Raw genomic sequence first — 53,136 nt, 5'->3', positions numbered from 1 at the left:
CGCATATTTGCCGAGGTCGTGCAGCCGGCCCGCCAGCGCCGCCGCCGCGGCGGCCCCGAACTTGTCAGCACGCGTCGCCGCCAGCTCTGCCGCTTCAATCAGATGCTCGAAAAGCGGCTGCCAATCGGATTGATCGGAATTTTCGGTCGAATGCGCGAAATGCATTCTATTCCCTTAGACGCACAAGCGGATGAGCAAGTGCTACCATGATTATATTGAACGCGCTTGGGCAGCCAGTGAATTTCAGCTGCTGATTGTGTTGTGCAACGATTCAATGTCGTTTGGCCGCTCACGAAATAGGTTCGCGCAAATCGAGACGCATCAATCTGCCGCGCAAAGGCGGGACGCAAGTACCTCGCCGGCGTGACGCGGAGATGGCAATAACAAGCGGCAGGTATCGGTGTCTTGTTGGTAATTCCCTCCGGTCAGGTCGGAAAAACGACGTTAGTGTCAAAATCCTCCTTGGCTCCGGCTTGGTTCACCCCAGCATGGTCGCTCTTCGCAGCATCTCACGCTTCATCCGGACAGGTCCGCCGCCCGCTCGGGTGATGCGGAATGCGTTGCGGCGCGCAGGGAGGCACGTTAAAATTGCCGCTATGCCGGCTAGCGCGGCAGTTTGGTTTTTCAATTTCCGATAGGTCGATTGATGACACGATGGCTTTTTGTGGTTCCCGCTCTGCTGCTGGCCACCGGAGCGCAGGCCCAGCAGGGGCAACGTCAGGATCCCGGCTGCGCGCGCGACGTCCAGCGGTTCTGCCGCGCCCAGATTAACGACGGCGATATGGTAATCCTGTCCTGTCTGCAGGAGCATCGCGCAAGGCTGAGCAGGGCCTGCGCCAAAGCGCTGGCCGACAACGGCCGCTGAGATCGTCCGCTCGCGCACCGCCGGCGGCCGGTCTCGCACCGCTCGGCGCCGTCGGGCATGTCCAGCGCGGCGACCCGCACCCGGCGCGGCAGCCGGCCTCACCGATCAGTGAGCGGCGGCGTCTGCGACGCTGCGTTGCGGTTGCGGCCCCGCGTTCCTAGCTATGAGGTGCGTCCGGATCGGTTCCTGCCCAGCGAGGCCCTTGTGAGCACAGCCGCAGCCCATCAGATGCCGCCGTCGCATCGACCGCTGTGGCCGCCGGCCCCGCCGCGCGCCTCCGACACCATGACCGCGTTCGGGCGGCTGGCGGCGCTCCGCAACAACGCGATCGCGAGCTGGGGCGCGCGCGCCTATCAGGACGATGTGGTGCGCGGCCGGTTCTTCGGTCACTCCAGCTTCATCCTGAATACGCCCGACGCGATCCGCCACGTGCTGGTCGACAATTACGAGAACTACGTCCGCACCGCGGCGGGCATCCGGGTGCTGCAGCCGATGCTCGGCAAAGGCCTGTTGCTCGCCGAGGGCCGCGCCTGGAAGCATCAGCGCCGCACCCTGGCGCCGGCCTTCACGCCGCGCGCGGTGGCGACGCTGGTGCCGCATATGCGCTCGGCGATCGACGAGACGCTCGCCGAGTTCGAAGCGGCCGGCGACGCCGCTATCGATCTGCGCGAGGCGATGCAGCGGATGGCGCTGGAGATCGCCGGCCGCACCATGTTCTCCTTCGCGATGGGCCGACACGGCCGCAGCTTGCGCGACTTCGTGATCGATTACGGCACTCGGCTGGCGCGGCCGCATTTTCTCGATCTGCTGCTGCCCTTGGCCTGGCCGACGCCGCTGGATGTCGTCCGCGCCGGGTTTCGCCGGCGCTGGACCGGGTTCATCGCGCAACTGATGGCGGAGCGCCGCGCCGCCGGCAAGCTCGACGGCGCGCCGCCGCGCGACCTGTTCGACCTGATGATGGCGGCGCGCGATCCCGAAACCGGCGAGGCGTTCTCCGAACCGCAGCTCGGCGATCAGGTCGCCACCATGATCCTCGCCGGCCACGAGACCACCGCGACCGCGCTGTTCTGGGCGCTGTATCTGTTGGCGCTCGACCAGGACAGCCAGGATCAGGTGGCCGCCGAACTGCACGGCCTACCCGCCGGCGTCGCGCCCGAGGTCGAGCGTCTCAGCTTCACCCGCGCGGTGATCGACGAGACGCTGCGGCTCTATCCGCCTGCATTCCTGATCGCGCGCGCCGCCGCGGGCCGCGACGTGGTGGCTGGCAATCCGGTGCGCAAAGGCGACGTCATCGTGATCGCGCCATGGCTGCTGCATCGCCACGAAAAGCTGTGGCAGGATCCCGGCGCCTTTCTGCCGGCGCGCTTTTTGCCGGGCCGTCCGCCGCCCGATCGTTTCGCCTATCTGCCGTTCGGGGTCGGCGCCCGGGTCTGCATCGGCGCGCATTTCGCGCTGGTCGAAGCCACGCTGGCGCTGTCCGGGATCGTCGGCCGGTTCCGCGTCGAGCTACGCGACACCACGCCGGTGCTGCCGATCGGCGTCGTCACCACGCAGCCCGATCATTCCCCGTTGTTTCGTCTGACACCGCGCTGAGGTTGGCTTGGATATTGACACCCCCTCGATCGAATCGACCGACAGCTCCGCGCAATTCGCGGCGTTGCAGCAGGCCGCCGAGCCCGCGGTCGCCAGAGCCATCGAACGCCTGGTGGCCGAGGGCTCCGACCGCGAGCTCAACCGCATCAACCTGCTGGACTTCTCCGCGCGGCGCGAACTCGACGAGGAGCGGGTGATCTCCGGCTTCCTGCACGCCTCGCGGCTCGGGCTGTTCGATCTGAGCTGGAACGTGCTGTGTCCCGGCTGCGGTGGCGTGCTCGACGCCCACAACACGCTGAAATCGCTGCGCCCGGACGAGTATCACTGCGGGCTATGCGCTTCGGACTACGAAGCCTCGGTCGACAAGCAGGTCGAGGTGGCGTTCACCGTGGCGCCGCGGGTGAGGCGGATCGCCGCGCACGATCCGAATACGCTGCCGATCTGGGAATATTTCCGGCAGATGTTCTGGAGTTCCGGCGTCGATTTCAACGAGCAGGGATTTGCCCAGCTTACCGGCGAGGTGACGCTGGATGCGATCGAACTGCCGACCGGCCGCAGCGTGACGCGGGCGCTGCAATTGCCGCCCGAATTCATCATCGTGTTCGAGCCGGTCACCCACGCGGCGCAATTCATCGACGTGCAGGGTGAGCCGACCGACGAGGTGCAGCAGCTTTCGCTGGTCTATCACAAGCTGGCGACGCCGACCGAAACCATCACGCTGCGGCCGGGCCCGCTGCAATTGTCGCTCGACAACCGCGCCGATACCCGGGTGCTGCCGTCGGTGTTCATCGCCGCCGACGCGTTGCATCATCTGCTCGGCCAGCGCAAACCGTTTCTTACCGCCAAGCGGATGCTCAGCAACCAGACCTTCCGCGACGTGTTCAAGGCCGACAATCTCACCATCGACCAGCGGCTGAAGATCACCTCGCTGACCTTCCTGTTCACCGACCTGAAGGGCTCGACCGCGCTGTACGAACGGGTCGGCGACCTCGCCGCGTTCGATCTGGTGCGGGCGCATTTCCGCGCGCTGCTGGAGATCATTTCGTCGCATAAGGGCGCGGTGGTGAAGACCATCGGCGACGCGGTGATGGCGACCTTCGTCGCCCCGGAGCAGGCGCTGGCCGCGGGCCTGCGGATGCGCGCGGCGATGGACGCGCTCAACGCCGAGCGCGGCACCGCCGATCTGGTGGTCAAGATCGGCATCCATGAAGGGCCGTGTCTCGCGGTGATGCTGAACGAACGGCAGGATTATTTCGGCCAGACCGTCAACATCGCCTCGCGGGTGCAGGGCTTGGCGACCTCGCAGGCGATCCACATCACCGGCACGGTGATCGCGGCGCCGGCGGTGGCGACACTGCTGCGGCAGGCCGGCATCACCCCGATCCAGAAGCAGGCGGCGTTGCGCGGCATCGCCGACAAGGTGGTGGTCTACGAGATCCCTTGAAGGTGAGGCATCACCCAAGCCCTGGGTCCATTTACCATCAGCGTCAGAACAAGCGTGCCTCGGCGATCCGGTTCAGCGTGACGATTTGGTCTGCGACCGGCGCCTGCAGCGAATTCTCTGCCGCCGAGACGACGCCGAGCAGACGATCAAACGCGGCTTCCGCCACGTCAACCGGCAGCGGCTGATCGTCATAAGCGTCGATGTAGTCGGTGACGATCAGCGCGAGCATCCGATACAGCGCCCGGTGGCGGCTGTCGCGCTGCGCCAACTGATCGGCCTTCTGGTGAAAGGCGCGGTAGGTCCGCAGACCGTGATGCTGATCGATCAGCCAATCGTGAAGTTCACCCAAGATGCCCCCCTCATGGTTCGAGAAGAAGCAATTACTTATATCACGATTCCTGCCGGCGAAAATGGCTTTTGCAATGACCGCTATCGGCCCTGCTAATCGAGCGCTTTTCGTGGAGTGATAGCAGGGAAGCTTGTAGGATTTTTGACGGGCGGACCGATCGCGCTGGGCGCGCGCGAACAGCCGTCGCGCCGGCCGCCATCGCGCCCAAATCGCGACGGCATTGGCCGGGCTGCGATCCAGCCAAAGATTTCTTAACCGTAACCCAGGCGTCGGGAACGCCGGCGGATTGCCAGCGTTGCAATTTCAGTCATAGAATTTCTTTCACAGGATGATGGCCGCCTTGGCATCCGTTGTCCCAAACCCGGTCAAATCGATGCTGAGCCGACTGCGCCAATTCATTGCCGATGTCGTGGCCCCGGCCACCGACGACGAATTGTCATTCGACGACAACGGCTATCGCCTGGCGGCGACCGCGCTGTTGATCCACGTGATCTCGCTCGACGGCGAGCCGTCCGACGTGGAAAGAAGCAAGCTTCACGCCCTGCTGGAAACCCGGTTCGGGCTCGACGCCGGCGCCGCGGCCCGGCTGATCAAGTCGGCCACCCTGGCCGAAGGCGACGCCGTCGATCTGTACCATTTCACCAGTGTGATCATGCGCACGGTCAATGAAGAGGGCCGGCTTCGGATCATCGAGATGATGTGGGAGCTGGTCTATGCCGACGGCAACGTCACCGAGTTCGAGGAGAACGTGGTGTGGCGCGCCGCCGACCTGCTCGCGGTCTCGGCCCGGGACCGCATCAACCTGAAGCGTCAGGTCGCCGAAAGCCAGATCGGCGAAAACCAGATCGGCAAAGCTTCAATCGGCTTTGCCGCCGGCCGCCCGATCGCCGAGCCGCAGGCCGACGACGTCGCACCATAAGATCTCGCCCCGTAAGATCTGGCGCGGGAACGATCGCGCACCGCACGCCGCGCGAGAAAGACGACTGGCGTTTAGCGCGGTGGTTGCCCGGCTAAGCGCCGGTCGTTGCCGCTGCCGACATTAACAAATCTTAATACGCCAAGAAAACTCGATAGCGCGCGCGCTCGTCCGTTTGGACGGCGCGATAACCTTGCACGGCTCTTGCTTCGCGCCTAATGGCTATGGTCATCTCCACAAAGCATCGCCGATACGTTCATCAATCGAAGAGTTCTGAAACGTGACTGAGCGCGTGACGTTGATCACTGGTGCCTCCGCGGGCATCGGCACCGAACTGGCGCGCGTTTTTGCGTCTCATCATCACCGGGTGGCGCTGGTGGCGCGCCGGGCGGAGCGGTTGGATGCGCTGGCGCAGGAAATCGTCGCCGCCGGCGGCGCCAAACCGCTGGTGATTGCCTGCGATTTGCGGCAGCCCGACGCCGGCGACAAGATTGCCGCGGCGCTCACCGAGGCCAATGTCGAAGTCGAATATCTGGTCAACAACGCCGGCTACGGCCTGTTCGGCCAGGCCGATCAGCTCGATCGCAGCGCCCAGCTCGGCATGATCGACCTCAACATCCGGACGCTCACCGACCTGTCGCTGCGGTTTTCCGCCAGCGTCATCAGGCTGCGCGGCGGCATTCTCAACGTCGCCTCGATCGCCGGCTTCCTGCCGGGTCCCGGCATGGCGGTGTACTACGCCTCCAAGGCCTTCGTGCTGTCGTTTACCGAGGCGTTGCACGCCGAACTCGGCCGGCACGGCGTGCGGGTGACCGCGTTATGCCCGGGGCCGGTGCTGACCGAGTTCCAGCAGCATGCCGGGTTCGAGCCGGGGGTCGACAGCGCGATCCTCAACGTGCCGGCGGCCGACGTTGCCCGTCAGGGCTTCGAGGGGCTGATGGCCAACAAGCGCGCGGTGCTGCCGGGGCTGGGCATCAAGATCGTGCCGCTCTTGCTGCGGTTTTTTCCGCGCGGTTTCGTGCTGGCGGGGGTCGGGAAAATTCAGCTGCGGCGGCGTTGAACCGGCGGCTAAACAAGGCGGTTGCCGCTGCCTGAGATTTGATCGGCGGCCTGCTTACAAATTTCTCTGCGGATTACAGCAAACCGCGGTATGCTGACCGATCACCGGCCAAATAGAAAAACGGATGTCGGTTCAATCGGCTAATATGGGTTCTGCAGAGCTGTTGCGGCTTTCGACCGCGGTCGCCCCGGTGTCGATCGCGCCGCGTGCTCCCGATCTGCGGCCGGTTCTGATCGTGCTGCATCAGGAAATGTCGACCCCGGGTCGGGTCGGCAACGCGCTGCGGCTGCTCGGCCACCCGCTCGACATCCGCCGGCCGCGATTCGGCGATCCGCTGCCGGCGACGCTGCAGCAGCACGCCGGCGCGGTGATTTTCGGCGGCCCGATGAGCGCCAACGACCCCGACGACTACGTGCGCCGCGAGATCGATTGGATCGCAGTGCCGCTGAAGGAAAACCGGCCGTTTCTCGGGATCTGCCTCGGCGCGCAGATGCTGGCGGCGCAGCTCGGGGCGCGGGTGGCGCCGCACGCCGAAGGCCGCGCCCAGATCGGCTATTACCCGATCCGTCCCACCGCGGCCGGCCGCGCGATCTGCGCCAATTGGCCGGAGCAGGTCTATCATTGGCATCGCGAGGGCTTCGATCTGCCGGCGGACGGCGAATTGCTGGCTGAAGGCAGCGATTTTCCGGTCGAGGCGTTCCGCGCCGGCCACGCCTTCGGCTTCCAGTTTCATCCCGACGTCACCTACGCGATGATGCATCGCTGGACCACCCGCGGCCATGCCCGGCTGGAGCTGCCCGGCGCCCGGCCGCGCCACGATCATTTCAGCGACCGCGCCGTGCACGACTTCGCCGAGCGGCTCTGGTTGCGCGATTTCCTCGGCGTCTGGCTGGCGCCGACACCGCTGATCCTGCCCGACGCCGGACTGGCGCAGGCGGCGGAATAGCGTGGGCGCATCAGGTGATCGGCGCTGGCTTGGGGGATATGAAAGCTGCTGGCTGGCTGCCCGTCGTCGCCCTGCGGGCTATGCCGGGCACGCTTCGCTTTCGGCTAGCGTGGCTGCGCCACGCGTAGCCTAAGGCGAAGCGTGGTGGAGCCAGGCGGGATCGAACCGCCGACCTCGTCATTGCGAACGACGCGCTCTCCCAGCTGAGCTATGGCCCCGTCGCGACTGGTTCGACCAAGCGAAGCAGCCAGCAGACGGCGTCATTTACAGTCCCCTCCCGGGCCAAGTCAAGAACGACTGAACCCGATGTTTTGCGCGGCATTTTAACTCGGAACTTCCCTTGTTTGGCGCAGGCCGAACCGATATTTACGGGATCAGTCGAATCCGCGACCAACCCCCGCGAGCCACCCCGCCATGCGCGCCATTCTCGACATCGTCCTGATCGTCCTCGACCTCTACATCTGGCTGCTGATCGCCTCGGCGATCCTGTCATGGCTGATCGCGTTCAACGTGGTGAACACCCGCAACCAGTTCGTGTCTTCGGTGTCCGAATTTCTCTACCGAATCACCGAGCCGGTGCTGGCGCCGATCCGCGGCATCATGCCGAATCTCGGCGGCCTCGATATTTCACCGATCATCGTCATCCTGCTGATCATGTTCCTGCAGCGGGTGATCACTTATTACATCTACCCCAGCGTGTTCTGAGCGGGTGACGCTCCGGCCGCATCAAGGGGCTTGGCTGCGGCCGTGACCGAGGCCTGGCGCTATTCCGCCCAGGGCATCAGCGTCGCGCTGCGGGTGACGCCGCGCGGCGGCCGCGACGACATCGACGGGCTGGAAACGCTCGCCAATGGCCGCAGCGTGGTGAAGGTCCGGGTGCGCGCCATCGCCGAGGGCGGCGAGGCCAACCGCGCGGTCACCGAGCTGTTGGCCAAGGCGCTCGGCGTGCCGAAACGCGCGGTGCGGGTGCTGTCCGGGACCACCTCGCGGCTGAAACAGCTCGCGGTCGACGGCGATCCGAAGCAACTCGGCGAAACCCTGCGCCGGCTGACCGCGCCAAAGCCGGATTGATTCGGCGTCCGAGTTGGGCAATAGCACCTCCGCAACTCTTCGCCTCTCCGCATCGGAGTCGGGTCGCGCAAGCGATCCGGGTGAGGGGGTACGGCCTCACGAGAGGTCGTAACCCCTCACCCCAGCCCTCTCCCCATGGGAGAGGGAGCCTGCTTCCGATGCCGCAAGGCACCACCGACATGGGGAACGACATGACCGCGCAGATCATCGACGGAAAAATCATCTCGGCGGAGTTGCGCGGCAAAGTCGCCGAGGAAGTGGCGCGGGTGGTGCGCGACCATGGCGTCACCCCGGGGCTCGCGGTGGTGCTGGTCGGCAGCGATCCGGCCTCCGAGGTCTATGTCCGCTCTAAGCACAAGCAGACCAAGGAGGCCGGCATGGCCTCGTTCGAGCACCGGCTGCCCGCCGAGGTGCCGCAGGCCGAGCTGCTGGCGCTGATCGCCAAGCTCAACGCCGATCCCGCGGTGCACGGCATCCTGGTGCAATTGCCGCTGCCGAAGGGGCTGGACAGCAACGCGGTGATCGATGCGATCGATCCGGCCAAGGACGTCGACGGGCTCAACCCGGTCAACGCCGGCCGGCTCGCCTCCGGGCTGTTCGCGTTGACGCCGTGCACGCCGCTCGGCTGCATCATCATGGCCAAGCAGGTGCACGCGTCGCTTCAGGGCATGAATGCCATCGTGATCGGCCGCTCCAATCTGGTCGGCAAGCCGCTGGTGCAATTGCTGCTCAACGAGAACGCCACGGTCACCATCGCGCATTCGCGCTCGCGCGATCTGCCGGCGCTGTGCCGGCAGGCCGATCTGGTGTTCGCCGCGGTCGGCAAGCCGGAGATGGTGAAGGGCTCCTGGATCAAGCCGGGCGCCACGGTGATCGACGTCGGCATCAACCGCACGCCGTCGCCGGACGGCGGCAAGGACAAACTGGTCGGCGACGTTGCGTTTGCCGAGGCCAAGGAAGTCGCTGGCGCCATCACCCCGGTGCCGGGCGGGGTCGGACTGATGACGGTGGCCTGCCTCTTGGTCAACACGCTGCGCGCCGCCTGCGCGATCCACGGCCTGCCGAAGCCGGGGGTGTAATTCCCACGGCGCTTGGCCTCATCTGCCGTGCCGTCATCCTGAGGCGCCCGAGCAACGCGAGGGCCTCGAAGGATGCGGCTTCGAGTGTGGGACTCTGCAATGTGCTTGCAGCCATCCTTCGAGACGCCCGGCTTCGCGCTGCGCGCTTCGCCGGGCTGTCTCAGGATGACGGCGGAATATGTCGTAACGCGGCGCTGCGCGAGGGCACCCTTCCCCGCAAGCGGGAGAGAGAAGAGGCCGGCGTCGCGGCAAGCCGGACTATCCCGCCGCGTTCTCGATCAGGCGCCGATAGAACCGGATCATGTCGGCGTAGTTTTTGATGCTGAGCCGCTCGTTGGTGCCGTGGAAGCGCTTGAGATCTTCCGACGTCGCCCGCACCGGCGAGAACCGCAGGATGTTGTCGGCGAGCTCGGCATAGTGCCGTGAATCGGTCGCCGCCACCATCAGCCCGGGCGCCACCACCACGTCGGGAAAGATCTCGCGAATGGTCTGGTTGAGCTGGCGGTAGGCCGCGCTGTTGGTGCCGGTCACCGGCGGCGGATCGAAATTGCCGTCGAAGCCGCTGATTGCGATGCTGGCATTGCCGACGGTGTTGCGGACGTGGTCGGTGACGCTCTGCTGGGTGTCGCCCGGCACCAGCCGGAAATTCACGCTGGCCTCGGCGATTCCGGGCAGCACGTTGTCCTTGTCGCCGGCGTTGAAGATGGTCAGCGCCGTGGTGGTGCGCAGCATCGCCTCGGTCGGGCCGGTCTTTTCGAATTCGCGCAGCAACAGCGGCTTGAACAGCCACAGGTTCGACAGCACGACGCGGTAAACGCCGTGCATCTCCGGCGCCAGGGTGTCGAACATCTCCGCCACCGTGCCGCGGATCTGCATCGGCAGGCGGTGGTCCTCGAGATGGCTGAGCGCCGCGCTCATCATGCCGATCGCGGTCTGCCGCGGCGGCATCGAGGAATGCCCCGGGGTGGCGCGGGCGGTGAGTACCAAGGTGGCGTAGCCCTTTTCGGCAACCCCGATCAGCGCCGCCGGCCGCGACAGCCTGGTCATGATGCCGTCGGTGATCAACAGGCCTTCGTCGAGCACGAAATCCAGCTTGACCGCGCGCGACGCCAGCAGCCTGGCGATGGCGCCGGCGCCGCGCAGGCCGGACACCTCTTCGTCATGGCCGAACGCGAAATACACCGTGCGCTTCGGACGGAAACCCTGCCTGGCCATCGCCTCGGCGGCCTCCAGCATCGCGTAGAGATTGCCCTTGTCGTCCCAGGAGCCGCGTCCCCAGACGAAACCGTCGGCGACCACGCCGTCGAACGGCGGCTGAAGCCAATCCGGCTCGGTCTTCGGCGCAATCGGCACCACGTCCTGATGCGCCAGCAGCGCGATCGGCTTGGCCGCGGGATCGCTGCCCTCCCAGGTGTAGAGCAGACTGTGGGCGCCCACCACCTCGCGCTTGGCCGCGGCATGAAACGCCGGGAAGCTTGCCACGATATGCGCCTGCAGCGCTGCGAGCGCTGCGGCGTCCTGTTCGGGATTGAGAAAATTCGAGATGGTTCGAAAGCGGATCGCTTCCGACAGCCGCGTCGCGGCGCCGGTGGCGTCGACGTCGACCGGCGGCACGGCTGCGACCTGCAATTGCCGCGAGCCATGCCGGTAGGCGTTGAGCGTCAGTCCGCCGGCGAGCAGGACGATGGCGGCAACGAGTGCCGCCACCAGATTGCGGATCACCCGAAGCAGCCGTCGCATCGCGATCTCCTTCGACAGCAACCGGCGTCGCCGGGCAGGGCCCCGGCGGGTGTTAGGCTTTCGCCGTCTTCGCCGACTTTTCCCGTTCGATCCCGTCAAGGATCAGCTGGCGCGCCTCGTCGGCATCGCCCCAGCGCGTCACCTTGACCCATTTGCCGGGCTCCAGATCCTTGTAGTGCTCGAAGAAATGCTGGATCTGGTGCAGCGTGATGTCAGGCATGTCGCTGTAGTTCTGGATGCGGTCGTAGCGCTGGGTCAGCTTCGACGACGGCACCGCGAGGATCTTCTCGTCGCCGCCGGCTTCGTCTTCCATCAGCAACACGCCGACCGGCCGCACGCTGATGATCGCGCCCGGCACAATGCCACGGGTGTTGGCGACCAGCACGTCGCAGGGGTCGCCGTCGTTGGACAGCGTGTGCGGGATGAAGCCGTAATTGCCCGGATAGCGCATCGCGGTATAGAGAAACCGATCGACCACCAGCGTGCCGGCGGCCTTGTCCATCTCGTACTTGATCGGCTCGCCGCCGACCGGCACCTCGACAATCACATTGACGTCATACGGTGGGTTGGCGCCGAGCGAAACTGCGTCGATGCGCATCGATGAAACTCCAGATTGGTCGTGTTGAAATCAAAGACGCCGCCGGGCGGTGCCGCAGCGGGTCAGGGGATGGGCGGCGGTCAGTGTGACCAGGCGAATGCCACCTTGTCGAGAGACTTCGCACCGAATCGCTCCGAGGAGCGCGCGACCATTCGTCCACCCAGCGCGCGATAGAACTCGGTCGCCGGTTCGTTATCCAACAGCGCCCAGATCACCATGCTCTTCAACCCGCTCTGCACCAGGTCGCGCTTCGCCGCGGTGAAAAGCCTGCGGCCGAAGCCGAGGCCCTGGAATTCCGGACGCAGATACAGTTCGTAGATCTCGCCTTCGAACTGCAGGCTGCGGGCGCGGTTGCGACCGTAATTAGCGTAGCCCGCAACCTTGTCGCCGAAGCACAGCACGCTGACGCGGCTGCCCTTGCGGATCGCCGAGTCCCACCAGTTCGGACCGCGCCGGTTGATCAGCTTTTCGAGTTCGGCACCGGGGATAATACCCTGATAGGCCGAGCGCCAGGCTTCATCATGGGTGGCGGCCACCGCGGACGCATCCGCAGCTTTGGCCGGTCGAACCTCGATCAGGGTTGTGCTCATGGAGCGATCAAAGCAAGGTCCGGCCCCGGCATCAAGGTCCATCGTTAATTATCGGTTAACGTGTGGATTTTTTGCATCACTCCGCCGCCTTGTGTGCCAAAACCGAACAGATTCCGCGGAAATTGCGAGCTGGATTGACCGTCGCTATCGCTACGCCGGCAGCGAGCCAGCTAGCCGAGCGCCTGCCGCGCCGCGCGGGTGCCTGAGTCGCGGGCGCCGTGCGCGGTGGAGAAGAAGTTCGGCGAGGTGGCTTCGCCGGCGAACAGCAGCCGCCCATCGACCGGCGCGGCCAGCACCGCGCGGGCGCCGGCGTGGCCCGGCAGCGCATGCGAATAGGAGCCGCGCGCGAAGGGATCCTGCACCCAGCGCGACTGCGCCAACGGCCGCAGCCGTTTGCGATAATCCGAGCCGAGCAGCCCGACCAGTTCGTCGATCGCGGCCTGCGCCAGCGCGTCGCCGCCTTGCGCGATCAGCTCCTGCGCAAAGCGGCCGCCGAAAAATCCCGAGATCACCGGCAGGCCGCGCGGCCGCAGATCGTAGCTGCCGGTGCCGACCCGGTTGGTTGCGCCGCGCAGATGGCCGTCGATCGGCAGCGCGTGATGCGCCTGCGGCGGTTCATCGAGCGCCAGCATCACCTTTTCGGCGACGCCGAGCGGCAGGCCGCGCGCGGCCTCGACCTTGTCGGGCAGCGGCGGGTCGAAGCGGATTGCCTCCTCGGCGATCAGACTGGTCGGCACGGTGACGATCACCTTGGCGGCCGCCAGCGTGCCTTGCGATGTCACCAGCTTGATGCGCGGGCCGGAATGATCGATCAGCGTCACCGCGGTGTTCAGCGCCACCGGGCAGGGCGCGCCGTAGGCCGCGATCAGCGCGCCATAGCCCGATTGCAGCCGCCAATTGATGTCGCTGTCCTCATAGGCCGCGGTGTCATGGCTCGACACGAGGTCGAGCTCGCAACCGTTGATGTAGGTCGAGATGGCGTCGATCAGCGGATTCCACGGGTTGCCTGGCTCCAGCCAATCGCTCGCCGCGGTGTCTTGCGGCAAACCCGCGGCAGCCTCGACGCGGGCGTAGAACGCATCCTGCGCCTCATAGAACGCGGCGTGGGCCTGCGCTGAGAAGCCGACGTCATAGGCGTGATCGCGCCACGAGCCGCGCGAACGGTCGATCGCGGCGCCGAGCGAGGTGGCGATGCCGACGAAGCTGTTGCGGTCGGCCGAATGCAGCCATTCGCAGCCGACGTCGAACGGGATGTCGGGCGCTGCGAGAATGGTATGGCCGCGGCCGCCGATGCGGTCGCGGGCTTCCAGGATGATCACCGAGCGTCCGGCTCCTTGCAGCGCGAACGCGGCGCCGAGCCCGGCGGCGCCGGCGCCGATGATCGCGATATCGATTTCCGACGGCAATGCCATCGCTCAAGCTCCGAACCGGCACGGTGTCGAACTATAGCAGGCGCGGTGGCGCGCTGATGACAACGCGCCACCGCGGCCGCTGACTTGCCTAGGGATGCAGGATCACCTTGCCCATCGCCTGGCGGCCGGCCAGAACCTTCAGCGCGTCGGCGGTCTGCGCCAGCGGGAAGGTGCGGTCGACATGCGAGGAGATCTTGCCCTCGGCGGTCCACTGCACCAGCTTTTCCAGATTGGCCCGGTTCTTCGCCGGATTGAGCTTGGCCCAGGCGCCCCAGAACACGCCGCGGATGTCGCAGCCCTTCAGCAGCGCCAGATTGAGCGGCATCTTCGGAATCTCGCCGGCGGCAAAGCCGATCACCAGGAAGCGGCCTTCCCAGGCGATCGCCCGCAGTGCGGCTTCGGCGTAAGCGCCACCGACCGGATCGAAGATGATATCAACGCCGCGGCCTTCGGTCAGCCGCTTCAGGCCGTCCTTGAGATCCTCGGTCGCGTAGTTCAGCGCGAGGTCAGCGCCGTGCTGTCTGGCGAAGTCGAGCTTTGCGTCGGAGGAGGCGCAGGCGATCACCTTCAGCCCCAGCAGCTTGCCGAGTTCACAGGCGGCCAAACCAGTGCCGCCGGCGGCGCCCAGCACCGCCAATGTTTCGCCGGGCTGCGGGCGGGCACGATCTTCCAGCGCATGCAGCGCGGTGCCGTAAGTGATGATGACGCCGGCGGCGCGGTCGAAATCGAGATGGTCGGGGATCTTGACGATGGATGCGGCCGGCAGCGCGATCTTGTCGCGCGCGCCGTTGTAGCCGCAGGACGCCACCACGCGGTCGCCGACTTTCAGATCGGCGACGTCGTCGCCGAGGCTCTCGATGACGCCGGCGACTTCGGCGGCCGGCGAGAACGGCAGTGGCGGCTTGATCTGGTACTTGCCCTGGATCATCAGGGTGTCGAAGAAATTCAGCGCCGCGGCTTTGATCGCGATCACCGCCTCGCCGGGTCCGGCGATCGGATCGGCGATGTCGGCGAGCACCAGATCATCGGGGCCGCAATAGTCGGAGCACAGAATTGCCTTCATGAATCCACCCAGGTTCGTTTTTTGACGGTCATTCAACCTCGGGGCTTCTTGCCGGATTTGCCGGTCCCGGACAATTGGATTCGGTCGCCTGCATCGACGACGTCATTCCGCCGCGTGGCATCACCGCACCGACTGAAAATCGCCGGACACGCCCGAGCTCGGACAAACCGTCGCGCCGGCTTTCCAGAATCGTCCAATCCGGTTAAGGCAGGACAACACGTTCGCTGTGGGTGCCGGGCCATTATGCAGTCACAATGATGAGGGACGAGGCTGCTATGCGCGTGCGGCGATTGTTGATAGGTCTGGCGGCGGCGGGGCTGGTGTGCGGGGTTTCGACCCTGGCGCTGGCGCAGACGCCGGCTCCAAAGGGTGCGAAATCGGCGCCGGCGAAGCCCGCTGTGGCAAAGCCCGACTCCAAACCGGCGCCCGCTGCGGCGTCCTCAGGCGGCGCGGAGCCGCAACTGATCGGCCAGTTCGGCACCTGGGGCGCCTATGTGGCCAATCCGGGCGGCCGCAAGGTGTGTTTCGCGCTGGCCAAGCCGTCGTCGTCGAAGACCAATCCGCCGAACCGGCCGCGCGACCCGGCCTATGCCTTCATCTCGACCCGGCCGGCCGAAAAGGTCGTCAACGAGGTTTCGGTGATGATCGGCTACACGCTGAAGCCCGGCTCGGAATCCACCCTTGAGGTCGGCGGCGCCAATTATGCGATGTACAGCCAGGGCGACGGGCTGTGGATCAAGAATGCCGCCGAGGAGGAGCGCATGGTCGAGGCGATGCGCCGGGCGCCGGACGTCACCGTCAAGGGCGTCTCGGCCAAGGGCACCGCCAGCATCGACACCTTCTCGCTGAAGGGCCTGGCGCAGGCGCTGGACCGGCTGGCGCAGGACTGCCGGCGGTAAAGGGTCGCAATCCGCCGTCCCGACTGCTATATTGGGCTTGAAATTCCATCGCCATGGCCGGCCCCGTGCCGGCCATCCGCATTTTGCGGCAGCGATGGCCCCTCGGATGGGCCAGGGCGCGGCTGCGCCGGGCGCCGTCTTATGCGGTCGGTGGGCACGCTGCGCTTTGCCCGCCCTACAGATGTGATGCGATGACCCTGTCAGCTTCCCCGGCCCTGCTCGAAAAGACCGCGCTGGAAACCTATGTGCCGCCGGCGAAGCCCTCGCTGATCGGGCTGTCCCGCGCCGACCTCGCCGCGGCGCTGGGCGGCATCGGCGTCGCGGCCTCGCAGCGCAAGATGCGGGCGCAGCAGCTGTGGCACTGGATGTATTTCCGCGGGGTCCAGGAATTCTCGGAAATGACCAGCATATCCAAGGAGATGCGCAGCCAGCTCGCGGAACATTTCACGGTGGCGCGGCCGGAAGTCGTGGCCGAGCAGATCTCCAATGACGGCACCCGGAAATGGCTGCTGCGGCTGCCGAGCGGCGTCAGCGGCGAAAAGGCCCATGAGGTCGAGTGCGTCTACATTCCGGAGACCGACCGCGGCACGCTGTGCGTGTCCAGTCAGGTCGGCTGCACGCTGAACTGCTCGTTCTGCCACACCGGGACGCAGAAGCTGGTGCGGAACCTCACCGCCGGCGAGATCGTCGGCCAGGTCATGGTGGCGCGCGACCGGCTCAACGACTGGGCCGATCGCGAGACGCCGAACGGCAACCGTCTCGTCACCAATGTGGTGATGATGGGGATGGGCGAGCCGTTGTACAATTTCGACGCGGTGCGCGACGCGCTGTTGATCGTCTCCGACAACGAAGGCATCGGCATATCGCGGCGCCGGGTGACGCTGTCGACCTCCGGCGTGGTGCCGAATATCGTGCGCGCCGGCGAGGAGATCGGCGTGATGCTGGCAATCTCGCTGCATGCGGTGCGCGACGAACTGCGCGACGAGCTGGTGCCGTTGAACCGCAAATATCCGCTGGCGGAACTGCTGCAGGCCTGCCGCGACTATCCCGGCGCCTCCAACGCGCGGCGCATCACCTTCGAATATGTGATGCTGAAGGGCGTCAACGACTCGCTCGACGACGCCAAGCTGCTGGTCAAGCTGCTGAAGGGCATTCCGGCGAAGATCAACCTGATTCCGTTCAATCCGTGGCCGGGCAGTGCCTACCAATGCTCGGACTGGGACCAGATCGAGAAATTCTCCGAATACATCTTCAACGCCGGCTATTCCTCGCCGGTGCGCACCCCGCGCGGCCGCGACATTCTCGCCGCTTGCGGCCAGTTGAAGTCCGAAACCGAGAAGCTGTCGGCGCGCGAGCGCGAGGCGCTGCGGGCGATGGCGATGACGGATTGATGGGCGGGTTCGGCCAAGCCCTCATGGTGAGGAGCGCGCCCGCTTCGGCGCGCGTCTCGAACCATGAGGCGACATTCCTCATCCTTCGAGACGCCCGTCGCCGCCCTGCGGGCTTCGCCGGGCTCCTCAGGATGAGGGGCCTCGAACGTTGCACGGCGTCCGGCTCGCGATGGAATGGACCGTCATGGCGCTGATCGGCCGGCTGTTCGTGATCCTGTTCGGCTTCCTCGGCGCGTCGCTGGTGGCCGGGATGATCGTGGTCGGCGCGATGCTGTATCCCGAATTCAGCGACATCGGCGTCGAGCCGATCGACCCCAATGCGCTCAACATCATCTTCGGCTTCGGCTTCATCTTCGTGTCGGGCTTTGCGCTGTTGCCGGCGCTGATCGTGGTGCTGATCACCGAGGCGTTCTCGATCCGCAGCATCCTGGCCTATGCGCTGGGCGGCGCGGCGGTCGGGCTCGCCTGCTATCTCGGGCTGGTGCCGTTCGACCCCGCCGCGATGCGGTTCGACGGCATCGTCCGCCGCCACCTCGAAATCATGACCGGCGCCGGCATCGTCGCCGGGCTAGTCTATTGGGTGATCGCCGGCCGCAACGCCGGCGCCTGGCGCGGGCCGCCGCGTGCGCTGCCGCCGGCGGCAAGGCCGACGCTCTGAGCCGAGCCATCGGCTCCGCTTGACCCAGATGCCGCCGTCATCCTGAGGAACCCGGCGAAGCCCGAAGGGCGAAGCCTGGTGTCTCGAAGGATGCGCCACGGCTGTCTTGCTCACCCTCCCCTGGAGGGGGAGGGTCGGTGAGCATCGCGCAAAGCGCGGTGCGAACCGGGGTGGGGTGGGCTTGTTTGGCCGTTGGCGATTTGTCTCCCACCGCAATCACCCCACCCCGACGCTCGCTTCGCTCGCATCGACCCTCCCCCTCCAAGGGAGGGTGAAGCGGCCGCGAGCCTCGTGTTAGGGAGGGTGAGCCCCCGGCTTTTCATGTTCGGCCCGCTCGGCTAAACCGCCCCCATGAACCGCACCGGACTTTTCATCGCGCTCGGGCTGTTTGCCGGGGTTGGCCTCCTGTTCGGGATCTTTCCCGGCCTCGACCTGTGGCTCGCCGGGCTGTTTTATGACGCCGAGACCAAGAGCTTCCCGCTGAAGGCGGTGGCGGCGGCGAGTTTAGCGCGCGACGCCGCAATGTGGATCGCCTGGGCGTTCGCCGCGCCCTCGATCGTCGCGCTGGCGGTCAAGCTGGCGCGGCCGGACAAGCCGCTGCTGGTGCGCGGCCGCACCGTGATGTTCCTCTTGGTGTCGATTACGCTGTCCGCCGGTATCCTCACCAACCTCACCTTCAAGAGCCATTGGGGTCGGCCGCGGCCGATCTTCGTCACCGAATTCGGCGGCCAGAACCATTTCGTGCCGTGGTGGGACCCGCGCGGCGATTGCCCCAAGAACTGCTCGTTCTTCTCCGGCGAGGGCGCCACCGCGTTCTGGACCTATGCCCCGGCGGCGCTGGCGCCGGCGCCGTGGCGGCCCGCGGCCTATGCCGCCGCGACCGTGTTCGGCGTCGTCACCTCGGGCCTGCGGATGGCGTTCGGCGGGCATTTCTTCACTGATGTGGCGATCGCCGGTCTGGTCAGCTTCCTGGTGATCTGGCTGCTGCACGGCCTGATCTATCGCTGGGGCTCGACCCGGTTCTCCGATGCAAGGATCGACGCCGCGCTGACGCGGTTGGCTTGGCCGGGCTACCGCTGGCGGCAAAAACGCCGCGGCTGCGATGTCGGCCCGGTGCCGGCGGCATGAGCGACATTCATGGCGCCCGTCAGGATTAAACGCGTGCCCATGGCTGCGAATTTTGATATTCGCGCAGTCAAATTTGCAAACGAACTCAGCCGATTGGAAGTTTCATGACGACGATCTTGAAGAGCCTGCCCAAAGGAGAAAACGTCGGCATTGCTTTCTCGGGCGGGCTCGATACCTCAGCGGCGCTGTTGTGGATGAAGCAGAAAGGCGCCCGGGTGTTCGCCTATACGGCGAATCTCGGCCAGCCCGACGAGGCCGATTACGACGAGATTCCTCGCAAGGCGATGGCGTTCGGCGCCGAAAAGGCCCGCCTTGTCGATTGCCGCGCGCAATTGGTGCATGAAGGCATCGCCGCGATTCAGTCCGGCGCCTTCCACGTCTCGACCGGCGGCATCGCCTATTTCAACACCACGCCGCTCGGCCGCGCCGTCACCGGCACCATGCTGGTCTCGGCGATGAAGGAGGACGGCGTCAACATTTGGGGCGACGGCTCGACCTACAAGGGCAACGACATCGAGCGGTTCTATCGCTACGGACTGCTGACCAATCCGGAGCTTCGCATCTACAAGCCCTGGCTCGATCAGCAGTTCATCGACGAGCTCGGCGGCCGCGCCGAAATGTCGGCGTTCATGACCGCCGCCGGCTTCGCCTACAAGATGAGTTCGGAAAAGGCCTACTCGACCGACAGCAATCTCTTGGGCGCCACCCACGAGGCCAAGGATCTCGAGCACCTCGATTCCGGCATCAAGATCGTCAACCCGATCATGGGCGTGCCGTTCTGGCGCGACGACTGCGCGGTCAAGGCCGAGCAGGTGTCGGTGCGATTCGAGGACGGTCAGCCGGTCGCGCTGAACGGCAAGAGCTTCGCCGATCCGGTCGCGCTGTTCCTCGAGGCCAACGCGATCGGCGGCCGCCATGGCCTCGGCATGAGCGACCAGATCGAGAACCGCGTCATCGAGGCGAAAAGCCGCGGCATCTATGAAGCGCCGGCGATGGCGCTGCTGCACATCGCTTACGAGCGTCTGGTCACCGGCATCCACAACGAAGACACTATCGAGCAATATCGGATCAGCGGCATGCGGCTCGGCCGCCTGCTGTATCAGGGCCGCTGGTTCGATTCGCAGGCTTTGATGCTGCGCGAAACCGCGCAGCGCTGGGTGGCGCGCGCCATCACCGGCGAGGTGACGCTGGAGCTGCGCCGCGGCAACGACTACTCGATCCTGAACACGCAGAGCCCGAATCTGACCTATGCGCCGGAGCGGCTGAGCATGGAGAAGGTTGAGGACGCGCCGTTTACCCCGGCGGACCGCATCGGCCAATTGACCATGCGCAACCTCGACATCGCCGACACCCGCGCCAAGCTGGACATCTTCGCGAAGGCCGGCCTGCTGGCGGCCGGCGAAGGCTCGCATATCCCCAAGCTCGGCAGCGACAAGGGCTGAGCCGCACGGCCGCTCACCTCACCGCGCACCAGCCCTCGCGGTGGCCGCCGTCATAGCTTCGCGCGTAACCGCCGGCGAGCAGCGCCGCGGAGACGTTCGGCGTGCGTTTTGTGGCGGCGTCGGCCACCACGCGGCCCTGATATTTGTCCGGGCCGATATTGTAGATCGTCACTTCGCCCTCGCCGAGCAGCTGGTGCAGCGCTTGGCCGGCGGCCTCCGCCTGTTTCAGCTCCTGCGCGCATTGCGCCTTCAGCTCCGGCGCGTCGATGCCGCGCAGCCGCACCCGCGTCGTCATGTCGAGCCCGGGCCACAGATGCACCCGCGCCTCGAAAGTGTCGCCGTCGATGGTGCGGAGCACCTCGACCGGATGCCGCACGCTCGGATTGCCGGCGCGCTGCCAGATCGCCTCGTCGTCGCGATCGCGCTGCGAGGGCGACGAACTCGTGCTCGGAAACGGCCAGTGAATCCAGTGCCGCGCCGGCAGCATCGTCCCCGCCGCCACGCCGAGCACGAACACCCAGGGCAGCGCCGCAGAGAATCGTCCGCGCCATGGCGAGCGCGGCGTAATGCGTACCGGGTTCGTTCTGGAAATTGGGTACATATTCCTAAGGTAGATCGATTCGGGCGCTCAAGCAACCGCAATCGATGTTGCGTGATGGGTCAGCCGAAGCTTGACAAAAATCACTTTTGTACAAATATCTGTACGACTATGGAGCGCTCCGATGACGCATATTTCCTACAGCGAGTTACGGAAAAACCTGGCCAGTTACATGGACGAGGTTTGCGACAGTCGGGCACCACTCCACGTCACCCGCCAGAACGCCAGAACTGTGGTGATGATGGCAGAGGATGATTACGATGGCCTGATGGAGACGGTGCATCTGTTGAAAAGCCCGGCCAACGCGGTTCGACTGTTGCGATCGATCGAAGAGGCCGATGCCGGTCGTTTAACCGCTCGCGAGTTGATCGAGCCGACCGAGTAGTGCGCGACCCATGAAGCTGGTCTGGACTGAGGATGCCTGGCGGGATTACCTGCATTGGCAAGCCACAGATCAAAAGCTGATGGCTGCAATCAACGATCTTATCAGGGATATCAAGCGCGACCCGTTCAAAGGCATAGGGAAGCCTGAACCATTCAAACACACCCTCAAAGGTTGGTGGTCCCGGCGAATCTCAGGGGAGCATCGTCTGGTCTATCGGGTGGGGGGCAAGGCGGAAGATCGGCAAATCGAAATCGCCCAATGCCGCTACCACTATTGAGCGCCTCACCGCCGCTGTGATCCGCCGCGCTCAAAAATCCGAGGCGATGCCCTTGGTTTCCCAATCGCCATAGCGGGTCGGTTCCGGTCCTTTCGGGCCGTTGACCTCGTGGGCGCGCGCCGCGGCCTCGGCCGCGGCTTGTGCGTCGGCCACCGCGCGTCGTGCCGCGGCTTCGGCGAGCGCGCGTTGTGCCGCCGGCGGCAGCTCCTTGCGCGGCGGCGGCGTCGCGGCGGCGGCGGCGGCGGCGGGGGCGCTCTCGGACTCGTCGGTCATCGGCAGATCATCCAGCTTCCCAAACCAGCTTGGCAACATCGTTCCGCAGCGAGCGGCCGCGCGAGAATTTGGCCATCGCCGGCAGCCGGCGCAGATATCGCCGAGCGATGCATAGGCTCGGCGCGGCGCGATCGCAAACGCGTTCAATCAGCCACAGCTTTGCCGCACAAGTCGACCATCGGACCAAAGCGGAATTCTTACATTTGGCATATTCGCGTGGCATCAAGCCAAGCCGCCGATGGCGCATGCCGTCGTCCCGCATCCCACTCTCACGTGATATTCTCAACCCATGTCGTCAACCCGATTCGCACCCCCCGCCGAGGTGCCCGGTCTCGCAGCGCGTCGTATCGCCGCCGACATTCTGGACGGCGTGCTGCATAAGCACCGCACGCTCGACGATCAGCTCGAAGGCGCCGCCGCCCATCCCGGGCTGAAGACGCTGTCGGATCGCGACCGCGCGCTGATGCGCCGGCTGGTCGCCACCATCCTGCGCCGGCTCGGAACGCTGGGCCACGTGCTGTCGCGGCTGCTCGATCGCGGATTGCCGACCGATGCGCCGCGGGCGCAGAGCGCGCTGTTGATCGGCGCCGCGCAGATTCTGTGGATGGAGGTGCCGGATCACGCCGCGGTCGATCTCTCGGTCCGGCTGGTGCAATCGGACCGCCGTGCCGCGAAATATGCCGGCCTGGTCAATGCCGTGCTGCGGCGCTGCGCCCGCGAGGGCCATCCCTTGATCGATGAGGTGCAGGGCCAGTCGCTCGACGTGCCGCCCTGGCTGTTGGCGCGCTGGAGCGCGCATTACGGCGCCGACAATGCGCGCGCGATTGCGCGCGCGATCGGCGAGGAACCTTCGCTCGACCTCACCGTGAAGGCCGATGCCGAGAGCTGGGCCAGCCGGCTGCACGGCGAAGTGCTGCCGACCGGCACGGTGCGGACGCTGCTGCAAGGCTCGGTGAAAATGCTGCCGGGTTTCGACGATGGCCAATGGTGGGTGCAGGATGCCGCCGCCGCCTTGCCGGCGCGGCTGTTCGGCGATCTCACCGGCAAATCCGTGGTCGATCTGTGCGCCGCGCCGGGCGGCAAGACCGCGCAACTTTGCAACGCCGGCGCCTGGGTCACCGCGCTCGACCGCTCGCAGAGCCGGGTGGCGCGGTTGCGGGAAAACCTCGGCCGCCTGGGGCTGCCGGCCGAGACCGCGGTGGCGGATGCCGCCGAATGGCCGGGCCATGGCGGCGCGGGCTTCGACGCCGTGCTGCTGGACGCGCCGTGCTCGTCGACCGGCACCATCCGCCGCCATCCCGACGTCGCTTGGCTGAAACAAGAGACCGACATCGCCGCGCTGGCGGCGCAGCAGCAGCGGCTGCTGCAAAAGGCGGTGACGCTGCTGAAGCCCGGCGGAACCCTGGTCTATTGCACCTGTTCGCTGGAGCCGGAGGAGGGCGAGAACGCCATCGCCGCACTGCTGGCGGGCAATTCCGGGATGCGGCGGTCGCCGGTGGACGCCAGCGAAGTGGCCGGGCTGGCCGAGCTCGTCACCTCCGATGGTGCGCTGCGCACCCTGCCGTGCCAGTTGCCGCACCCCGATGCCAGGCTCGGCGGGCTCGACGGGTTCTATGCCGCACGCCTGGTCAAGCCTTTATAGAACCTCGATTTTCCAGGGCTCCGGGAGTGTCGCCCCGTGCCGCAGCGCCAGGATGGTGTGTCCGCCGGTTTCCGGATTAAAAGATTTGCAGAGAATTTTCGTTAACTCTGGTTCGTTCTGGTTCACAACGTCCTTTGGTCTTTGCGCACGTCCCGCCGCTTGAGCTTGCCAGGCCGATCAGGTCCGGCACCAGGCGACCATTCAATCCAATGTCGTGAGAGAGGGTGCCGAAACGTGAAGCGAACTTCGGATTCGGGGCACTAGCGCCGGTGTCGGTGGCCTATCGCAGACGATTATCGACGCTGATTCTGGGCCGCTTCGCGCGCAATATGATGGCGCGCGTCTCCGCGGGGTCGGTAGCGTTGTCGCGGCTGTGGCCGGGCCGCACTGACCAGCTGATCATCGCGCCGCACGATCTGCGCACCGCGGACGCCACCCGCGCCGCCGAGATCTACGCCGGCCGTTTCGTGTTCGCCGGCAAGATCGTCACCTGCCAGGGTCGCTCGATCTTCGAATACGCGCCGCCCTCGGAAGACTGGGAGGTGGCGCTGCTCGGTTTCGGCTGGCTGCGCCATCTGCGCGCCGCCGACACCGCGATCACCCGGGCCAATGCCCGCTCGCTGGTCGACGACTGGATGTCTAACATGTCGCACAACCGGCCGGTCGGCCGGCGTCCCGACGTGCTGGCGCGCCGGGTGATCTCGCTGTTGTCGCAGGCGCCCTTGGTGCTCGGCGACACCGACGGCCGGTTCTATCGCCGCTATCTGCGCGGGCTGACCCGCGAAATCCGCAGCCTGCGTTACATCACCCCCGACATCGCCGACGGCGTGCCGCGGCTGCAGGTGTTGATCGCGTTGTGCTACGCCTCGCTGTGCCTCGCCAACCAGGCGCGCCATATCCGCACCACCTCGCGCAAATTGTCCGACGAATTGCAGCGCCAGATTCTGGCCGACGGCGGCCACATCTCGCGCAATCCCGGCGCGCTGATCGAATTGATGATCGACCTGTTGCCGCTGCGCCAGACCTTTGCCGCGCGCAACATCGCGCCGCCGCCGGCGCTGCTCAACGCGATCGACCGGATGATGCCGATGCTGCGGTTCTTTCGCCATGGCGACGGCAGTTTCGCGCTGTTCAACGGCATGTCGAGCGCGCCGTCGGATCTGCTGGCGACGCTGCTGGCCTATGACGACACCCACGGCAGTCCGATGGCGAGCATGCCGCATACGGGTTACCAGCGGCTCGACGCCGGCTCCATGACGGTGATCATCGACACCGGGCCGCCGCCGCCGCCGAGCGTCAGCGACGAGGCCCACGCCGGCTGCCTGTCGTTCGAGATGTCGGTCGCCGGCTGCCGCGTCGTGGTCAATTGCGGCATCCCCGCCACCGGCCGGGAAAACTGGCGCAGCTTCGCCCGCGGCACCGCGGCGCATTCGACAGTGACCTACCGCGAAACCTCGTCGTGCCAGTTCGTCGAGCGCTCGTCGATGAAACGCTTTCTCAACGGCGCGCCGATCGTCTCCGGCCCGGTCCGGGTCGAGCATTATCGCGAGGTCGGCGCCGAGGGCGTGATGCTGAACATGTCGCATGACGGCTATCAGTCGCGGTTCGGGGTGACGCATCGCCGGGTGCTGATGGCGGCGGCGGATGGCGCGCGGCTCGACGGCGAGGATACCGTGGCGCCGGCACCGGGCGCGCGGATCAAGGGCACCGACACCAGTTATGCGCTGCGGTTTCATCTGCACCCCGCGGTCAAGGCCAGCCGGCTCACCGACGCCCGCGGCGTCATGCTGGTGCTGCCGAACCGCGAGGTCTGGACCTTCGAGGCGCAGGACGACAAGGTCGAACTCGAGGACAGCGTGTTTCTTGCCGGCAATGACGGGCCGCGCCGTACCGTGCAGATCGTGATCCGGCAGGATGCCCGGCACACCGCCTCGATCCGCTGGAGCTTCGTCCGCTCGCCGAGTTCGCCGGCGGCCACCGCGGCGCGGCGCAGCGCCCGCAGCCAGCCGGAATTGCCGCTGTAGATTCATCCCGATAGGCCACGAGCCCCTACCCCAACCCTCCCCCGCAAGTGGGAGAGGGGGCGCGCAGTGCAGTTTGCGAAGGCGGTCATAAACCCAGCGGGCGAGTTGGCTCGACGGCATTCCTTGTCGGGCAACGCGTCGCCGCAACGGCAGCAACACTCCCTCTCCCGCTTGCGGGGGAGGGTTGGGGTGGGGGTATTCGGCCGCAGCGCCGATGCTGGCGGGCTCGTCTGTCGTCGAACCCGCTCGGCGCTCCGGCGGCGATCCGAGGTTTCGCCGCCCGGTAAACCGTGCTACGGCGCGCGCTTGAATTTGGCGCCCGCCGCGACCGGCCGGCAGCCTCTGACCACTCCATTATCGGGATACCCCTCATGACCGACCATCCGCGCCGCGTGACCCGCGCTCTTTTGTCCGTTTCCGATAAAGTGGGCCTGATCGACTTCGCCCGCGCGCTGGCCGGCCACGGCGTCGAACTGATCTCCACCGGCGGCACCGCCAAGGCGATCGCCGCCGCCGGCCTGGCGGTCAAGGACGTCTCCGACCTCACCGGCTTTCCGGAAATGATGGACGGCCGGGTCAAGACGCTGCACCCGAAAGTGCACGGCGGGTTGCTGGCGATCCGCCGCAATGCCGAGCACGTCAAGGCGATGGCCGACCACGACATCGCGCCGATCGACCTGTTGGTGGTCAACCTCTATCCGTTCGAGGCCACCGTCGACAAAGGCGCCGGCTATGAGGACTGCATCGAGAACATCGACATCGGCGGCCCGGCGATGATCCGCGCTGCGGCGAAGAACCACGACGACGTCGCGGTGGTGGTGGAAGCCGCCGACTATTCTGCGGTGCTCGACGAACTCGCCGCCAACAACGGCGCCACCACGCTGACGCTCCGCAAGAAGCTGGCCGCCAAGGCCTATGCGCGCACCGCGGCCTATGACGCGGCGATCTCCAACTGGTTCGCCTTGCAGCTGAAAACCGACGCGCCGGATTTCCGCGCCGTCGGCGGCAAACTGATCCAGTCGCTGCGTTACGGCGAGAACCCGCACCAGAAGGCGGCGTTCTATGCCACGCCGGAAAAGCGCCCCGGCGTCGCCACCGCGCGGCAGGTGCAGGGCAAGGAACTGTCCTACAACAACATCAACGACACCGACGCCGCCTATGAGTGCATCGGCGAATTCGATGCCGGCCGCACCGCGGCCTGCGTCATCGTCAAGCACGCCAATCCCTGCGGCGTCGCGGAGGGGTCGAGCCTGCTGGCCGCCTATCGCTCGGCGCTGGCCTGCGATTCCACTTCGGCGTTCGGCGGCATCGTGGCGCTGAACCGCACGCTCGACGCCGAAGCGGCGCGCGCCATCACCGAGATCTTCACCGAAGTGATCATCGCGCCGGACGCCACCGATGAGGCGATCGCGATCGTCGCGGCAAAGAAGAATCTGCGGCTGTTGCTGGCAGGCAGCTTGCCTGATCCCCGCGCGTCGGGGCTCACCTACAAGACGGTGGCCGGCGGTCTGTTGGTGCAGAGCCGCGACAACGCGGTGGTCGAGGACATGGCGCTGAAGGCGGTGACCAAGCGGCAACCGACCGAGGCCGAGCTGCGCGATCTGAAATTCGCCTTCCGCGTCGCCAAACACGTCAAGTCCAACACCATCGTTTACGCAAAAGACCTCGCCACCGTCGGCATCGGCGCCGGCCAGATGAGCCGCGTCGACTCGGCGCGGATCGCGGCGCGCAAGGCGCAGGACGCCGCGGCCGAGTTGAAGCTCGCTGAGCCTAAGACCAAGGGCTCGGTGGTGGCCTCCGATGCGTTCTTCCCGTTCGCCGACGGCATGCTGGCCTGCATCGAAGCCGGCGCCACCGCGGTGATCCAGCCCGGCGGTTCGGTGCGCGATGACGAGGTGATCAAGGCCGCCGATGACGCCGGCATCGCCATGGTGTTCACCGGCGTGCGGCATTTTAGGCATTGATACTTGACCCGTTGCGGCCAGGGATAGGCGTCGCAACGCGCACTGAATAACCTCTCCCCGCTTGCGGGGAGAGGTCGGCGTGCCGAGCAGTGCGCACTGCGCTCGCCTCACCAACAGCCGTCATCACCCGCGAAAGCGGGTGACCCAGTATCGCAGAGAGTCAGAGTTCAACAATAGGCGCTCTGGAATACTGGGTCGCCCGGTCGAGCCGGGCGATGACCGCGGAGTGGGAAGCGGCGCTGTGCGCCGAACTAACCCCGCACCTTCGCCAACAACGCCAGCCCGCCGACAAAAAACAGCACCAGCACCGCCATTCCGGCTTTCTGGCTCGCCGTGATCGCCGTGACCGCGCCGATCAGCATCGGGCCGATGAACGAGGTGACTTTTCCAGTCAGCGCGAACAGCCCGAAGAACTGCGCGATGCGGTCTTTCGGCGCCATGTGGATCAACAGCGAGCGCGACGCAGCCTGCAAGGGTCCGCCGGCGATGCCGATCAGGCAGCCGAGCAAGAGATAAGCGCGCTCGGCGGGAGCGGCGAACAACGCGCCGCCGGGCTGCGGCGGCGTCACTGGCATGAACAGGATGGAATCCCGCTCGACCAAGAGGATGCCGAGCACTGCGGTGAGCAGCAACAGCATGCTGCCGGCGATCACCCGCTTCGGCCCCAGCGCGTCGTCGAGCTTGCCGCCGAGATAGGCGCCGAAGGTGGCGGCGATCGCCAATAGAATGCCGAAGCTGCCGATCTGCAGCGTGTGCCAACCGAAGGTGCCGGCGGCGTAGATGCCGCCGAACGCGAACAGCGAGACGAGGCCGTCGGTGTAGATCATGTTGGCGAGCAGGAACATCGCCATCGAGCGGTGCTTCGGCAATTCGCGTAGCGTCTGCCGAAGCTCGCGCAGGCCCTCGCGCACCGCGGCGCCCGGCTTGCGCTTAGCCGGAAAATCCGGCGTCAGCAAAAACATCGGCAGCACGAAGATCACGAACCAGATCCCGGTGAGCGGCCCGGTGATGCGGTCGCCCTGATGCGTCACAGGATCGAGCCCGAACCACGGCGAAAGGCCGAACAGCGTGCGCCCGGTGTCCGGACTGCCGGCGAGAAATCCCAGCACCAGAACGAGCGACAGAATGCCGCCGACATAGCCGGTGGCCCAGCCGGTGCCGGAGAGCCGGCCGATCTGCTCCGGCGGCACCAGATGCGGCATCATCGCGTTGTTGAACACGGTGGCGAATTCGACGCCGATCGTCGCCACGCCATAGGCGATCAAGAGCGGCAGGATCACGCTGTCGTCGCCGGGGCGGCCGAACCACATCGCGCAGGAGCCGATGACGAGCAGCGCGCCGAAGCCGAAGATCCACGGCTTGCGCCGGCCCGAGGCGTCCGCAATCGCGCCCAGCACCGGCGAGGCCAGCGCGATGATCAGCCCAGCGGAGCCGGTGGCGAAGCCCCACAGCGATTGGCCCTGCGCCGGATCGGCAGCGACGAAGGTGGTGAAATACGGCGCGAAGATGAAGGTGGTGATCAGCGTGAAATAAGGCTGTGCCGCCCAGTCGAACAGGATCCAGCCGATCACCGCGGAGCGCCGCGGATAGCGCGACGCGATGGCGGCGCGGGGCGCGCCGGCGACGAGGCTGTCCGCCATGCCCAAGTTCCTCCCGAATGATGGTCGAGCTTTTGCCTATCGCATCGAAATCAATATAGCATGCTGCGCAATGAGACGGTGTTCGTGGTGAGATTAAGTCGGCGGCGATCGGCAGGCATTGTGGCGCTGCTGCGTGGCGTGGTGGTGACGGCGCTGCTGGCGCTGGGCTGTGGCAACGCGCCGGCGCAGGACGGCCGCGGCGCGATGCGGGTGACCGCCGCGCAGGCCGTGGCCGGCGCGCGTGGCATGGTGGTGGCGCAGGAACGACGCGCCGCCGCGATCGGCCGTGACTTGCTGGCGAAGGGCGGCAACGCGGTCGACGCCGCGGTCGCCACCGGCTTTGCGATGGCCGTCACCTATCCCCGCGCCGGAAATCTCGGCGGCGGCGGCTTCATGGTGATCCACCGCGCCGGCGGTGAGGACGTCGCGCTGGATTATCGCGAGACCGCCCCGGCGGCGGCCAGCCGCGACATGTTTCTTGGGCCTGACGGCAAGCCGGATCCCGCGAAGTCGCGGGATTCCGCGCTCGGCATCGGCGTGCCCGGCACCGTCGCCGGGCTGTCGCTGGCGCTTGCGAAATACGGCTCCGGCAAATTCACCTTGGCGGAGATTTTGCAGCCCGCGATCGCGCTGGCGCGCGATGGATTCCTGATTGCCGACGACACCGCCGATACGCTGCCGGAGTGGCACGCGCGGCTGTCGCGCTGGCCGGCGACGCAAAAAATCTTTGCGCGGGCGGACGGCGCGTCGCTGCAAGGCGGTGACCTGTTGGTGCAGCGCGATCTCGCCGCGACGCTCGGTGCGATCGCCGACCAAGGCGCGCGCGGCTTCTATCAGGGCGCGGTCGCGGAGAAGCTGGCGCGCGGCATTCATGACGCCGGCGGGCTGATCACCGCCGACGATCTGAAGGCCTATCAGCCGGTGATCCGCGCGCCGTTGCGCGGGACCTATCGCGGCTACGACATCGTGGCAATGCCGCTGCCGTCGTCCGGCGGCACCGTGCTGATCGAGACGCTGAACATTCTCGAGGGCTTCACGCTGCGCGAGATCCCGCAGGGCTCCGCCGCCTCGCTGCATCTGCTTATCGAGGCGATGAAGCGCGGCTATGCCGACCGCGCGCGCTATCTCGGCGATCCGGCCTTCGTCGACGCGCCGCTTAAGGCGCTATTGTCGAAGGACTATGCGGCCAAGCAGCGCGCCGGCATCGATCCGCAGCGCGCCACGCCGTGGACCGAAGCCCTGCCGGCGCTGCCGCCGCATGAAGGCGACAACACCACGCATTTCTCGGTGGTCGACGCCGACGGCAACGCGGTCAGCAACACTTACACGCTGAATTTCAGCTACGGGCTCGGCCTCATCGCCGATGGCACCGGCGTTCTCTTGAACAACGAACTCGACGATTTCACCGCGGCGCCCGGCGCCGCCAATGCGTTCGGGCTGGTCGGCTTCGAGGCCAATCTGCCGGGGCCGGGCAAGCGGCCGCTGTCGTCGATGTCGCCGACGCTGGTGTTGAAGGACGGCCGCGTCGTGCTGGTCACCGGCTCGCCCGGCGGCAGCCGGATCATTTCCACGGTGCTGCAGGTGATCGTCGACGTGCTGGATTACGATATGGATATCGCCGCGGCGGTGGCGGCGCCGCGGCTGCACCAGCAATGGCTGCCCGACGAGGTGCGGATCGAGCAGGGTTTTGCCGAGCCGGTGATCGCCGCGCTGCGCGCCAGGGGCCACGTCGTGGTGGCGCCGCTCGGGCAGACCTCGGCGAATTCGATTTTCGTGGCCAAGGACGGCGTCCGCGGCGCCGCCGACCCGCGGACGCGCGGGGCGGCGGCCGTGGCGGAGTAGCGCCGGGCCTTCATCAAGATCATCCGCTCAGCCGCCGCGCCGGCAGCGCGCCCCTCTCCCGCTTGCGGGCAGGGCAATCGCATATGAAAGTTGGCGGTTGCTGCGAGGATCACCCTCCCCTGGAGGGGGAGGGTCGCTCGCACAGCGAGCGGGGTGGGGTGGCGAAGAATTCATCCGTCGTGCACGCTGCTCACCCCACCCCGGCGCGCACCGCGCTTCGCGCGGTCACCGCCGACCCTCCCCCTCCAGGGGAGGGTGAAGAGAGCTGCGAGGCAATGGCCTGCGAAAATCCATGTCCGATCGCCTGCGCTTGCGGGGGGAGGGATTAGGCGGCGCTTGGCGCTGGACTGATTTCGAATTACAGCGAAGCTGTCAAACACGCGCCCAAGGCGCCGACAGCAGGGACGAAACATGGCATCACTGAAGGGCAAGACGCTGTTCATTTCCGGCGGCAGCCGCGGCATCGGGCTTGCGATCGCGCTGCGCGCGGCGCGCGACGGCGCCAATGTGGCGATCGCCGCCAAGACCGCCGAGCCGCATCCCAAGCTTGCCGGAACGATTTATACCGCCGCCGAAGAGGTGCGCGCCGCCGGTGGCCAGGCGCTGCCGATCCTGTGCGACATCCGCGACGAGGCCCAGGTGATTGCCGCGATCGACAAAACCGTGGCCGAATTCGGCGGGCTCGACATCTGCGTCAACAATGCCTCTGCGATCAGTCTGACCAATTCGCAGATGACCGACATGAAGCGGTTCGACCTGATGATGGGGATCAACACCCGCGGCACCTTCATGGTGTCGAAATATTGCATCCCGCATCTGAAGAAGGCCGACAATCCGCACATCCTGATGCTGTCGCCGCCGCTCGAAATGAAGCAGAAGTGGTTCGAGCATTCCACCGCCTACACGCTGGCCAAGTTCGGCATGAGCCTGTGCGTGCTGGGGCTGTCCGGCGAGCAGCGCCGCGCCGGCATCGCCGTCAACGCGCTGTGGCCGCGCACCACCATCGCCACCGCCGCGGTCGACAATCTGTTGGGCGGCGACGCCATGATGCGCGCCAGCCGCACGCCCGAGATCATGGGCGACGCCGCCTACCAGATCTTTCTCAAGCCGTCGCGCGACTTCACCGGGCAGTTCTGCATCGACGACAAGGTGCTGTATGAAGCGGGCGTCAGCGATTTCGAGCGCTACCGGGTCGATCCGAGCGTGCCGTTGATGTCGGATTTCTTCGTGCCGGACGACGACGTGCCGCCGCCCGGCGTCAACGTGAGGCCGCTGCCTTCTGTCGATGCGGCGGCGAAGGGATAGCGCTCGCCTCGTCTAACGCTTCCTGCCTTCGCCGTCATCCTGAGGGCCGCGCGTCTTCGCGCGGCGTCTCGAAGGATGGCGGCGGGGGAGCGTCGCCGTAACTAACGCGCCGGCGCCCTTCGAGACGCCCGGCCTCGCTCTGCGAGCGACGCCGGGCTCCTCAGGGTGACGGCTTTGGTTCTTGACCGGCTCGGATCACGCCTTGCCGATGCTATACGGCCCACCCTTTTCCAGCGCGCGGGCATAGGCCGGGCGGGCGTGGATGCGCTCGAGCAGCGCCAGCGTCTTCGGATACTTGCCGTCGAGCCCGCCGCGCGACGAGGCCGCCTCCAGCGGAAAGCTCATCTGCACGTCGGCGGCGGTGAAGTCATTGCCGGCGAACCATTCGCTTTTGCCGAGTTCGCTTTCCCAGAACGCCATGTGCTGCTTCAGCTGCGGCTCGATGAAGCTGGTCAGCACCGGCGTGGTGATCATCCGCACCAGGGGCCGCAGCAGCGCCGGCGCGCGCGCCGGGATCATCGTGAACAACAGCTTCAGCAGCAAGGGCGGCATCGCCGAGCCCTCGGCGTAATGCAGCCAGTAGGTGTAGCGCAGCCGCTCCGGCGTGTTCGGCGGCGGGATCAGCCGGCCGTCGCCATAGGTGCCGACGATGTATTCGATGATCGCGCCGGATTCGGCGATGGTGTTGCCGTTGTCGGTGATCACCGGCGACTTGCCGAGCGGATGCACGGCGCGCAATTCCGGCGGCGCCAGCATGTCCGGCTGCCGCTGATAGCGCACGATCTCGTATGGCACGCCGAGTTCTTCCAACAGCCACAGCACCCGCTGCGAGCGTGAATTGTTGAGGTGGTGAACCGTGAGCATGGCGATCCCCTTTGCATGACCTTGTCCTCCCTGCCAGCCGGCTCGCGCAAAGTCGAGCGCGGTCCATGTGATATATTACCCGGGTGATATTGACAGGACTAATTTACCCGGGTAAATATCTCGGCAACATAGGAGATCGTCATGTTCACATCCGCCACCCCTTGCGTCGCCTTCCACGACGACCGCCAAATCGCCGAGGGCGCGCTCAGCGCCGTTGCGCGATTGACCAAACCTCTGCTCGATCAAGGCGATAGCTCGCTGCTGATCTTCGACGCCACATCCAGCGAGCTGATCCAGTTCGATATCCGCGGCTCGATCGATGACGTGCTAGCCCGCCTGCCGGCGCCGGCCGCGGTCGCGCCCGATCCGCAGCCAGAGGCCGCCGCCGCGCGCGGCCCGGGCCGGCCCAAGCTCGGCGTGGTGGCGCGCGAGGTCACGCTGCTGCCGCGGCATTGGGAATGGCTCGCCGGGCAGCGCGGCGGCGCCTCGGTGGCGCTGCGGCGGTTGATCGACGAGGCCCGCCACGCCAACAAGGACAAGGACCGGATTCGCCACGCCCAGGAATCCGCCTACCGCTTTATCGCCGCGCTCGGCGAGAACAAGCCGCATTACGAGGAAGTGGCCCGCGCGCTGTTCGCCGGCGACGCCGACCGCTTCGCGCGCTGGACCGCGGAATGGCCTGCGGACGTGCGCGACCACGCCCGCAGGCTCGCCGCCGCCGCGTTCGATCGTCCGCCGACCGCGCCCGTATCGGTTGATCCCGCGGCGGCAAACCGCTAGCTTGCTTGAAATGATAATAATCATATAAAAGGCGCGGCCGGACCACGGCCGTGCCGGCCAACGAGGAACGCGCCATGAGCCAGCCTGCGCCGCAATTCCTGTTCGATGTCGGCAGCCCCAACGCGTTCCTGGCGCATCAGGCGATCCCGGAGATAGAAGCCCGGATCGGCGTCAAATTCGACTACGTGCCGGTGCTGCTCGGCGGCATCTTCAAGGCCACCAACAACCGCTCGCCGGTCGAAACGCTGGCCGGCATCAAGAACAAGCCCAAATTCTACCAGCTGGAGACCCGGCGCTTCGTGCGGCGCTACCACGTCAAGCCCTATGTCTGGAATCCGCATTTTCCGATCAACACGCTGAACTTGATGCGCGCCGCGGTGGCGGCCGAGCTGCTGGGGGTGTTCGAGACCTATGTCGACGCCGCGTTCTTCCACGTCTGGGCCGAGCCGAAGAAGATGGACGACCCCGAAGTGGCGTTGCAGGCGCTGACCGCGTCGGGGCTCGATGCCGCGACGCTGTTCGCCCGTGCCCAGCAGCCGGAGGTCAAGGCCAGGCTGATCGATAATACCCAGCGCGCGGTGGAGCGCGGCGCGTTCGGCGCGCCGACCTTCTTCGTCGGCGACGAGATGTTCTTCGGCAAGGAGCAATTGCGCGAGGTCGAGGAGATGTATGGGTAGTTGCCGAGGACACGACGTGCGCGTGGTGGCGCTCTTGTCCAGCCGATTTCGCCGCAATCCCTTCATCGATGAGTGAGGAGACGCCCATGCAGCCACGCAACGCCACCGTCGCGGTGATCGGCGCCGGCGACTACATCGGCGCCGAGATCGCCAGGAAATTCGCCGCGGAGGGGTTTACCGTGTTCGCCGGGCGGCGTGACGGCGCCAAGCTCGCGCCCCTGGTCGAGGAGATCGAAGCCGCCGGCGGCGCCATCGTGGCGCACTCGCTGGATGCGCGCGAGGCGGATCAGGTGGCGGCCTTCCTCGACGCAGCCGACGCCCACGCGCCGCTTGAGGTCTGCATTTTCAACGTCGGCGCCAACGTCAATTTTCCGATTCTCGACACCACCGACCGGGTGTTCCGCAAGGTCTGGGAAATGGCCTGCTGGGCCGGGTTTCTGGCCGGCCGCGAAGCCGCGCGGCTGATGCTGCCGCGCGGGCAGGGCAACATCTTCTTCACCGGCGCCACCGCTTCCTTGCGCGGCGGCTCGGGCTTTGCCGCCTTTGCCTCCGCCAAATTCGGGTTGCGCGCGGTGGCGCAGGCGATGGCGCGCGAATTGGGACCGAAGAACATCCATGTCGCGCATCTGGTGATCGATTCCGGCGTCGACACCGCCTGGGTGCGCGAGCGCCGCGAACAATTGTGGGGCAAGGCGGCACTGGACAATCCCGACCTGTTGATGCCGCCGGCGTCGGTCGCTTCGTCGTATTGGCAGCTCTATCAGCAGCCGAGAAGCGCTTGGAGCTTCGAGATGGTGATCCGGCCGTTCGGCGAGAAGTGGTAGGGCGGTCGCCTTGGTTCGCCGAACCCGCGGCTGAACAAACGCCGCGCGAAGACAACAAAGGATTCTGACAATGCGCATTCTCGTGGTCGGCGCCGGGGCGATCGGCGGCTATTTCGGTGGACGGCTGTTGCAGGCCGGGCGCGACGTCACCTTCCTGGTGCGGCCCAAGCGCGCCGCCGAACTGAAAGCCGATGGCCTGGTGATCAAAAGCCCGCTCGGCGACGTCACGCTGCCCGATCCGCCGACCGTGCTGGCGACCGATCTGAAACAGCCGTTCGATCTGATCCTGCTGAGCTGCAAGGCGTTCGATCTCGACGACGCCATCGCCTCGTTCGCGCCGGCGGTCGGGCCCGACACCGCGATCCTGCCGCTGCTCAACGGCATGGCGCATCTCGACGTGCTGGAGCACAAATTCGGCGCCGAGCGGGTGCTCGGCGGGCAATGCGTGGTGGCGGCGACGCTGAATGTCCAGCGCCAGGTGGTGCAGCTCGCACCGATGCATTCCATCACCTTCGGCGAGCGCGACGGCGCGATGTCGGCGCGAGCCGCGGCGATCGGCGCGGTGCTGTCGGGGGCGATGTTCGAGGTCCACGCCTCGCCCGCCATCCTGCAGGAGATGTGGGAAAAGTGGGTGTTTCTGGCGACGCTCGCCGGGGTCACCAGCGCGATGCGGGCGCCGGTCGGGATCGTGCTGGCGGCGGCCGGCGGCGCCGATTTCATCCTCGGCGTGCTCGACGAATGCACCGCGGTGGCCGAAGCCGCAGGCTATCCGCCGCGCGGGCCGTTCCTGGAGCGCACCCGCGGCATGGTGACGGCGGCCGGATCGCCGCTGACCGCGTCGATGTTCCGCGACATCCAGGCCGGGGCGGCGATCGAATCGGAGCACGTGATCGGCGATCTGATCGCCCGCGGCGACGCCGCCAAGACGCCGTTACCGCGACTGCGTGTCATCTTCACGCATCTCCAAGCCTATCAGTTGCAGCGGCGCTGAGTGACACGCCGAAAAGTTGCGCTGCAGCATAAGACTTTGGTCGAAAGATTTGATATAGATCATATCAAATGCCGTCAGTTCGCGTGGCGAACTTAGAAACTCTCTGCAATTGCAGGAGAATTTGGCAAGTTCCAGCATTTCTCGGATGAGTTGTGCGTCGTTGCCCAACATTCGAGCAATTTGATTTCGATCAAACCGAGTGCCATGAAACTCGGGTTGGTGACCCCAGATCCCCGCCTTGAAAAAGAACCAAACGATGAACCAGGCCCTGACTTCCAAACGGATAACCATCGGCGAAGGGGGCATGCTGGCCCTGTTCACCGTGATGGCGGCCTTTTGTGTCCTCGCCGTGATCAAAGCGCAGGACGCCGCCTTCGCCTTCCACGCCGCCATCGGCGCCGCGATCAGCGCCTGGGCGGTGTTCGCCATCGCCACCCGCTATTCCGGCCGGCCGGCGGCCCCGCCGCCGCAGGAAATCAACGGCGTGCCGAATTACAATTTCGGCCCGGTGAAATTCTGTTCTTTCATGGCGATGTTCTGGGGCATCGCCGGCTTCGCGGTCGGCCTCTACATCGCCCTCGAACTGGCGTTCCCCGGGCTCAATGTCGCCCAATGGGTCAATTTCGGCCGGCTGCGGCCGCTGCACACCTCAGCGGTGGTGTTCGCATTCGGCGGCAACGTGCTGTTGGCGACCTCGTTCTACGTGGTGCAGAAGACCTCGCGGGTGCGGCTCGCCGGCGATCTGGCGCCGTGGTTCGTGGTGATCGGCTACAACGTCTTCATCCTGATCGCCGGCACCGGCTATCTGTTGGGCGTCACCCAGTCCAAGGAATACGCCGAGCCGGAATGGTATTCCGACGCGCTGCTCACCGTGGTCTGGGTCACCTATCTCCTGGTGTTCCTGATGACGCTGGTGAAGCGCAAGGAACCGCACATCTTCGTGGCGAACTGGTTCTACCTCGCCTTCATCATCACCATCGCTGTGCTGCATCTGGGCAACAACCCCGCTGTGCCGGTGTCGTTCTTCGGCTCGAAATCCTACATCGCCTGGGGCGGCGTGCAGGACGCCATGTTCCAGTGGTGGTACGGCCATAACGCGGTCGGCTTCTTCCTCACCGCCGGCTTCCTCGCCATCATGTACTACTTCATCCCGAAGCGCGCCGAGCGGCCGATCTATTCCTACCGGCTGTCGATCATCCACTTCTGGGCGCTGATCTTCCTCTACATCTGGGCCGGCCCGCATCACCTGCACTACACCGCGCTGCCGGACTGGACCCAGACGCTCGGCATGACGTTCTCGATCATGCTGTGGATGCCGTCCTGGGGCGGCATGATCAACGGCCTGATGACGCTGTCGGGCGCCTGGGACAAGCTGCGCACCGATCCGGTGCTGCGCATGCTGGTGGTTTCGGTGGCGTTCTACGGCATGTCGACCTTCGAAGGCCCGATGATGGCGATCAAGGTCGTCAATTCGCTCAGCCACTACACCGACTGGACCGTCGGTCACGTCCACTCGGGCGCGCTCGGCTGGGTCGGCTTCGTCTCGTTCGGCGCCCTGTACTGCCTGGTGCCGTGGGTCTGGAACCGGAAGCAGCTGTACTCGCTGAAGCTGGTCAACTGGCACTTCTGGATAGCGACGCTCGGCATCGTGCTCTACATCTCGGCGATGTGGGTGTCGGGAATTCTGCAGGGCCTGATGTGGCGCGCCTACACTTCGCTCGGCTTCCTGGAATATTCCTTCATCGAAAGCGTGGAAGCGATGCATCCGTTCTACATGATCCGCGCCGCCGGCGGCGGCTTGTTCCTCTGCGGCGCGCTGATTATGGCCTATAACCTCTGGATGACGGTCCGTACCGGCGAGTCATCGGAAACGCAGCCGAGCGTTGCGCTTCAGGCAGCCGAATAAGGAACCTTGCGATGACAACATTCTGGGATCGTCACAAGATCTTCGAGAAAAACTCCATCGTGCTGATCGTCGGGATTCTGGCGGTGGTGGCGATCGGCGGCCTCGTCGAAATCACCCCGCTGTTCTACCTCAAGAGCACCATCGAAAAGGTCGACGGCATCAGGCCTTATACCCCGCTCGAACTCGCCGGACGCAACATCTACGTCCGCGAGGGCTGCTATCTGTGCCACTCGCAGATGATCCGTCCGCTGCGCGACGAGGTGGAGCGGTTCGGGCACTTCTCGCTCGCCGCCGAGAGCATGTACGACCACCCGTTCCAGTGGGGATCGAAGCGCACCGGGCCGGATCTGGCGCGGGTCGGCGGCAAATATTCCGACGATTGGCACGTCGCCCATCTGAAGGATCCGCGCTCGATCGTGCCGCAGTCGGTGATGCCGAGCTACGCCTTCCTGGCGCGCACCGAAGTCGACACCGATCACATCGCCGATCATCTGCGCACCAACCGCATCGTCGGCGTGCCCTATACCGACGAAGAGATCGCCAGCGCCAGCGCCGACATGAAGGCGCAGGTCAATCCGGACAGCCCGGAGGCCGCCGAGCTGTTGAAACGCTATCCCAAGGCCGTGGTGCGCAATTTCGACGGCAAGGACGGCAATCCGACCGAACTCGACGCGCTGATTTCCTATCTGCAGATGCTGGGAACGCTGGTCGACTTCAAGCTGTACAATGAAAAAGCCAACCTTCGCTGAGGCACGGACATGAACGCGATCGTCTCCACCGACAACTGGGTTTCGGATTTCGTGCTGACGCTTTGGACCCCGCTGTTCATCGCCATCTTCATCGCCATCGTGACTTACGCGCTTTGGCCTCGGAACAAGTCGAAATTCGACGCGGCTGCCAGCATGCCGCTGCGAGAGGAATGATGGATCATGGCTGAGCACGACAAGCACGGAAATTTCGACGAGGTCACCGGCAAGACCACCACCGGCCACGAATGGGATGGCATCGAGGAACTCAACACGCCGCTGCCGCGCTGGTGGGTGCTGACCTTCTATGCCACCATCATCTGGTCGTTCGCCTATTGGGCGGTGTATCCGGCCTGGCCGCTGGTGCAGAGCTACACCACGGGTTGGTTCAACTACTCGTCGCGCGCCGAAGTGGCTGTTGAACTCGCCAAGCTCGAACAGATCCGCGGCGACAAGATGGCGGCGCTGGCCACCGCGCCGCTGGCCGATATCGAAAAGGACCCCGGCATGTTCGCCCTGGCTCGCGCCAAGGGCAAGGCGGTGTTCGGCGATAATTGCGCCGCCTGCCATGGCAGCGGCGCCGCCGGGTCGAAGGGGTTCCCCAACCTCAACGATGACGACTGGCTGTGGGGCGGCACCCTGGAGCAGATCGAGCAGACGCTGAAATACGGCGCCCGCAACGGCCATCCCGAGGCGCATGAGGGCCAGATGCTGGCGTTCGGCAAGGAGGGCGTGCTGAAGCCGGACGAAATCGTCACCGTCGCCAACTACGTGCGGTCGCTGTCCGGCCTGCCGACCCGGCCCGGCGTCGATGTCGCCGCCGGCGGCAAGATCTTCGCCGAAAACTGCGTAGTCTGTCACGGCGAAGACGCCAAGGGCAATCAGGAGATCGGCGCGCCGAACTTGACCGACCGGATCTGGCTGTACGGTTCCGAAGAGGCCACCATCATCGAGACCATCACCAACGGTCGCGCCGGCGTGATGCCGGCCTGGATCGACCGGCTGGATGCGGGAACGATCAAGGCGATGGCGGTCTACGTACATTCCCTGGGTGGCGGCAAGTAAAAGCGCTGGGTTTCGACCCGCGCCATAATGCGAGCCAACACTTGAGGTTAATCAATTTCGCCCATGAGAGTGAGCTTAAGGCTCACGCTCAATCGACGCGAGATATACCTCATCATGAATAAGCCCGTGCTGCCGAAAGACCTGCAAACGGACCCCGACGGGCCGCTTTATGTGGCTCAGAAGAAGATCTACCCGCAGCGTGTTTCGGGAACCTTCCGGCGTATCAAATGGTACCTGATGGCGATCTGCCTCGGGATCTATTACTTCCTGCCGTTCGTGCGCTGGAACCGGGGCATCGGCGCGCCCGACCAGGCGGTGCTGATCGATCTGCCCAACAGCCGGTTCTACTTCTTCTTCATCGAACTGTGGCCGCAGGAAATCTATTACTTCACCGGGCTGTTGATCGTCGCCGCGATCACCCTGTTCCTGATGAATTCGCTCGGCGGCCGGGTGTGGTGCGGCTATCTGTGCCCGCAGACGGTGTGGACCGACGTGTTCTACGCGGTGGAGCGGCTGATCGAGGGCGATCGCCGCGAACGGATGAAGAAGGCCGCCGAAGGCCTGACGCTGCAGCGCGGCGCCGAGCTGGTGCTGAAACACTCGATCTGGATTCTGATCGCGTGGTGGACCGGCGGCGCCTGGGTGCTGTATTTCGCCGACGCGCCGACGTTGGTGAAGGAGCTCGTCACCTTCCAGGCGCCGATGATCGCCTACATCTGGATCGCGATCCTGACCTCGACCACCTATCTGCTCGCCGGCTTTATGCGCGAACAGGTCTGCGTCTACATGTGCCCGTGGCCGCGGATCCAGGCGGCGTTGACCGACGAATGGGCGCTCAACGTCACCTACAAGTATGACCGCGGCGAAAAGCGCACTTCGCTGAAAAAGGCCGAGCAGGCCCGTGCGCTCGGTGAAAAGGTCGGCGACTGCGTCGATTGCAATCAATGCGTCGCGGTGTGCCCGACCGGCATCGACATCCGCAACGGCTCGCAGCTCGATTGCATCCAGTGCGGGCTGTGCATCGACGCCTGCGACGCGGTGATGAAGAAGGTCGGCCGGGAAACCAGGCTGATCGGCTACGACAACGACATCAACATCCACCGCCGGATGGAGGGCAAGCCGGAAGTGTTCCGGATGGTCCGGCCGCGCACCGTGGTGTATTCGGCGCTGATCGTCGGCGTCGGCGCGATCATGCTCTATGCGCTGATGACGCGGACCCTGCTCGACGTCAACGTGCTGCACGACCGCAATCCGCTGGCGGTGCGGCTCAGCGACGGTTCGGTGCGCAACGCCTACACCATGCGGCTGCTCAACAAGCGCGGCTTCGATCGGGTGATCGCGATCGACGTCGAGGGACCGCCCGACGCCACGGTGCATGTCGTCGGCATGGATTCGCTCACCCCGGAGCGGCCGGCGATCGTGCTGGGCCGCGACCAGACCACCGAATTGCGGGTGCTGGTGACGTCCAGCCCCGACGCTAAGCTGGCGCCGTCGACGCCGGTGAAATTCCACATTACCGACATCGGCCTCGGCGAAGTGGCCTCGGCCAGCGACAATTTCGTCCTCCCCTGAAGCGCAACCGCGGAGCCTTCCATGAGCAAGCCAATGTCGTCGGCGCGGCCGTTGAGCGGAGGCGTCGTGCTCGCTGCGCTGTTGGCTTTCTTCGCGGTGGTCGTCGGTGTCAACGTGACGATGATGACGCTGGCGATCAAGACGCTGCCCGGCACCGAGGTCGATAGCTCCTATACTGCCAGCATCGGCTACAGCCACGAGATCGCCGCGGCGCGCGATCAGGCGCAGCGCGACTGGCGGGTCGACGCCCGCGTCGAACGCCAGCCGGACGGCACGGCGTCGCTGCGGGTCGAGGCCCGCGACCGCAACGGCGCCCCGCTCGCGGGCCTGACGTTTTCCGGACGGCTGGAGCGGCCCGCCGACAAGCGCGCTGACAAGGACGTGATGCTCGCCGAGATCGGCGACGGGGTTTATCGTGGTAACGCTGCGGGGGTCTCGCCGGGACAATGGGACCTGGTGATCGAGGGCGATTCCACAGGCAACCGGGTGTTTCTGTCGAAAAATCGCCTGGTTCTGAACTAGGAGACCACCATGACCAGCACGCTGATGACGCGGGATTTTTCGCATTACGTCAAAGACGTCGATGCCCAGATCGCGCATCTCGACCTCGCGGTCGAAGGCGTCAGCTGCGCCGGCTGCATGGCCAAGATCGAACGCGGGCTGTCGGCGATGCCCGACGTCACCCGCGCCCGCGTCAATCTCACCGACCGCCGCCTCGCCATCGAATGGAAGAAGGGCGCGCTCGACCCCGCGCAATTCATCGATCGGCTGGCCGAGCTCGGCTACAAGGCCTATCCGTTCGAGCCGGTGCGCGCCGAGCTCGACGAGGCCGACCGCTCGAAATTCCTGCTGACCTGCCTCGGCGTCGCGGCGTTCGCTGCGATGAACGTGATGATGCTGTCGGTGCCGGTGTGGGCCGGCTCCGACATGACGCAGGACACCCGCGATTTCTTCCACTGGCTGTCGGCGCTGGTGGTGCTGCCCTGCGCCGCCTATGCCGGCCAGCCATTCTTCATCTCCGCGTTCCGCGCGCTGCGCGCGCGCAGCGTCAACATGGACGTGCCGATCTGCATCGGCGTCACGCTGGCGCTGGCGATGTCGCTGGTCGAGACCATCAACCACGCCGAACACGCTTATTTCGACGCCGCGATCATGCTGCTGACCTTCCTCCTGGCCGGGCGCTTTCTCGACCAGAAGATGCGCCAGCGCACCCGCGCGGTGGCCGGCAATCTCGCCGCGCTGAAGGCCGAGACCGCCACCAAATTCTTCGGCGCCGACGAGATCCGCGAAGTGCCGATCGCCGCGATCGAGCCCGGCGACATCGTGCTGCTGCGGCCCGGCCAGCGCTGCGCGGTCGACGGCAGCGTCATCGAGGGCCGCTCCGAAATCGACCAGAGCCTGATCACCGGCGAGACCCTGCACGTGCAGGCCGAGCGCGGCACCCAGGTCTACGCCGGCACGCTGAACGTCTCCGGCAGCTTGCGGGTCCGGGTGGCGGCCGCCGCCGAGGGCACGCTGCTGTCGGAAATCTCCCGGCTGCTGGAGAACGCGCTGCAGGCGCGCTCGCACTACGTCCGGCTCGCCGATCGCGCGTCAAGGCTCTATGCGCCGGTGGTGCACGCCGCGGCGCTGTTGACCATGCTGGGCTGGGTGGCGTGGGGCGCCTCCTGGCACGACGCCATTGTCACCGCGATCGCGGTCCTGATCATCACCTGTCCCTGCGCGCTCGGGCTCGCGATCCCGGCGGTGCAGACGGTCGCCGCAGGCGCCATGTTCCGCGCCGGCGTGCTTCTGAATTCCGGCGACTCAATCGAGCGCGTCGCCGGTGTCGACACCATCGTGTTCGACAAGACCGGCACGTTGACCTTGCCGGAGCTCGACGTGGTCAATGCGCAAAGCGTGCCGGCCGAAGTGTTCAGCCTGGCCGGCCGGCTGGCGCTGGCCAGCCATCATCCGGTCGCCGCCGCAGTGGCGCGCGCCGCCGGCGCCAAATCGCCGCTCGCCGACGTGATCGAGGAGCCCGGCCAGGGCGTGCGCGGCTTCGTCGGCGGCGCCGAGGTCAAGCTCGGCAGCCCGGCCTATTGCCACGCCGAAGCGCTGGCCAACGAGATCCTCAGCCAGGATCCGGAAGTCTCGGTGGTGGCGTTCAGCCGCGGCGCGACCGAGCGCACCGTATTCGCGGTGCGGCAGCGGTTGCGGCCGGATGCCGCTGCGGTGATCGCCGCGCTGCAGCAGCACGGCATTGCGGTCGAGATGCTGTCGGGCGACCGCGAGCCCGCGGTGCGCCACGCCGCCGACGCGCTCGGCATCAGCGTCTGGCAGGCCGGGGTCAAGCCCGGCGACAAGATCGCGCATATCGAGGCGCTGAAGCGGCAGGGCCGCAAGGTGATGATGGTCGGCGACGGCATGAACGACGCGCCCTCGCTCGCCGCCGCCTCGGTGTCGATGTCGCCGATCAGCGCCACCCATCTCAGCCAGGCTACCGCTGACCTGGTGTTCCTCGGCAAGGAGCTGGCGCCGGTGCTGGCCGCGGTGGACTATTCGCGCAAGGCGATGCGGCTGATGCGGCAGAATCTGGCGCTGGCGGTCGGCTACAACGTGCTCGCGGTGCCGATCGCGATCGCCGGACTGACCACGCCGCTGATCGCCGCGGTGGCGATGTCGGGATCCTCGCTATTGGTGATGCTGAACGCAATTCGCGCGCGCCATGCCGGCCAGGGAGATTAGCTCATGGAAGTCATGGTGTTCCTGGTGCCGCTGGCGCTCGGGCTCGGGCTGGTCGGGCTGATCGGGTTTCTGTGGTCGCTGCGCAGCGGTCAATATGAGGATCTCGACGGCGCGGCGTGGCGGGCGATTTTCGACGACGAGCCGCCGCAGGCTCCCGCGCCGGTCGCGCCGCATAAGGAGTAGTTCGGGCGGGCTCCGCGTCGGCCCGCGACCGGGTGATTTGCGAGTGCGTGTTTCGGGCTGAAACTTCGATCGGGATGCGCAGCAGGTGATTTCGTATTTCGGCACTCGCCACCACTGATTATTTCGCGCCGCGCGCCGCCTGCGGAAGGATCGGCTTATTTTTCGGGCCTTGTTGACTTCACGGCCGAGATCGGACGAAATCCATTCATCCGGTCGATCGAGGAGCCGCTCAGGCGGGTGTGCGGTCGGACAAAACGATCCTGCCCTGTGATCGAATGATCGGGGCGCTGGTCGGATGGGGATTTGCGATGTCGTTCCGACGTAGGATTTCAGCCTTGCTGTCACGTGTTGTCACCGCGATCGGTGAGGCGCGCTGGCCGAGCTGTTGTTGTTGAAGCTGCCGCTTCGACCGCTTCACCCCTTTTCCTTGCTACGAACCAGAAAGGCGCCGGCCGTTGAGCCCGGCGACGGGTTTGTCATGTCCAATGCATCCAGCGCATTCATCATCGAAGTCCGTTCTCGCGCCGCCGGCATCGTCGTCCGTGACGGTCGCTATTTCCGCTTCCATGCCGCCACCCACGACTTCAACGATCTCGACGGCCGCGGCTTCCGCTCGCCGAGCGACGCCCACAAGGCGGCGCTGCGTCATGCCTCGGCGCTGGATAACCGCCGCAGCCGCCCGGCGTTCGGCGACCACCGCATCGCCAGCTGACGCTGTCGATGCCGCGATCGGATCACCGCCGCTGCCGCTCGGGCGCGATCGCCCGGGCCGGCCGCGGCCGGCGCGCGTTGGGCCGGTCCCTGCCGGCGCTCACCAGCGCCGCGCGATCCTCCCCGGCGATGACCAAAAATAACGCTTGCGAGAAATAATCTCCCAAGTATGATACATAACGACCGTTGTTTTAGAAGAAAGTTCTAGTTATGACCGATCTCGCACTCCCTCCGGTTGAATCGCATCGCCGGATCGATGCCATTGACCGCAAGATTCTGACGGTGCTGCAACAGGATGCATCGCTCTCGGTGGCCGAGATCGGCGACCGCGTCGGGCTGTCGTCGACGCCGTGCTGGAAGCGGATCCAGCGGCTGGAAAGCGACGGCATCATCATGCGCCGGGTGGCGCTGGTCGATCAGAACAAGATCGGGCTCGGGCTGTCGGTGTTCGTGTCGATCGAAAGCGGCGATCACTCCGATGCCTGGCTGAAGAAATTCGCCGAGGCCGTCAGCGCGATGCCGGAAGTGATCGAATTCTACCGCATGGCCGGCGACGTCGATTACATGCTGCGCGTCGTGGTCGCCGACATGCGCAGCTACGACGTGTTCTACAAGAAGCTGATTAGCGCGGTGGCGCTGAAGAACGTCACCTCGCGCTTTGCGATGGAGAAGATCAAGTCGGTCACCGCGCTGCCGGTGCCGGCGCTGGAAGCGGCGTAAGCGGCTGCGCGCATCATTTCCCGCCGGCGTGCCGTCACGCCGCGGCGGTTGTCGGCGCAGCTTGTGATCGACTCGATGCGCTGAACCGAAAGGAAGCCGTCATTCCGGGGCGCCTGGTGCTAGCCGCGACGTGATCCGGACGTCACCGCTCCGATCACCCAGCCGAGGCCATAGAGGATCACAAGACTGAGGACGATCAATGTCGTGTAATTGTTGAGCCACGGCTGCCCGGCCACAAATTGATCGAGGCCGAATGCCGTGATCAAGAGAAAAACCGGCAGGCAGGCGATTTGGCCCAATACGTAGGCTCCCTTCGGGTCAGCAGTTGATCCCGCAATCAGCATAGCTGCCGCAAAGATCAAGTAGATGGCGCACAGGCTCAGCCCGGTCTTGCTGATCCAAGTCCGCTCCATCCAGCTCCCGCTCATCAAAGGCCCTACACGTCGACGTTGGCGCTCAGCGAATTGTCCTGGATGAATTCGCGGCGCGGTTCCACCACGTCGCCCATCAGCTTGGTGAAGATGTCGTCGGCCTCGTCGACCTCGCGCACCTTCACCTGCAGCAGCGAGCGCGCATTGGTGTCGAGCGTGGTGTGCCAGAGCTGCTCCGGATTCATCTCGCCGAGGCCTTTGTAGCGCTGCAGCGCCACGCCCTTGCGCCCGGCGTCGGTGACCGCCTCGAACAGGCTGACCGGGCCGTGGATCGGCGTCTCGGTGTCCTTGCGGCGCAGCAGCCCGGGCCGCGGATAGGCCTCCTGCAGAGCGGCGGCGTATTCGTCGAGTTTGCGCGCGTCGGCCGACGACAGCAATGCGGCGTCGATCGTCGCTGCGTCCTTGACGCCGCGCACCGTGCGCTCGAAGCTGAAGCCTTCGCCCTCGGTGAAGCGGCCGATCCAGCCGCGCTCGACCTCGTCGGCGAGCGCGTCGAGCCGGCGCGCGATATAGGCCGCGGCCTCGTTGGCGGTGGCAAGATCGCCGGTGACGCGCGGGTTGAGCACGCCGGCGATCGCCGCCTGCTCGACCACGCTGCGATTGTAGCGGCTGTGCAGATTGTGCAGCGTGCCGCGAATCTGCCTGGCGTCTTCCACCAGCGCCAGCAGGTCGCGGCTGCTGCGGTCCTCGCCCGAGGCGAGCTTGAACACGCAGTCGTCGAGCCCGGTCTCGATCAAGTAATCTTCCAGCGCGCGCTCGTCCTTGAGGTACTGCTCGGACTTGCCGCGCGTCACCTTGTAGAGCGGCGGCTGCGCGATATAGAGAAAGCCGCCCTCGATCAGCGCCGGCATCTGCCGGAAGAAGAACGTCAACAGCAGCGTGCGGATATGCGCGCCGTCGACGTCGGCGTCGGTCATCAGAATGATCTTGTGGTAGCGCAGCTTGCTGATATCGAAATCGTCGCGGCCAATGCCGGTGCCGAGCGCGGTGATCAGCGTGCCGATCTGCTCGGAGCCCAGCATCTTGTCGAACCGGGCGCGCTCGACGTTGAGGATCTTGCCGCGCAACGGCAGCACCGCCTGGAATTCGCGGTTGCGGCCCTGTTTGGCGCTGCCGCCTGCGGAATCGCCCTCGACGATGAACAGTTCGGATTTCGCCGGGTCGCGTTCCTGGCAATCAGCAAGTTTGCCCGGCAACGAGGCGATATCGAGCGCGCCCTTGCGCCTGGTCAATTCGCGGGCCTTGCGCGCGGCTTCGCGGGCGGCGCCGGCTTCGATCACCTTGCCGACGATCACCTTGGCCTCGGCGGGATGTTCCTCGAACCACGCGGCGAGCGCCTCGTTCAAGACGTTCTCGACCACCGGGCGGACCTCCGAGGACACCAGCTTGTCCTTGGTCTGCGAGGAAAATTTCGGGTCCGGCACCTTCACCGACAACACCGCGGTCAAGCCCTCGCGGCAATCGTCGCCGGTCAGCGCGATCTTTTCCTTCTTGGCGATGACGTCGGCATAGCCGTTGACCTGCCGGGTCAGCGCGCCGCGGAAGCCGGCGAGATGGGTGCCGCCGTCGCGCTGCGGGATGTTGTTGGTGAAGCACAGCACGTTCTCGTGGTAGCTGTCGTTCCACCACAGCGCCGCCTCGACGCCGATGCCGTTCAGTTCCGCCGCGATCATGATCGGCGCGGGCACCATCGCCTTCTTGTTGCGGTCGAGATATTTGACGAATTCCTCGACGCCGCCGCGATACATCATCTCTTCGCGCTTTTCGACCGCGTGGCGCAGGTCGGACAGCACGATGGTAACGCCGGAATTCAGGAAGGCGAGCTCGCGCAGCCGGTGCTCCAGCGTGGCGAAATCATATTCGATGTGGGTGAAGGTTTCCGGTGAGGCCAGGAACGTCACCTCGGTGCCGCGCTTGCCGTTGGAGTCGCCGACCACCACCAGCGGCGCCACCGCGTCGCCATGGGCGAATTCGATGAAATGCTCCTTGCCGTCGCGCCAGACCCGCAGCTGCAGCTTGCTGGACAGCGCGTTGACCACCGAGACGCCGACGCCGTGCAGACCGCCCGACACCTTGTAGGAGTTCTGGTCGAATTTGCCGCCGGCGTGCAGCTGGGTCATGATGACCTCGGCCGCGGAAACGCCCTCGCCCTTGTGGATGCCGACCGGGATGCCGCGGCCGTCGTCGCGCACCGTCACCGAGCCGTCGGCGTTCAGCACCACCTCGACCGCAGTGGCGTGGCCGGCCAGCGCTTCGTCGATGGCGTTGTCGACCACCTCATAGACCATGTGGTGCAGGCCGCTTCCGTCATCGGTGTCGCCGATATACATGCCGGGGCGCTTGCGCACCGCGTCGAGGCCCTTCAGCACCCGGATCGATTCCGCGCCATATTCGCTGGGGGCGGACGGTTCGGGTTCGGCAATCGGCTGCCGGGCGGGTTCTGTCATGAGGGGCCTTTGGGATGCGTCGAATCAACGCGAAAAATTCGTCTCAACCGCGCCTTTGTGCCACGAAAGGAGCCACGCGCCTAGCGCAAAGTCGCGTCCAACAAGTTGTTGAATAAATGGGATTTTTTGCCGGTTTTTCAAGGCCCGAAGGGGCCATTTTAGGAGCCCCGGCAAGCCCGGTTTTGTCGCGCCAAAATGGCCCCCGGCGGGCCCGAGGAGGCCGCCACAGCGGCCTGTTACACGCTGAGGTTCAGCGTCGAATGGTCGGCAAAGCTCAGCGTCGCTGTGGCGTTGCCGTCGAGATTCAGGACGATCGAATCGTCGGAGCCCTTGAAGCTGACCACCGCGGTACCGCCATTACGCGTCACGCTGACGTCGGATTGCGAATAGCCGCTGATTGCCAGCGTCAGGTCGCCGCTGGAGCGGATCACGTCATGGCCGTCGCCGCGGTCGAACGCCACGCTGGCGTTGGATCCGCTGATCCGGATCGAATCGTCGCCGCGACCGCCGCTGACGCTGGAATAGCCGCCGACCGCGATGGCGTCGTTGCCGTCGCCGCCGCTGACGGTGGAGTAATCGCCGCTGTCGATCCTGTCGTTGCCGGCACCGGCGTTGATGGTGGCGTAGCCATAGCTGCTGATGACGTCGTTGCCGGCGCCGGTGGAGACGGTGGCGTGGTCGTAGGCGTCGACTTTGTTGTTGCCGTTGCCGGCATTCACGATCGACCAGCCATAGGTGCTGATGACGTCGTTGCCGGCGCCAGTGGAGACGGCGGCGTGGTCGTAGGTGGAAACCCTGTTGTTGCCGTCGCCGGCATTCACGGTCGACCAGCCATAGGTGTCGATGTCGTCGTTGCCGGCTCCGGTGGAGACGGTGGCGTGGTCGTAGGTGGAGACCTTGTTGTTGCCGTCGCCGGCATTGATGGTGGCATAGCGATAGGCGTCGATGACGTCGTCGCTGGCGCCGGTTGTGATATTGGCGTTGTCATAGGCAGCGGCGCCCGTCGACGACGCGGCGTGTCGCAGCGCGTTGATCTGCGCCAACAACCGCAGCACCACGGTCTGCTCGGCGTTGGCGCGGGCCAATAATTGTTTCGCGCGGGCTGAGATCTCGATCCTGGTCGCTGGAGTCGCGGTGGCTTTCGCCGCAGCGGCGTCCAGAGCCTGGCTGTCCGACGCGTCGCTGTTGGCGTTCTGCCGCGCCGCCGCTTCGGTGGCCGGGTTCAGGAGCGCGCTGAGGCTATGACCGGAGGTCTGGTGCGAGGCGGCGACGTACATCGGAGGCGTCCTTCATGACGCCGCCGCGGAGACGGAATCTAGCTCCACCGACGGCTGTCGAACGATCCCCCGTGATGATGAAGGCCAGGTAAACGCCGCCGCCCGCCGAACTGCGACAGTTTGTCATCGACCAGCGCCGGCTACTACTCAAGCCGGGTGGAGTAATCGCCTGCTACACGCCGCGCCGCGCGATGCGGCCGCTGTCGACCTCGAAAACTTCGCCGCCGGCGCCAAGATCGGCGAAGGCGGCGGGATCGGCGCCGGTCAGCCAGATCTGTGCGCCGAGGCTCGCCAATTCGTCGAACAATGCGCGTCGGCGCGCCGGATCGAGATGCGCCACCACCTCGTCGAGCAGCAACAAGGGCGTGATGCCGGTCATCTCAGCCACCAGATAGGCGTGGGCCAGCACCAGTCCGATCAGGAGCGCCTTCTGTTCGCCGGTGGAGGCGTCGCGCGCTGGCATGTTCTTTGGCGTGTAGAGCACCCGCAGGTCGGTGAGGTGCGGGCCGTCGAGCGTGCGGCCGGCGGCGGCGTCGCGGGCGCGGTTGTCGCGCAGCGCCATGCGGTAGCGGTCTTCGACCGCGGTGGCAGGCTCATTGCGCAGCGCGTTTTCCATCCAGCCGTCGAGCGCGATGCTGGCGGAGGGAAATGCCGAGTTGCCGCCGCGTTGTGCCAAGGCCGCGGCGAGCCGCGTCACGGTCTCGCCGCGCATCGCAGCCACCGCCACCGCGAGCTCGGCGGTCTCGCGCTCGATCGCGTCGAGCCAATGCGCGTCGCCACTGCGCTGCTCGAGCAGCCGGTTGCGCGAACGCAGGCTGCGGTCGAGCGCCGACACCCGCGAGGAATGCTCGCTGTCGATCGCCAGCACCAGCCGGTCGAAGAACCGCCGCCGCTCCGAGGCTGCGCCGAGAAACAGCCCGTCCATCGCCGGCGTCAGCCACACCATGCGCAGATGATCGCCGAACGCCGCCGCCGAGCCGACATTCTCGCGGTCGATCCGGCAGCGCCGGCTGGTCGCGACATTGTCGCTGCGCGGATCGATCCCGGTGCCGAGCGTGGCGAGGCCGAGCGCGCCTTCGACTTCGGCCGACACCGCCCAGGAGCCATCGCCCTGATTGTCGGCGATGTCGTCGAGCGTGGCGCGGCGCAAGCCCCGGCCCGGCGACAACAACGAAATCGCCTCCAGGCAATTGGTCTTGCCGGCGCCGTTCGGCCCGACCAGCACCACGACGTCGCTGCGCGTCGTCACGCTCGCCGCGCGGTAGTTGCGGAAATGCGTCAGCGTCAGGCGATGGATCTTGGAGACGGTCATGGTTGATTTAGGTGAGTGATGCCGCGGGAATTCTTCCCTCTCCCCTTGTGGGAGAGGGTGGCGCCTTGCGGAGCAAGGTGCCGGGTGAGGGGTGCCGTCGCGACCTTATCTGAGCCTTGCCAGAATATCTTCCAGCACCGCCGATGGTCGCAGCAGCACGTCGTCGTTCCAGTAGCGCAACACGCGAAAGCCGTGCGCACTCAGCATCGCATCCCTCGCCGTATCCTGCCGCGACGACGCGTGTTGACCGCCGTCGATCTCGATCACTACAGAATGCTCGAAACAGACGAAGTCCAGGATGAAGTTCTGAAACGGCACCTGCCGACGAAACTTGAAGTTCGTCAGACGCCGGCTCCGAAGTAGCCGCCACATGCGCGCTTCGGCGTCGGTCGGCTGCCGACGCATATTCCGGGCGAAGCCGCGCAGGCGTTTTGTTGTGGTCAAGTGATGCGGCTTCTGCGCCATCAACCCCTCACCCGCCCTCGCTGCGCTCGGGCACCCTCTCCCACAAGGGGAGAGGGAAAAAATCAACCTCGTGCCATCACACCCGCATCGGCATCAGCACGTAGAGCGCGCCCTTGGCGTCCTTGTCCTGCACCAGCGTCGGCGAGCCGGGATCGGCGAGCTTCAGCACCGCGACCTCGCCTTCGATCTGCGCGGCAATGTCGAGCAGGTAGCGCGAGTTGAAGCCGATATCGAGCGCGTCGGAGGCGTAGTCGACCTCGAGCTCCTCGGTGGCGCTGCCGGAATCCGGATTGGTCACCGATAGCACCAGCTTGCCGGCGGAGAGCGCCAGCTTCACCGCGCGGCCACGCTCCGAGGAAATCGTCGAGACGCGGTCCACCGCGGCCTCAAAGTCCTTCTTGTCGACGATCAGTTCCTTGTCGTTGTTCTGTGGGATCACCCGGCCGTAATCCGGGAAGGTGCCGTCGATCAATTTCGAGGTCAGCACCACGTCGCCGAGCGTGAAGCGGATCTTGCCGACCGACAGTTCAATGCCGATTGCGGCCTCGGTGTCTTCGATCAGGCGCTGCACTTCGCCGACGGTCTTGCGCGGCACGATCACGCCGGGCATGCCCGCAGCGCCGGACGGCAGCGGCAGATCGACCTGCGCCAGCCGATGGCCGTCGGTGGCCACCGCGCGCAGCGTCGAAGCCGCGGCGGTGCCGGCGCTGTGCAGATAGATGCCGTTGAGGTAGTAGCGGGTTTCTTCGGTCGAGATCGCGAACTGGGTGCGATCGATCAGCCGTTTGACGTCGGCGGCGCTGAGCGTGAAGGAATGCGTCATCTCGCCGGCGGCGAGATCGGGGAAGTCGTTTTCCGGCAGCGTCTGCAGCGTGAAGCGGGAGCGGCCGGCGCGGATCGCCAGCACCGAGCGGTCGCCGTCGCCTTCCAGCACGATCTGCGAGCCGTCCGGCAATTTGCGCACGATGTCGTAGAACATGTGCGCCGGCACCGTGGTCGAGCCGCCGGTGGCGGTCTCCGCCGGCAGGGTCTCGGTCACTTCGAGGTCGAGGTCGGTCGCCTTCAGCGACAGCCGGCCCTTTTCGGCGCGCAGCAGCACGTTGCCGAGAATCGGAATCGTGTTGCGCCGCTCGACCACGCGGTGGACGTGGCCCAGCGATTTCAGGAGTTGCGCGCGTTCGACGGTGACCTTCATTGCAAAACCCGCCCGATCCAGATCCACAGCATGTTTGGACATGTAATGG

The 53,136-nt window shown here is 65.9% G+C and carries 52 protein-coding genes and 1 tRNA gene; 35 read left to right on the top strand and 18 right to left on the bottom strand.

Annotated features, from left to right (window positions below; translation table 11 throughout):
* Positions 1 to 478 precede the first annotated feature (478 nt).
* Positions 479 to 811: a hypothetical protein gene (locus VGC77_RS23680; protein ID WP_414709651.1), complete on the bottom strand. Its 333-nt coding sequence runs from the start codon at positions 809 to 811 to the stop codon at positions 479 to 481.
* On the opposite strand from VGC77_RS23680, the gene VGC77_RS23675 reads away from it, so the two are divergent.
* From VGC77_RS23675 to VGC77_RS11660, 3 genes are all read left to right on the top strand, one after another.
* Entirely contained in the window at positions 767 to 865 is a 99-nt protein-coding gene (locus tag VGC77_RS23675; protein WP_414709650.1) for a hypothetical protein, read from the top strand. The two genes, VGC77_RS23680 and VGC77_RS23675, sit on opposite strands and share 45 nt — an antisense overlap.
* Before the next feature lie 204 nt (positions 866 to 1,069).
* A complete protein-coding gene (locus tag VGC77_RS11665) occupies positions 1,070 to 2,458 on the top strand; it encodes a cytochrome P450 (protein WP_414709648.1) in 1,389 nt (462 codons plus the stop codon).
* A gap of 7 nt (positions 2,459 to 2,465) precedes the next feature.
* The gene (locus VGC77_RS11660; protein ID WP_331171727.1) at positions 2,466 to 3,902 is read left to right on the top strand and encodes an adenylate/guanylate cyclase domain-containing protein; all 1,437 of its coding nucleotides are present in this window, start codon (positions 2,466 to 2,468) and stop codon (positions 3,900 to 3,902) included.
* 43 nt (positions 3,903 to 3,945) lie between these two features.
* On the opposite strand, the gene VGC77_RS11655 is transcribed toward VGC77_RS11660, so the two are convergent.
* Positions 3,946 to 4,251, bottom strand: a complete 306-nt coding sequence (locus VGC77_RS11655; RefSeq protein ID WP_331171726.1) for a hypothetical protein — start codon at positions 4,249 to 4,251, stop codon at positions 3,946 to 3,948.
* Positions 4,252 to 4,624: 373 nt separating this feature from the next.
* On the opposite strand from VGC77_RS11655, the gene VGC77_RS11650 reads away from it, so the two are divergent.
* From VGC77_RS11650 to VGC77_RS11640, 3 genes are all read left to right on the top strand, one after another.
* Positions 4,625 to 5,170 (top strand): TerB family tellurite resistance protein, encoded by a 546-nt coding sequence (locus VGC77_RS11650; RefSeq protein WP_331171725.1) that lies wholly within the window; start codon positions 4,625 to 4,627, stop codon positions 5,168 to 5,170.
* Positions 5,171 to 5,447: 277 nt separating this feature from the next.
* The gene (locus tag VGC77_RS11645) at positions 5,448 to 6,227 is read left to right on the top strand and encodes an SDR family oxidoreductase (protein WP_331171724.1); all 780 of its coding nucleotides are present in this window, start codon (positions 5,448 to 5,450) and stop codon (positions 6,225 to 6,227) included.
* A 145-nt stretch (positions 6,228 to 6,372) separates the two neighbouring features.
* Positions 6,373 to 7,173: a glutamine amidotransferase gene (locus VGC77_RS11640; RefSeq protein ID WP_414709649.1), complete on the top strand. Its 801-nt coding sequence runs from the start codon at positions 6,373 to 6,375 to the stop codon at positions 7,171 to 7,173.
* Between the two features lie 142 nt (positions 7,174 to 7,315).
* On the opposite strand, the gene VGC77_RS11635 is transcribed toward VGC77_RS11640, so the two are convergent.
* Positions 7,316 to 7,391: transfer RNA gene (locus tag VGC77_RS11635), tRNA-Ala, on the bottom strand.
* A gap of 196 nt (positions 7,392 to 7,587) precedes the next feature.
* On the opposite strand from VGC77_RS11635, the gene VGC77_RS11630 reads away from it, so the two are divergent.
* From VGC77_RS11630 to folD, 3 genes are all read left to right on the top strand, one after another.
* Entirely contained in the window at positions 7,588 to 7,878 is a 291-nt protein-coding gene (locus VGC77_RS11630) for a YggT family protein (protein WP_331171722.1), read from the top strand.
* A 42-nt stretch (positions 7,879 to 7,920) separates the two neighbouring features.
* The gene (locus VGC77_RS11625; protein WP_331171721.1) at positions 7,921 to 8,244 is read left to right on the top strand and encodes a DUF167 domain-containing protein; all 324 of its coding nucleotides are present in this window, start codon (positions 7,921 to 7,923) and stop codon (positions 8,242 to 8,244) included.
* 191 nt (positions 8,245 to 8,435) lie between these two features.
* A complete protein-coding gene (gene folD, locus VGC77_RS11620) occupies positions 8,436 to 9,323 on the top strand; it encodes a bifunctional methylenetetrahydrofolate dehydrogenase/methenyltetrahydrofolate cyclohydrolase FolD (RefSeq protein ID WP_331171732.1) in 888 nt (295 codons plus the stop codon).
* A 258-nt stretch (positions 9,324 to 9,581) separates the two neighbouring features.
* On the opposite strand, the gene VGC77_RS11615 is transcribed toward folD, so the two are convergent.
* The 5 genes from VGC77_RS11615 to VGC77_RS11595 form a co-directional block, all read right to left on the bottom strand.
* A complete protein-coding gene (locus VGC77_RS11615) occupies positions 9,582 to 11,063 on the bottom strand; it encodes a M20 family peptidase (RefSeq protein WP_331171720.1) in 1,482 nt (493 codons plus the stop codon).
* Positions 11,064 to 11,115: 52 nt separating this feature from the next.
* Positions 11,116 to 11,661 carry an inorganic diphosphatase gene (ppa, locus tag VGC77_RS11610; protein ID WP_331171719.1) on the bottom strand — a complete coding sequence of 182 codons (546 nt, stop codon included), beginning with the start codon at positions 11,659 to 11,661 and terminating at the stop codon, positions 11,116 to 11,118.
* A gap of 80 nt (positions 11,662 to 11,741) precedes the next feature.
* Positions 11,742 to 12,251, bottom strand: a complete 510-nt coding sequence (locus VGC77_RS11605; protein WP_331171718.1) for a GNAT family N-acetyltransferase — start codon at positions 12,249 to 12,251, stop codon at positions 11,742 to 11,744.
* A 170-nt stretch (positions 12,252 to 12,421) separates the two neighbouring features.
* Positions 12,422 to 13,663 carry an NAD(P)/FAD-dependent oxidoreductase gene (locus VGC77_RS11600; protein WP_331171717.1) on the bottom strand — a complete coding sequence of 414 codons (1,242 nt, stop codon included), beginning with the start codon at positions 13,661 to 13,663 and terminating at the stop codon, positions 12,422 to 12,424.
* An 88-nt stretch (positions 13,664 to 13,751) separates the two neighbouring features.
* On the bottom strand, positions 13,752 to 14,726 hold the full coding sequence (locus VGC77_RS11595) for an NADPH:quinone oxidoreductase family protein (protein WP_331171716.1): 975 nt from the start codon (positions 14,724 to 14,726) through the stop codon (positions 13,752 to 13,754).
* Between the two features lie 275 nt (positions 14,727 to 15,001).
* On the opposite strand from VGC77_RS11595, the gene VGC77_RS11590 reads away from it, so the two are divergent.
* From VGC77_RS11590 to argG, 5 genes are all read left to right on the top strand, one after another.
* Complete coding sequence (locus VGC77_RS11590) at positions 15,002 to 15,625, top strand: Invasion associated locus B family protein (protein WP_331171715.1); 624 nt, start codon at positions 15,002 to 15,004, stop codon at positions 15,623 to 15,625.
* A 191-nt stretch (positions 15,626 to 15,816) separates the two neighbouring features.
* On the top strand, positions 15,817 to 17,016 hold the full coding sequence (gene rlmN, locus VGC77_RS11585; RefSeq protein ID WP_331171714.1) for a 23S rRNA (adenine(2503)-C(2))-methyltransferase RlmN: 1,200 nt from the start codon (positions 15,817 to 15,819) through the stop codon (positions 17,014 to 17,016).
* A 184-nt stretch (positions 17,017 to 17,200) separates the two neighbouring features.
* Positions 17,201 to 17,674, top strand: coding sequence for a hypothetical protein (locus tag VGC77_RS11580; RefSeq protein ID WP_331171731.1), 474 nt, complete (start codon positions 17,201 to 17,203; stop codon positions 17,672 to 17,674).
* A gap of 351 nt (positions 17,675 to 18,025) precedes the next feature.
* A complete protein-coding gene (locus VGC77_RS11575) occupies positions 18,026 to 18,802 on the top strand; it encodes a phosphatase PAP2 family protein (protein ID WP_331171713.1) in 777 nt (258 codons plus the stop codon).
* A 104-nt stretch (positions 18,803 to 18,906) separates the two neighbouring features.
* Complete coding sequence (argG, locus tag VGC77_RS11570) at positions 18,907 to 20,244, top strand: argininosuccinate synthase (protein ID WP_331171712.1); 1,338 nt, start codon at positions 18,907 to 18,909, stop codon at positions 20,242 to 20,244.
* Between the two features lie 13 nt (positions 20,245 to 20,257).
* Here the strand turns inward: argG and VGC77_RS11565 are convergent, their stop codons facing one another.
* Positions 20,258 to 20,845, bottom strand: coding sequence for a thermonuclease family protein (locus VGC77_RS11565; protein ID WP_331171711.1), 588 nt, complete (start codon positions 20,843 to 20,845; stop codon positions 20,258 to 20,260).
* Positions 20,846 to 20,966: 121 nt separating this feature from the next.
* Here VGC77_RS11565 and VGC77_RS11560 point away from each other — a divergent pair, with 121 nt between their 5' ends.
* Together VGC77_RS11560 and VGC77_RS11555 are read left to right on the top strand one after the other, a co-directional pair.
* Positions 20,967 to 21,227, top strand: a complete 261-nt coding sequence (locus tag VGC77_RS11560) for a type II toxin-antitoxin system prevent-host-death family antitoxin (protein WP_331171710.1) — start codon at positions 20,967 to 20,969, stop codon at positions 21,225 to 21,227.
* Positions 21,228 to 21,237: 10 nt separating this feature from the next.
* Positions 21,238 to 21,504 (top strand): Txe/YoeB family addiction module toxin, encoded by a 267-nt coding sequence (locus VGC77_RS11555; protein WP_331171709.1) that lies wholly within the window; start codon positions 21,238 to 21,240, stop codon positions 21,502 to 21,504.
* A 30-nt stretch (positions 21,505 to 21,534) separates the two neighbouring features.
* Here VGC77_RS11555 and VGC77_RS11550 read toward each other — a convergent pair whose 3' ends face one another.
* Positions 21,535 to 21,777: a succinate dehydrogenase assembly factor 4 gene (locus tag VGC77_RS11550; protein WP_331171708.1), complete on the bottom strand. Its 243-nt coding sequence runs from the start codon at positions 21,775 to 21,777 to the stop codon at positions 21,535 to 21,537.
* 289 nt (positions 21,778 to 22,066) lie between these two features.
* On the opposite strand from VGC77_RS11550, the gene VGC77_RS11545 reads away from it, so the two are divergent.
* The 3 genes from VGC77_RS11545 (at position 22,067) to purH (ending at position 27,407) form a co-directional block, all read left to right on the top strand.
* The gene (locus VGC77_RS11545; protein ID WP_331171707.1) at positions 22,067 to 23,419 is read left to right on the top strand and encodes an RsmB/NOP family class I SAM-dependent RNA methyltransferase; all 1,353 of its coding nucleotides are present in this window, start codon (positions 22,067 to 22,069) and stop codon (positions 23,417 to 23,419) included.
* A gap of 329 nt (positions 23,420 to 23,748) precedes the next feature.
* A complete protein-coding gene (locus tag VGC77_RS11540; protein WP_331171706.1) occupies positions 23,749 to 25,443 on the top strand; it encodes a heparinase II/III family protein in 1,695 nt (564 codons plus the stop codon).
* Between the two features lie 371 nt (positions 25,444 to 25,814).
* The gene (gene purH / locus VGC77_RS11535) at positions 25,815 to 27,407 is read left to right on the top strand and encodes a bifunctional phosphoribosylaminoimidazolecarboxamide formyltransferase/IMP cyclohydrolase (protein ID WP_331171705.1); all 1,593 of its coding nucleotides are present in this window, start codon (positions 25,815 to 25,817) and stop codon (positions 27,405 to 27,407) included.
* A 251-nt stretch (positions 27,408 to 27,658) separates the two neighbouring features.
* On the opposite strand, the gene VGC77_RS11530 is transcribed toward purH, so the two are convergent.
* Positions 27,659 to 29,047 (bottom strand): MFS transporter, encoded by a 1,389-nt coding sequence (locus tag VGC77_RS11530; RefSeq protein ID WP_331171704.1) that lies wholly within the window; start codon positions 29,045 to 29,047, stop codon positions 27,659 to 27,661.
* Between the two features lie 60 nt (positions 29,048 to 29,107).
* Between VGC77_RS11530 and ggt the strand changes: the two genes are divergently transcribed.
* Complete coding sequence (gene ggt / locus VGC77_RS11525; protein ID WP_331171703.1) at positions 29,108 to 30,889, top strand: gamma-glutamyltransferase; 1,782 nt, start codon at positions 29,108 to 29,110, stop codon at positions 30,887 to 30,889.
* Positions 30,890 to 31,300: 411 nt separating this feature from the next.
* On the top strand, positions 31,301 to 32,194 hold the full coding sequence (locus VGC77_RS11520) for an NAD(P)-dependent oxidoreductase (RefSeq protein ID WP_331171702.1): 894 nt from the start codon (positions 31,301 to 31,303) through the stop codon (positions 32,192 to 32,194).
* Between the two features lie 195 nt (positions 32,195 to 32,389).
* On the opposite strand, the gene VGC77_RS11515 is transcribed toward VGC77_RS11520, so the two are convergent.
* Entirely contained in the window at positions 32,390 to 33,058 is a 669-nt protein-coding gene (locus VGC77_RS11515) for a glutathione S-transferase (protein WP_331171701.1), read from the bottom strand.
* Between the two features lie 141 nt (positions 33,059 to 33,199).
* Between VGC77_RS11515 and VGC77_RS11510 the strand changes: the two genes are divergently transcribed.
* The 14 genes from VGC77_RS11510 (at position 33,200) to VGC77_RS11445 (ending at position 45,960) form a co-directional block, all read left to right on the top strand.
* Positions 33,200 to 33,838: a DUF2239 family protein gene (locus VGC77_RS11510; protein ID WP_331171700.1), complete on the top strand. Its 639-nt coding sequence runs from the start codon at positions 33,200 to 33,202 to the stop codon at positions 33,836 to 33,838.
* A 74-nt stretch (positions 33,839 to 33,912) separates the two neighbouring features.
* Positions 33,913 to 34,515, top strand: coding sequence for a 2-hydroxychromene-2-carboxylate isomerase (locus VGC77_RS11505; protein WP_331171699.1), 603 nt, complete (start codon positions 33,913 to 33,915; stop codon positions 34,513 to 34,515).
* A gap of 86 nt (positions 34,516 to 34,601) precedes the next feature.
* Positions 34,602 to 35,339, top strand: a complete 738-nt coding sequence (locus tag VGC77_RS11500) for an SDR family oxidoreductase (RefSeq protein WP_331171698.1) — start codon at positions 34,602 to 34,604, stop codon at positions 35,337 to 35,339.
* Between the two features lie 70 nt (positions 35,340 to 35,409).
* Positions 35,410 to 36,330: a 2-dehydropantoate 2-reductase gene (gene panE, locus VGC77_RS11495; RefSeq protein ID WP_331171697.1), complete on the top strand. Its 921-nt coding sequence runs from the start codon at positions 35,410 to 35,412 to the stop codon at positions 36,328 to 36,330.
* A gap of 256 nt (positions 36,331 to 36,586) precedes the next feature.
* Complete coding sequence (gene ccoN, locus VGC77_RS11490; protein WP_331171696.1) at positions 36,587 to 38,236, top strand: cytochrome-c oxidase, cbb3-type subunit I; 1,650 nt, start codon at positions 36,587 to 36,589, stop codon at positions 38,234 to 38,236.
* 11 nt (positions 38,237 to 38,247) lie between these two features.
* Positions 38,248 to 38,985: a cytochrome-c oxidase, cbb3-type subunit II gene (gene ccoO / locus VGC77_RS11485; protein WP_331171695.1), complete on the top strand. Its 738-nt coding sequence runs from the start codon at positions 38,248 to 38,250 to the stop codon at positions 38,983 to 38,985.
* 9 nt (positions 38,986 to 38,994) lie between these two features.
* Entirely contained in the window at positions 38,995 to 39,159 is a 165-nt protein-coding gene (locus VGC77_RS11480) for a cbb3-type cytochrome c oxidase subunit 3 (RefSeq protein WP_331171694.1), read from the top strand.
* Positions 39,160 to 39,165: 6 nt separating this feature from the next.
* Positions 39,166 to 40,047 carry a cytochrome-c oxidase, cbb3-type subunit III gene (ccoP, locus tag VGC77_RS11475; RefSeq protein ID WP_331171693.1) on the top strand — a complete coding sequence of 294 codons (882 nt, stop codon included), beginning with the start codon at positions 39,166 to 39,168 and terminating at the stop codon, positions 40,045 to 40,047.
* A 114-nt stretch (positions 40,048 to 40,161) separates the two neighbouring features.
* Entirely contained in the window at positions 40,162 to 41,619 is a 1,458-nt protein-coding gene (gene ccoG / locus VGC77_RS11470) for a cytochrome c oxidase accessory protein CcoG (RefSeq protein ID WP_331171692.1), read from the top strand.
* Positions 41,620 to 41,640: 21 nt separating this feature from the next.
* A complete protein-coding gene (locus VGC77_RS11465) occupies positions 41,641 to 42,141 on the top strand; it encodes a FixH family protein (protein WP_331171691.1) in 501 nt (166 codons plus the stop codon).
* A gap of 9 nt (positions 42,142 to 42,150) precedes the next feature.
* Positions 42,151 to 44,346: a heavy metal translocating P-type ATPase gene (locus tag VGC77_RS11460; protein ID WP_331171690.1), complete on the top strand. Its 2,196-nt coding sequence runs from the start codon at positions 42,151 to 42,153 to the stop codon at positions 44,344 to 44,346.
* Between the two features lie 3 nt (positions 44,347 to 44,349).
* A complete protein-coding gene (ccoS, locus tag VGC77_RS11455) occupies positions 44,350 to 44,529 on the top strand; it encodes a cbb3-type cytochrome oxidase assembly protein CcoS (protein ID WP_331171689.1) in 180 nt (59 codons plus the stop codon).
* A 388-nt stretch (positions 44,530 to 44,917) separates the two neighbouring features.
* Positions 44,918 to 45,241 carry a hypothetical protein gene (locus VGC77_RS11450; protein WP_414709647.1) on the top strand — a complete coding sequence of 108 codons (324 nt, stop codon included), beginning with the start codon at positions 44,918 to 44,920 and terminating at the stop codon, positions 45,239 to 45,241.
* Between the two features lie 209 nt (positions 45,242 to 45,450).
* The gene (locus VGC77_RS11445; protein ID WP_331171688.1) at positions 45,451 to 45,960 is read left to right on the top strand and encodes an Lrp/AsnC family transcriptional regulator; all 510 of its coding nucleotides are present in this window, start codon (positions 45,451 to 45,453) and stop codon (positions 45,958 to 45,960) included.
* A 119-nt stretch (positions 45,961 to 46,079) separates the two neighbouring features.
* On the opposite strand, the gene VGC77_RS11440 is transcribed toward VGC77_RS11445, so the two are convergent.
* From VGC77_RS11440 to dnaN, 6 genes are all read right to left on the bottom strand, one after another.
* Positions 46,080 to 46,373: a hypothetical protein gene (locus VGC77_RS11440; protein WP_331171687.1), complete on the bottom strand. Its 294-nt coding sequence runs from the start codon at positions 46,371 to 46,373 to the stop codon at positions 46,080 to 46,082.
* Positions 46,374 to 46,396: 23 nt separating this feature from the next.
* Complete coding sequence (gene gyrB / locus VGC77_RS11435) at positions 46,397 to 48,838, bottom strand: DNA topoisomerase (ATP-hydrolyzing) subunit B (protein WP_331171686.1); 2,442 nt, start codon at positions 48,836 to 48,838, stop codon at positions 46,397 to 46,399.
* Positions 48,839 to 49,074: 236 nt separating this feature from the next.
* Positions 49,075 to 50,115, bottom strand: a complete 1,041-nt coding sequence (locus VGC77_RS11430; RefSeq protein WP_331171685.1) for a calcium-binding protein — start codon at positions 50,113 to 50,115, stop codon at positions 49,075 to 49,077.
* A gap of 172 nt (positions 50,116 to 50,287) precedes the next feature.
* Complete coding sequence (recF, locus tag VGC77_RS11425; RefSeq protein WP_331171684.1) at positions 50,288 to 51,427, bottom strand: DNA replication/repair protein RecF; 1,140 nt, start codon at positions 51,425 to 51,427, stop codon at positions 50,288 to 50,290.
* 105 nt (positions 51,428 to 51,532) lie between these two features.
* Positions 51,533 to 51,892 (bottom strand): endonuclease domain-containing protein, encoded by a 360-nt coding sequence (locus tag VGC77_RS11420; RefSeq protein WP_331171683.1) that lies wholly within the window; start codon positions 51,890 to 51,892, stop codon positions 51,533 to 51,535.
* Between the two features lie 76 nt (positions 51,893 to 51,968).
* Entirely contained in the window at positions 51,969 to 53,087 is a 1,119-nt protein-coding gene (gene dnaN / locus VGC77_RS11415; RefSeq protein ID WP_331171729.1) for a DNA polymerase III subunit beta, read from the bottom strand.
* Positions 53,088 to 53,136: the final 49 nt, after the last annotated feature.

Source organism: Rhodopseudomonas sp. (assembly GCF_036404135.1).
Lineage (GTDB): Bacteria > Pseudomonadota > Alphaproteobacteria > Rhizobiales > Xanthobacteraceae > Rhodopseudomonas_A.
Note: the sequence above shows the minus strand (reverse complement) of the source record. Positions and strands in the feature narration are given on the sequence as shown.

Excerpts from the sequence above, each read along its gene's own strand:
- VGC77_RS23680 (WP_414709651.1), bottom strand. The coding sequence starts at position 811 with ATGCTCCTGCAGACAGGACAGGATTACCATATCGCCGTCGTTAATCTG.
- VGC77_RS11650 (WP_331171725.1), top strand. The coding sequence starts at position 4,625 with ATGCTGAGCCGACTGCGCCAATTCATTGCCGATGTCGTGGCCCCGGCC.
- VGC77_RS11640 (WP_414709649.1), top strand. The coding sequence starts at position 6,373 with ATGGGTTCTGCAGAGCTGTTGCGGCTTTCGACCGCGGTCGCCCCGGTG.
- VGC77_RS11630 (WP_331171722.1), top strand. The coding sequence starts at position 7,588 with ATGCGCGCCATTCTCGACATCGTCCTGATCGTCCTCGACCTCTACATC.
- folD (WP_331171732.1), top strand. The coding sequence starts at position 8,436 with ATGACCGCGCAGATCATCGACGGAAAAATCATCTCGGCGGAGTTGCGC.
- VGC77_RS11615 (WP_331171720.1), bottom strand. The coding sequence starts at position 11,063 with ATGCGACGGCTGCTTCGGGTGATCCGCAATCTGGTGGCGGCACTCGTT.
- ppa (WP_331171719.1), bottom strand. The coding sequence starts at position 11,661 with ATGCGCATCGACGCAGTTTCGCTCGGCGCCAACCCACCGTATGACGTC.
- VGC77_RS11605 (WP_331171718.1), bottom strand. The coding sequence starts at position 12,251 with ATGAGCACAACCCTGATCGAGGTTCGACCGGCCAAAGCTGCGGATGCG.
- VGC77_RS11600 (WP_331171717.1), bottom strand. The coding sequence starts at position 13,663 with ATGGCATTGCCGTCGGAAATCGATATCGCGATCATCGGCGCCGGCGCC.
- VGC77_RS11595 (WP_331171716.1), bottom strand. The coding sequence starts at position 14,726 with ATGAAGGCAATTCTGTGCTCCGACTATTGCGGCCCCGATGATCTGGTG.
- VGC77_RS11590 (WP_331171715.1), top strand. The coding sequence starts at position 15,002 with ATGCGCGTGCGGCGATTGTTGATAGGTCTGGCGGCGGCGGGGCTGGTG.
- rlmN (WP_331171714.1), top strand. The coding sequence starts at position 15,817 with ATGACCCTGTCAGCTTCCCCGGCCCTGCTCGAAAAGACCGCGCTGGAA.
- VGC77_RS11580 (WP_331171731.1), top strand. The coding sequence starts at position 17,201 with ATGGCGCTGATCGGCCGGCTGTTCGTGATCCTGTTCGGCTTCCTCGGC.
- VGC77_RS11575 (WP_331171713.1), top strand. The coding sequence starts at position 18,026 with ATGAACCGCACCGGACTTTTCATCGCGCTCGGGCTGTTTGCCGGGGTT.
- argG (WP_331171712.1), top strand. The coding sequence starts at position 18,907 with ATGACGACGATCTTGAAGAGCCTGCCCAAAGGAGAAAACGTCGGCATT.
- VGC77_RS11565 (WP_331171711.1), bottom strand. The coding sequence starts at position 20,845 with ATGTACCCAATTTCCAGAACGAACCCGGTACGCATTACGCCGCGCTCG.
- VGC77_RS11560 (WP_331171710.1), top strand. The coding sequence starts at position 20,967 with ATGACGCATATTTCCTACAGCGAGTTACGGAAAAACCTGGCCAGTTAC.
- VGC77_RS11555 (WP_331171709.1), top strand. The coding sequence starts at position 21,238 with ATGAAGCTGGTCTGGACTGAGGATGCCTGGCGGGATTACCTGCATTGG.
- VGC77_RS11550 (WP_331171708.1), bottom strand. The coding sequence starts at position 21,777 with ATGACCGACGAGTCCGAGAGCGCCCCCGCCGCCGCCGCCGCCGCCGCG.
- VGC77_RS11545 (WP_331171707.1), top strand. The coding sequence starts at position 22,067 with ATGTCGTCAACCCGATTCGCACCCCCCGCCGAGGTGCCCGGTCTCGCA.
- VGC77_RS11540 (WP_331171706.1), top strand. The coding sequence starts at position 23,749 with ATGATGGCGCGCGTCTCCGCGGGGTCGGTAGCGTTGTCGCGGCTGTGG.
- purH (WP_331171705.1), top strand. The coding sequence starts at position 25,815 with ATGACCGACCATCCGCGCCGCGTGACCCGCGCTCTTTTGTCCGTTTCC.
- VGC77_RS11530 (WP_331171704.1), bottom strand. The coding sequence starts at position 29,047 with ATGGCGGACAGCCTCGTCGCCGGCGCGCCCCGCGCCGCCATCGCGTCG.
- ggt (WP_331171703.1), top strand. The coding sequence starts at position 29,108 with ATGCTGCGCAATGAGACGGTGTTCGTGGTGAGATTAAGTCGGCGGCGA.
- VGC77_RS11520 (WP_331171702.1), top strand. The coding sequence starts at position 31,301 with ATGGCATCACTGAAGGGCAAGACGCTGTTCATTTCCGGCGGCAGCCGC.
- VGC77_RS11515 (WP_331171701.1), bottom strand. The coding sequence starts at position 33,058 with ATGCTCACGGTTCACCACCTCAACAATTCACGCTCGCAGCGGGTGCTG.
- VGC77_RS11510 (WP_331171700.1), top strand. The coding sequence starts at position 33,200 with ATGTTCACATCCGCCACCCCTTGCGTCGCCTTCCACGACGACCGCCAA.
- VGC77_RS11505 (WP_331171699.1), top strand. The coding sequence starts at position 33,913 with ATGAGCCAGCCTGCGCCGCAATTCCTGTTCGATGTCGGCAGCCCCAAC.
- VGC77_RS11500 (WP_331171698.1), top strand. The coding sequence starts at position 34,602 with ATGCAGCCACGCAACGCCACCGTCGCGGTGATCGGCGCCGGCGACTAC.
- panE (WP_331171697.1), top strand. The coding sequence starts at position 35,410 with ATGCGCATTCTCGTGGTCGGCGCCGGGGCGATCGGCGGCTATTTCGGT.
- ccoN (WP_331171696.1), top strand. The coding sequence starts at position 36,587 with ATGAACCAGGCCCTGACTTCCAAACGGATAACCATCGGCGAAGGGGGC.
- ccoO (WP_331171695.1), top strand. The coding sequence starts at position 38,248 with ATGACAACATTCTGGGATCGTCACAAGATCTTCGAGAAAAACTCCATC.
- VGC77_RS11480 (WP_331171694.1), top strand. The coding sequence starts at position 38,995 with ATGAACGCGATCGTCTCCACCGACAACTGGGTTTCGGATTTCGTGCTG.
- ccoP (WP_331171693.1), top strand. The coding sequence starts at position 39,166 with ATGGCTGAGCACGACAAGCACGGAAATTTCGACGAGGTCACCGGCAAG.
- ccoG (WP_331171692.1), top strand. The coding sequence starts at position 40,162 with ATGAATAAGCCCGTGCTGCCGAAAGACCTGCAAACGGACCCCGACGGG.
- VGC77_RS11465 (WP_331171691.1), top strand. The coding sequence starts at position 41,641 with ATGAGCAAGCCAATGTCGTCGGCGCGGCCGTTGAGCGGAGGCGTCGTG.
- VGC77_RS11460 (WP_331171690.1), top strand. The coding sequence starts at position 42,151 with ATGACCAGCACGCTGATGACGCGGGATTTTTCGCATTACGTCAAAGAC.
- ccoS (WP_331171689.1), top strand. The coding sequence starts at position 44,350 with ATGGAAGTCATGGTGTTCCTGGTGCCGCTGGCGCTCGGGCTCGGGCTG.
- VGC77_RS11445 (WP_331171688.1), top strand. The coding sequence starts at position 45,451 with ATGACCGATCTCGCACTCCCTCCGGTTGAATCGCATCGCCGGATCGAT.
- VGC77_RS11440 (WP_331171687.1), bottom strand. The coding sequence starts at position 46,373 with ATGGAGCGGACTTGGATCAGCAAGACCGGGCTGAGCCTGTGCGCCATC.
- gyrB (WP_331171686.1), bottom strand. The coding sequence starts at position 48,838 with ATGACAGAACCCGCCCGGCAGCCGATTGCCGAACCCGAACCGTCCGCC.
- VGC77_RS11430 (WP_331171685.1), bottom strand. The coding sequence starts at position 50,115 with ATGTACGTCGCCGCCTCGCACCAGACCTCCGGTCATAGCCTCAGCGCG.
- recF (WP_331171684.1), bottom strand. The coding sequence starts at position 51,427 with ATGACCGTCTCCAAGATCCATCGCCTGACGCTGACGCATTTCCGCAAC.
- VGC77_RS11420 (WP_331171683.1), bottom strand. The coding sequence starts at position 51,892 with ATGGCGCAGAAGCCGCATCACTTGACCACAACAAAACGCCTGCGCGGC.
- dnaN (WP_331171729.1), bottom strand. The coding sequence starts at position 53,087 with ATGAAGGTCACCGTCGAACGCGCGCAACTCCTGAAATCGCTGGGCCAC.